The 57,671-nt window shown below is 72.2% G+C and carries 44 protein-coding genes (2 of these 44 running past the window's edge); 15 read left to right on the top strand and 29 right to left on the bottom strand.

Annotation, left to right across the window (positions count from 1 at the left end; all coding sequences use genetic code 11):
• Positions 1 to 2,943 carry the 3' portion of a type VII secretion protein EccCa gene (gene eccCa, locus IE140_RS32180; protein WP_150195906.1) on the top strand. The gene continues 1,032 nt to the left of window position 1, outside the view, so only the last 2,943 of its 3,975 coding nucleotides appear in the window; its start codon lies beyond the left edge, outside the window; its stop codon occupies positions 2,941 to 2,943.
• A gap of 180 nt (positions 2,944 to 3,123) precedes the next feature.
• Here the strand turns inward: eccCa and IE140_RS32175 are convergent, their stop codons facing one another.
• The 7 genes from IE140_RS32175 to eccB all read right to left on the bottom strand — a co-directional run bounded on the left by IE140_RS32175 (position 3,124) and on the right by eccB (position 10,251).
• A complete protein-coding gene (locus IE140_RS32175) occupies positions 3,124 to 3,420 on the bottom strand; it encodes a WXG100 family type VII secretion target (protein ID WP_150195908.1) in 297 nt (98 codons plus the stop codon).
• A 36-nt stretch (positions 3,421 to 3,456) separates the two neighbouring features.
• On the bottom strand, positions 3,457 to 3,810 hold the full coding sequence (locus IE140_RS32170) for a WXG100 family type VII secretion target (RefSeq protein WP_150195910.1): 354 nt from the start codon (positions 3,808 to 3,810) through the stop codon (positions 3,457 to 3,459).
• A 72-nt stretch (positions 3,811 to 3,882) separates the two neighbouring features.
• Positions 3,883 to 5,124 carry a S8 family serine peptidase gene (locus IE140_RS32165; RefSeq protein ID WP_150195912.1) on the bottom strand — a complete coding sequence of 414 codons (1,242 nt, stop codon included), beginning with the start codon at positions 5,122 to 5,124 and terminating at the stop codon, positions 3,883 to 3,885.
• A 28-nt stretch (positions 5,125 to 5,152) separates the two neighbouring features.
• Positions 5,153 to 6,817 (bottom strand): hypothetical protein, encoded by a 1,665-nt coding sequence (locus tag IE140_RS32160; RefSeq protein ID WP_150195914.1) that lies wholly within the window; start codon positions 6,815 to 6,817, stop codon positions 5,153 to 5,155.
• The gene (locus IE140_RS32155; RefSeq protein ID WP_150195916.1) at positions 6,814 to 7,269 is read right to left on the bottom strand and encodes a DUF2563 family protein; all 456 of its coding nucleotides are present in this window, start codon (positions 7,267 to 7,269) and stop codon (positions 6,814 to 6,816) included. The genes IE140_RS32160 and IE140_RS32155 overlap by 4 nt, the downstream gene beginning before the upstream one ends.
• 169 nt (positions 7,270 to 7,438) lie before the next feature.
• A complete protein-coding gene (gene mycP / locus IE140_RS32150) occupies positions 7,439 to 8,716 on the bottom strand; it encodes a type VII secretion-associated serine protease mycosin (RefSeq protein ID WP_150195918.1) in 1,278 nt (425 codons plus the stop codon).
• A gap of 2 nt (positions 8,717 to 8,718) precedes the next feature.
• Positions 8,719 to 10,251, bottom strand: a complete 1,533-nt coding sequence (gene eccB, locus IE140_RS32145; RefSeq protein ID WP_150195920.1) for a type VII secretion protein EccB — start codon at positions 10,249 to 10,251, stop codon at positions 8,719 to 8,721.
• Between the two features lie 195 nt (positions 10,252 to 10,446).
• Here eccB and eccE point away from each other — a divergent pair, with 195 nt between their 5' ends.
• From eccE to IE140_RS32100, 9 genes are all read left to right on the top strand, one after another.
• On the top strand, positions 10,447 to 11,808 hold the full coding sequence (gene eccE / locus IE140_RS32140) for a type VII secretion protein EccE (protein ID WP_150195922.1): 1,362 nt from the start codon (positions 10,447 to 10,449) through the stop codon (positions 11,806 to 11,808).
• Positions 11,805 to 12,515: a hypothetical protein gene (locus tag IE140_RS32135; RefSeq protein ID WP_032770050.1), complete on the top strand. Its 711-nt coding sequence runs from the start codon at positions 11,805 to 11,807 to the stop codon at positions 12,513 to 12,515. The genes eccE and IE140_RS32135 overlap by 4 nt, the downstream gene beginning before the upstream one ends.
• A 140-nt stretch (positions 12,516 to 12,655) precedes the next feature.
• Positions 12,656 to 12,889, top strand: a complete 234-nt coding sequence (locus IE140_RS32130; protein WP_010061864.1) for a DUF397 domain-containing protein — start codon at positions 12,656 to 12,658, stop codon at positions 12,887 to 12,889.
• Between the two features lie 363 nt (positions 12,890 to 13,252).
• Complete coding sequence (locus IE140_RS32125; RefSeq protein ID WP_189460934.1) at positions 13,253 to 16,399, top strand: SCO5717 family growth-regulating ATPase; 3,147 nt, start codon at positions 13,253 to 13,255, stop codon at positions 16,397 to 16,399.
• A 218-nt stretch (positions 16,400 to 16,617) separates the two neighbouring features.
• Positions 16,618 to 18,495 carry an ABC transporter substrate-binding protein gene (locus tag IE140_RS32120; RefSeq protein ID WP_093439506.1) on the top strand — a complete coding sequence of 626 codons (1,878 nt, stop codon included), beginning with the start codon at positions 16,618 to 16,620 and terminating at the stop codon, positions 18,493 to 18,495.
• 3 nt (positions 18,496 to 18,498) lie between these two features.
• The gene (locus IE140_RS32115; RefSeq protein WP_093439509.1) at positions 18,499 to 19,590 is read left to right on the top strand and encodes an ABC transporter permease; all 1,092 of its coding nucleotides are present in this window, start codon (positions 18,499 to 18,501) and stop codon (positions 19,588 to 19,590) included.
• Complete coding sequence (locus IE140_RS32110) at positions 19,587 to 20,552, top strand: ABC transporter permease (RefSeq protein WP_093439512.1); 966 nt, start codon at positions 19,587 to 19,589, stop codon at positions 20,550 to 20,552. Before IE140_RS32115 ends, IE140_RS32110 begins: the two co-directional genes overlap by 4 nt.
• Entirely contained in the window at positions 20,498 to 21,715 is a 1,218-nt protein-coding gene (locus IE140_RS32105) for an ABC transporter ATP-binding protein (RefSeq protein WP_373296207.1), read from the top strand. Before IE140_RS32110 ends, IE140_RS32105 begins: the two co-directional genes overlap by 55 nt.
• A complete protein-coding gene (locus IE140_RS32100; protein WP_150197228.1) occupies positions 21,712 to 22,755 on the top strand; it encodes an oligopeptide/dipeptide ABC transporter ATP-binding protein in 1,044 nt (347 codons plus the stop codon). The genes IE140_RS32105 and IE140_RS32100 overlap by 4 nt, the downstream gene beginning before the upstream one ends.
• A 12-nt stretch (positions 22,756 to 22,767) precedes the next feature.
• On the opposite strand, the gene IE140_RS32095 is transcribed toward IE140_RS32100, so the two are convergent.
• On the bottom strand, positions 22,768 to 23,331 hold the full coding sequence (locus tag IE140_RS32095) for a dihydrofolate reductase family protein (RefSeq protein WP_150197226.1): 564 nt from the start codon (positions 23,329 to 23,331) through the stop codon (positions 22,768 to 22,770).
• Positions 23,332 to 23,504: 173 nt separating this feature from the next.
• Here IE140_RS32095 and IE140_RS32090 point away from each other — a divergent pair, with 173 nt between their 5' ends.
• Together IE140_RS32090 and IE140_RS32085 are read left to right on the top strand one after the other, a co-directional pair.
• Complete coding sequence (locus tag IE140_RS32090; protein ID WP_093439521.1) at positions 23,505 to 24,140, top strand: ArsR/SmtB family transcription factor; 636 nt, start codon at positions 23,505 to 23,507, stop codon at positions 24,138 to 24,140.
• Positions 24,137 to 25,453 (top strand): MFS transporter, encoded by a 1,317-nt coding sequence (locus tag IE140_RS32085; protein ID WP_150197224.1) that lies wholly within the window; start codon positions 24,137 to 24,139, stop codon positions 25,451 to 25,453. The genes IE140_RS32090 and IE140_RS32085 overlap by 4 nt, the downstream gene beginning before the upstream one ends.
• Here the strand turns inward: IE140_RS32085 and IE140_RS32080 are convergent.
• The 10 genes from IE140_RS32080 to rimP form a co-directional block, all read right to left on the bottom strand.
• On the bottom strand, positions 25,448 to 26,566 hold the full coding sequence (locus tag IE140_RS32080; protein WP_150197222.1) for an XdhC family protein: 1,119 nt from the start codon (positions 26,564 to 26,566) through the stop codon (positions 25,448 to 25,450). The two genes, IE140_RS32085 and IE140_RS32080, sit on opposite strands and share 6 nt — an antisense overlap.
• A gap of 49 nt (positions 26,567 to 26,615) precedes the next feature.
• On the bottom strand, positions 26,616 to 27,572 hold the full coding sequence (locus tag IE140_RS32075) for a bifunctional riboflavin kinase/FAD synthetase (RefSeq protein WP_150197220.1): 957 nt from the start codon (positions 27,570 to 27,572) through the stop codon (positions 26,616 to 26,618).
• Positions 27,573 to 27,615: 43 nt separating this feature from the next.
• A complete protein-coding gene (locus IE140_RS32070; protein WP_189460932.1) occupies positions 27,616 to 31,167 on the bottom strand; it encodes a serine protease in 3,552 nt (1,183 codons plus the stop codon).
• A 238-nt stretch (positions 31,168 to 31,405) separates the two neighbouring features.
• Positions 31,406 to 32,305 carry a tRNA pseudouridine(55) synthase TruB gene (gene truB / locus IE140_RS32065; protein WP_032770064.1) on the bottom strand — a complete coding sequence of 300 codons (900 nt, stop codon included), beginning with the start codon at positions 32,303 to 32,305 and terminating at the stop codon, positions 31,406 to 31,408.
• Positions 32,302 to 32,784 (bottom strand): 30S ribosome-binding factor RbfA, encoded by a 483-nt coding sequence (rbfA, locus tag IE140_RS32060; RefSeq protein ID WP_010061881.1) that lies wholly within the window; start codon positions 32,782 to 32,784, stop codon positions 32,302 to 32,304. The genes truB and rbfA overlap by 4 nt, the downstream gene beginning before the upstream one ends.
• Before the next feature lie 36 nt (positions 32,785 to 32,820).
• Positions 32,821 to 33,114: a DUF503 domain-containing protein gene (locus IE140_RS32055; protein ID WP_006127969.1), complete on the bottom strand. Its 294-nt coding sequence runs from the start codon at positions 33,112 to 33,114 to the stop codon at positions 32,821 to 32,823.
• Between the two features lie 199 nt (positions 33,115 to 33,313).
• The gene (infB, locus tag IE140_RS32050) at positions 33,314 to 36,412 is read right to left on the bottom strand and encodes a translation initiation factor IF-2 (protein WP_189460930.1); all 3,099 of its coding nucleotides are present in this window, start codon (positions 36,410 to 36,412) and stop codon (positions 33,314 to 33,316) included.
• A gap of 148 nt (positions 36,413 to 36,560) precedes the next feature.
• The gene (locus IE140_RS32045; protein WP_167533538.1) at positions 36,561 to 36,839 is read right to left on the bottom strand and encodes a YlxR family protein; all 279 of its coding nucleotides are present in this window, start codon (positions 36,837 to 36,839) and stop codon (positions 36,561 to 36,563) included.
• Between the two features lie 113 nt (positions 36,840 to 36,952).
• Positions 36,953 to 37,993 (bottom strand): transcription termination factor NusA, encoded by a 1,041-nt coding sequence (nusA, locus tag IE140_RS32040; RefSeq protein ID WP_006127966.1) that lies wholly within the window; start codon positions 37,991 to 37,993, stop codon positions 36,953 to 36,955.
• 2 nt (positions 37,994 to 37,995) lie between these two features.
• On the bottom strand, positions 37,996 to 38,499 hold the full coding sequence (gene rimP, locus IE140_RS32035; RefSeq protein WP_150196594.1) for a ribosome maturation factor RimP: 504 nt from the start codon (positions 38,497 to 38,499) through the stop codon (positions 37,996 to 37,998).
• A 176-nt stretch (positions 38,500 to 38,675) separates the two neighbouring features.
• Between rimP and IE140_RS32030 the strand changes: the two genes are divergently transcribed.
• The 3 genes from IE140_RS32030 to IE140_RS32020 are packed head-to-tail and all read left to right on the top strand — an operon-like array spanning position 38,676 to position 40,722.
• Positions 38,676 to 39,233 (top strand): hypothetical protein, encoded by a 558-nt coding sequence (locus IE140_RS32030; RefSeq protein ID WP_150196593.1) that lies wholly within the window; start codon positions 38,676 to 38,678, stop codon positions 39,231 to 39,233.
• A complete protein-coding gene (locus tag IE140_RS32025) occupies positions 39,230 to 39,760 on the top strand; it encodes a ferritin-like domain-containing protein (RefSeq protein WP_150196592.1) in 531 nt (176 codons plus the stop codon). The genes IE140_RS32030 and IE140_RS32025 overlap by 4 nt, the downstream gene beginning before the upstream one ends.
• A 32-nt stretch (positions 39,761 to 39,792) precedes the next feature.
• Positions 39,793 to 40,722 carry an aminoglycoside phosphotransferase family protein gene (locus tag IE140_RS32020; protein ID WP_150196591.1) on the top strand — a complete coding sequence of 310 codons (930 nt, stop codon included), beginning with the start codon at positions 39,793 to 39,795 and terminating at the stop codon, positions 40,720 to 40,722.
• A gap of 69 nt (positions 40,723 to 40,791) precedes the next feature.
• Here the strand turns inward: IE140_RS32020 and IE140_RS32015 are convergent, their stop codons facing one another.
• The 11 genes from IE140_RS32015 to IE140_RS31965 form a co-directional block, all read right to left on the bottom strand.
• Entirely contained in the window at positions 40,792 to 42,495 is a 1,704-nt protein-coding gene (locus tag IE140_RS32015) for a proline--tRNA ligase (protein ID WP_109180292.1), read from the bottom strand.
• A gap of 69 nt (positions 42,496 to 42,564) precedes the next feature.
• Complete coding sequence (locus IE140_RS32010) at positions 42,565 to 43,131, bottom strand: GNAT family N-acetyltransferase (protein WP_093442636.1); 567 nt, start codon at positions 43,129 to 43,131, stop codon at positions 42,565 to 42,567.
• A gap of 47 nt (positions 43,132 to 43,178) precedes the next feature.
• Entirely contained in the window at positions 43,179 to 44,024 is an 846-nt protein-coding gene (locus tag IE140_RS32005; protein ID WP_189460928.1) for a GNAT family N-acetyltransferase, read from the bottom strand.
• A gap of 213 nt (positions 44,025 to 44,237) precedes the next feature.
• Positions 44,238 to 45,395, bottom strand: a complete 1,158-nt coding sequence (ispG, locus tag IE140_RS32000; protein WP_032770074.1) for a flavodoxin-dependent (E)-4-hydroxy-3-methylbut-2-enyl-diphosphate synthase — start codon at positions 45,393 to 45,395, stop codon at positions 44,238 to 44,240.
• 192 nt (positions 45,396 to 45,587) lie between these two features.
• The gene (locus IE140_RS31995; protein WP_150196590.1) at positions 45,588 to 46,898 is read right to left on the bottom strand and encodes a M50 family metallopeptidase; all 1,311 of its coding nucleotides are present in this window, start codon (positions 46,896 to 46,898) and stop codon (positions 45,588 to 45,590) included.
• Positions 46,895 to 48,148, bottom strand: coding sequence for a 1-deoxy-D-xylulose-5-phosphate reductoisomerase (gene dxr, locus IE140_RS31990; RefSeq protein WP_150196589.1), 1,254 nt, complete (start codon positions 48,146 to 48,148; stop codon positions 46,895 to 46,897). The genes IE140_RS31995 and dxr overlap by 4 nt, the downstream gene beginning before the upstream one ends.
• Before the next feature lie 71 nt (positions 48,149 to 48,219).
• Positions 48,220 to 49,461, bottom strand: a complete 1,242-nt coding sequence (gene aroA / locus IE140_RS31985) for a 3-phosphoshikimate 1-carboxyvinyltransferase (protein WP_093442644.1) — start codon at positions 49,459 to 49,461, stop codon at positions 48,220 to 48,222.
• A gap of 107 nt (positions 49,462 to 49,568) precedes the next feature.
• On the bottom strand, positions 49,569 to 51,524 hold the full coding sequence (locus IE140_RS31980; RefSeq protein WP_150196588.1) for an acyl-CoA dehydrogenase family protein: 1,956 nt from the start codon (positions 51,522 to 51,524) through the stop codon (positions 49,569 to 49,571).
• 245 nt (positions 51,525 to 51,769) lie between these two features.
• Positions 51,770 to 53,215 (bottom strand): aldehyde dehydrogenase family protein, encoded by a 1,446-nt coding sequence (locus tag IE140_RS31975; protein ID WP_032770078.1) that lies wholly within the window; start codon positions 53,213 to 53,215, stop codon positions 51,770 to 51,772.
• 216 nt (positions 53,216 to 53,431) lie between these two features.
• The gene (locus tag IE140_RS31970) at positions 53,432 to 55,012 is read right to left on the bottom strand and encodes a PucR family transcriptional regulator (protein ID WP_189460926.1); all 1,581 of its coding nucleotides are present in this window, start codon (positions 55,010 to 55,012) and stop codon (positions 53,432 to 53,434) included.
• A gap of 196 nt (positions 55,013 to 55,208) precedes the next feature.
• Positions 55,209 to 57,671, bottom strand: partial view of an ATP/GTP-binding protein gene (locus IE140_RS31965; RefSeq protein WP_189460924.1) — the 3' portion only. It continues 66 nt past the right edge of the window; 2,463 of the gene's 2,529 nt are visible here — the last part of the coding sequence; its start codon lies off the right edge, out of view — the gene reads right to left on this strand; its stop codon occupies positions 55,209 to 55,211.

Below are 57,671 nucleotides of genomic sequence, written 5' to 3'. Positions count from 1 at the left end.
GGTGAGGTGACGGGGGCCCGCGGGGGCCTCTCCATCGTGGTGCAGCCGAAGACGTTGCAGCTGGAGTCGGGCCAGGGGCTGGTCTACGACGGGGTTCCGGACCTGTTGAGCTACGAGGCGGCCGAGGCGCTCGCCCGGCAGCTGGCCCCGCTGCACATGGCGACGGGCGGGGACGACGACGAACCCCTGCTGGCCAACCTGGAGTTCACCGATCTGCTGAACCTGGGGGACGCCGCGTCGATCGAGGTGAGCCGGACCTGGCGGCCTCGGTCGCAGGCGGAGCGGCTGCGGGTGCCGATCGGTGTGGGCGAGGACGGCTCGCCCGTGATGCTGGACCTGAAGGAGGCGGCGCAGGAGGGCATGGGCCCGCACGGCCTGTGCGTGGGCGCCACCGGTTCCGGCAAGTCCGAGCTGCTGCGCACCCTGGTGCTCGGCCTGGCCGTCACCCACACCTCGGAGACGCTGAACTTCGTCCTCGCCGACTTCAAGGGCGGTGCGACCTTCGCCGGTATGGCGCAGATGCCGCACGTCGCGGCCGTGATCACCAACCTCGCGGACGACCTGACGCTGGTCGACCGCATGGGTGACTCCATCCGCGGTGAGCTCAACCGCCGGCAGGAGATGCTGCGCGACGCGGGCAACTACGCCAACATCCACGACTACGAGAAGGCGCGGGCGGCCGGTGCGCCGCTGCAGCCCATTCCCTCGCTCGTGCTGGTCATCGACGAGTTCAGCGAACTCCTCACCGCGAAGCCCGACTTCATCGAGATGTTCGTCCAGATCGGGCGTATCGGCCGATCGCTGGGCGTGCATCTGCTGCTGGCGTCGCAGCGGCTGGAGGAGGGCCGGCTGCGCGGTCTGGAGACGTATCTGTCGTACCGGGTGGGTCTGCGGACGTTCTCGGCGGCGGAGTCGCGGGCCGCGATCGGGGTGCCCGACGCGTACCACCTGCCGAACGTGCCCGGTTCCGGGCTGCTCAAGTTCGGTACGGAGGAGATGGTGCGGTTCAAGGCCGCGTACGTCTCCGGGGTGTACCGCTCGGGCGGGCACCGGGCGGCGGCGCCGGGTGCTCCGCTGCCGGTGGACCGCAGGCCGGTTCCGTTCACGGCCGCCCCGGTTCCGGTGCGGTACGTCCAGCCGGCGGCGCAGGCCGGGGGCGTACCGGATCAGCGCTCGGCGGAGGACGACGCGCTGGCGGACACGGTGCTCGATGTGATCGTGCGCCGGCTGGAGGGCCGCGGGGCCTCCGCCCACCAGGTGTGGCTGCCGCCGCTGGACAATCCGCCGTCGCTGGACGAGCTGCTGCCGGGGCTCTCGCCGGTGCAGGGCCGGGGGCTGACGCAGCCCGGTTTCGAGGGGGCGGGTCGGCTGGTCGCGCCGATCGGCGTCATCGACAAGCCGTTCGAGCAGCGGCGCGACACCCTCTACCGGGACTTCTCCGGGGCGGCCGGTCATATGCAGATCACCGGTGGTCCGCAGTCGGGGAAGTCGACGATGCTGCGGACGATCATCGCCGGTTTCGCGCTCACGCACACGCCGGCGGAGGTCCAGTTCTACGGGCTCGACTTCGGTGGTGGCGGTATGTCGTCCATCGCCGGTCTGCCGCACGTCGGCGGTGTGGCGTCCCGCCTCGACCCCGAGCGGGTTCGCCGTACGGTCGCCGAGGTGTACGGCATCATGGCGCGGCGCGAGGAGTACTTCCGCAGCGCCGGGATCGACTCCATCGCCACGTTCCGCCGGCTGCGGGCGCGCGGTGACATCTCGGTGACGGACCAGCCGTGGGGCGACGTCTTCCTCGTCATCGACGGGTGGGGCAACTTCCGCGCGGACTACGAAGGTCTGGAGGACGCGGTCACGGACATCGCCGCCCGCGGACTGGGCTACGGCATCCACCTGATCATCACGGCGTCGCGTTCCATGGAGGTGCGGGCCAGCCTGAAGGACCAGCTCATGAACCGCCTGGAGCTGCGGCTCGGCGACGTGATGGACTCCGAGCTGGACCGCAAGGTGGCTGCCAACGTGCCTGCCGGGGTGCCGGGCCGCGGTCTGACGCCGGAGAGGCTGCACTTCATGGCGGCGGTGCCGCGGATCGACGGCATCAACTCCGACAGCGACCTCTCCGAGGCCACCGCGGCGATGAACCAGGAGGTCACCCGCCACTGGACGACGGCGCCCGCACCCGCGGTACGTCTGCTGCCGCGGGAGCTCCCGGCGAGCGAGCTCCCGGCCGGCTACGCGGTTCCGGAGCGCGGTATCGCCTTCGGTATCGACGAGAACAACCTGGAGCCGGTGTACCTGAACTTCGAACAGGACCCGTTCTTCCTGGCGTTCGGCGAGAGCGAATCCGGGAAGTCCAACCTGCTGCGGTTGATCATCAAGCAGCTGACCGAGCGGTACGAGGGTGACTCCTGCAAGCTCTTCGTCATCGACAACCGGCGTTCGCTGCTGGACGTGACTCCGCGCTCGCACCTGGCGGAGTACATCCCGATGTCCAACAACATGGAACATCACATGACGGCGCTGTACGACCTGATGAAGCGCCGCACGCCGTCGGCCGACGTCACGGCGCAGGAGCTGCGCGACCAGAGCTGGTGGCAGGGACCCACGGTGTACGTCGTCATCGACGACTTCGACCTGGTCGCCACGTCGAGCGGCAACCCGCTGTCAGCGATCACGGAGATGCTGCCGTTCGCCCGTGACGTGGGCGTCCGCTTCATCATCGCCCGCAGTTCGGCGGGGGCCAGCCGCGCCCTGTACGAACCCTTCCTCCAGCGCATGATCGAGCTGGGCGCCCAGGGTCTGATGCTGTCGGGTGACCCGGGCGAGGGCGACATCATGGGCAACGTGCGGCCGCGGCCGATGCCGCCGGGGCGGGGCATCTTCGTGACGCGACGGCGGGGGAACCCGTTGGTGCAGACCGGGGTGATGGACGGGGAGCGGTAGGAGGATCCGGTCCGGATACGTCCGGGACCGGACCGTAAAACGGAGAAGGTGCGGAGCCGTTGGGGCTCCGCACCTTCTCCGTTTGGTGAGCGACGGCTCACACCGCGTCCTGCAACAGTTCAGGGTGGACATCTCCCGCGCATGTCCACCCTGATGTGCTGCTGTGCTGTGCGAACTCGGTCAGAAGTTCGCCGCCGCGCGCTTGTCACCGGCGCGGTAGGTGGGCGACGCCGCAAGAACCTTCTGAGCGATGTCGTCGAGGTTGGAGCGGACGGCGTTGGCGTCCGTGTCCCACTTCTGCTGAGCAGTGATGTAGGCCTGCTTCGCCTCACCCTCCCACAGCTCCGAAACCTTCGCGATCATGGACTTGATCTCATCGAGGTCCTGGGCGAGCTGCTTGGCCTGCTTCTTGATCTCGGCGGCCGCGAGGTCCAGGCTCGCGTAAGTGACAACCGTCGTACCGTCGTTGTTTCCCATGGGGTCCTCCGCTGCTTTCGAGTTACGAGATGAGGGTCAGAAGTCGTTCAGGCTGGACGAGTTTTCCTTCGCCCTATCGTTGTGACCTGCGACAACGTCCACACCCCGGAGGGCGTCGCGGATCTCGTCCTCGTTGTTGCCCGAGATCGTACGGGCGGCCTTGATGGCCTCCTGGTAGCGGGTGAGCTGCTTGGCCAGGCTCAGCATCCGGTTGTTGACCTCAGTCTGCGTGATGTTGAACTGGTTGGCGCCGATGCCCTTCCACTTGCCTTCGAGGCCATCGATCGTCGCGTGGAGCCTCTTGAGCTGGCCCTGCACCGAGTTGAACTTGATGGTGAGGTCGTTCTCCAGCTTCAGGAGCGCGGCATCTGAGACCTTCTGGTCTGCCATGGTTCTCTTTCCCTTTCGGTTGGTTCTGCAAGGCCGGCATGGGCCGCCGGCCGGTACATGCGGAACGTGTGGTCAGGCGGCCTTACGCCTGCGGACCACGGCGTAGGCGACCCCACCGAGCACGGCCACGGCTGCGGCCACGCCGAGGATGAGGCCCAGCTGGTTTCCGTTGTCGGAGGAGTTGGACTCCTTCACCGCCACGGCCTTGTCGACCACCTCGCCATTCTTGGCGGGCTGTGGCGAGCCGGACTTGGAGGAGGAAGGCTCGGACGACTTGGCGGGGCCGGTCGTCTTCTCCTTGGTGAGCGGGCTGATGTCCGGGGCGCCGGGGTCGCCCTTGCCCTTGAGGACGTTCATGGAGGGGCGGATCAGGCCCTGCCCGAGGTATTCGCTGCGCTCGCCGTCCTTCCAGTCGCGGGCGGCAGTGTCGAAGAGAACGTTGAGGACCTGGTTGGCGGTCCAATCCGGGTGGAGGGACCAGACGAGGGCTGCGGAGGCGGAGGCGATGGCGGTGGCGGCGCTGGTGCCGCCGTCGCCGTCGCAATAGCTCTTGAAGGAGTTGTCACACCACGCTGGAACGTCACTACCAGGAGACGCGACATCTACAGTTCCCGCGTGCTGCGAATAGTACGAGACCTTCCCAGCGCGGTCTGCTGAGGCAACACCTACTACCTCAGGGTATGCGGCCGGATACCCCCGCTTGTTCTGCTGATGCCCTTCGTTCCCTACACCAGCAAAGAGCAGCTTTCCCTTACTCTCGGCATACTTGATCGCTTCCTGCTGCTGAGGCGAAACGCCGTACCCAGCGAAGGACATGTTGATGATCCGTGCATCGCTGTCGGCCGCAGCCCGAATGGCATGCGCTGCGTCATCGCTCGCCATGGAATACCTCTTCTGGAAATCGCCCAGGCCAATCCGCAAGGGAATAATCTTGGCTCCCGGGGCGACGCCCTTCAGCCCTCCTCCCTTACCTGTCCCAGCGATTAGCTCAGCCATCGTCGTACCGTGACCGTCGTAGTCATCGGTCTCGTCGCCTGGTGCCGAGGTTGCGTCGATCCCCTTGAGAACTTGTCCCTGCAGCGACGGCGTGGACGAGTTCACACCCGAGTCGATGACAGCGACTTTGATGCCTTCGCCGGTAGTGACCTTCCACATGTCCTCGGTCTGCATCGCGCTGAGGTACCACTGCTTCGATTGTGTGTCGGCTGCGGCAGGCTGCGCCGCGCCGACGAACACCACACTCCACGAAGCGGCCACAGCCAGCGTGCCGAGCACACACACACGCCTCCGAGCTCGGCTCATTCCTGCTGTCATCCCGGCTTCCGAACCTTCCCTGGGACTGCTACTCGACCACCGGCGGCACGGCCCCGCGCCGTCCGGCATTCCACGTCTCTTCGTCTTCTGTCAGGTAGTCGGGACGGGTCGACCCGTTGGCCTCGTCTTCCCGGCCTTTGTCCCGGCGGCCTGCGGGACCCCGAACGAGGCCCGCGCCACCGGCTGTGAAGCCCTTGGCGTTCGAGCCGGCTCCCGCAGCCTTGCGGGGTGCGCCAACGACTCCGTTGGCGCCGGAAGCGGGAGTGGCTCGCCCACCAGGACGAGAGGGAGCGCCAGCTGCTCCACGTCCCCCGATCACTCCACGCTGACCGGTACCTCCGGCAGCGGCTCGGCCCTGAGTCGGCGTCTGCTGGGGGGTTCCACCGACGATGCCGTTCCTGCCTCCGGTACGGGGACCGGCGCCGGTTGACGTACCACCGGGGCCGACGGCGGGCCGACCGCCCGTCACACCGGATCGACCCGCAGTCGGGGCCTGAGACTGCGGTCCGACCGGGGGACGACCGTTGAACGTTCCTCCGCCCCCCATTTGGCCTGGACGACCGACCGGGGGACCGCCCTGCCCCTTGGTAACGGGACCTACCCCGCTGGGCTGGGCCTTGCCCATTCCCTGACCGGCCTGATTGACCGTTCGCGGAATGCCCGTAGGCCCCGTCGAGCGCTGCATGCCGCCCTGCACAGGGTTGGTAAGGCCGGGCGGCATGAACGTCGGCGGGGCTCCGGGCGGCCCCGTCGTGGGCGTCGGTGACGGTTGCGGTGGCGTCGCAGTGATAGGCGTCGGAGCTTGCGGAGGCGCGACGGTGTTGATCTCCGTAGCTGTGCCCCTGTCCAGCACAGGCGCAGGCCCGAGAGTGTCCGCTACGGGATGACGACCGGATGCACTCGTCGGTTCCGGTGCGCCGACGGCAGCACGCACCGACTGGCCTTCCCCTGTGCCACTACCCGCGACGGATCCGTCGCGAGACGAACCCTCGCTAGCTCCTGGCAGCCCAACCCCTCCCACCGGCGGTGGCATGGTGATACCCAGCTGCTTATCGAACCGCGGTGGTTCCTCCCCCTCCAGCCGCTCCCCCGAGACCGAGTAGTACGACGCGAGCCGGTTGACCTGGTTGATGGCCTCCTGGCGGTCCTTCTCCACCTTGAGGGCGGCCTGGTACTCCGGGTTGTCCGCGACCCGGCCCGGCATTTCGATGTCGTCCGGGCTCTTGCGTACCTGACGGCTATCGCGGGGCGGCATGGCGCTGCGTACGGAGGCCAGACCGGTGCCCGCGACCGTGATTTGCGTGCCGGCCACGTCCGCGAAGTCGCCGAGCTTCCGGGCGTGGGCGACCAAGCCCTTGCCGAAGGCGCGGAAGGCCGTGCCGGACTCGCCGTGCCAGTCGACCCCCTTCATGTTGTCTTCCAGCTCCTGAGCCGCCTTCTTGATGGCGTCCCTGGCGTCCCAGAGCGACTTGCCCGCGTTCTCCAGGTCTTCCGGCTTGGTGTTCTCCACCAGGTCGATCATGGAGTTGAGCTGGAATCCCTCGAAGGAGGTACGGCCGACGGGCGCGCTACCGAAGGGCATCTTGCGGACGGCCTCGGAGATGTCCGTCTGCGCCATCTGAATCTTGACCTGCGCCTGGTCCTGCACCCGCTGCTCGGCAGGCGTCAGGTTCTCTGGCTTCTCGTCGCTCATTCCGCTCCCCACCCGGCGTCGACCTGCTTGTCCTTGTTGGTCGGTTCAGCCTTGGCGTGCTTCTCGTTCTCTTCGTACAAACGAGCCTGGATCGCGTGGAAGCGCCGCCTCACGTCGTCCTCGACATTGTCGAAACCCACCGCCGCCGCATGCACCCCCAAGCTCAGATACTCGATCTGGTCACCCAGGGACTTGGAGAGCGAGACAAGGGAGGTGTGGACCCGGTTGTACTGGGTGTACAGGCCGTCCGCCTCCGCGAAGCAGGCGTTCTGGCCGCTCAGTGAGGCCCGCGTGATCTTCTGGTCGGCGACCTTCGACTTGCTGGCCGCCGAGCCCTCGAAGTCCGCCAGCAGGGCGTCCACGCTCTTCTTGAACTTCTCCAGCGCGCCCACCCCGCGCTTGAGATCACCCGTACCGTCTTCGGCCACAGCGCCGACCTCCCCGTTCTGCATCCCCGTTTGCTCGGCTCGTTCCGCGTTGCTATCGCACTGACACGGTCCGATCCGATCTCATCGTGACAACTCTAGTCACTGCCTACGACAGCGCCAATCGACTTGGTGGCCACGTGACTTGTCTCATGACAGGTCTCATGACGAACCTTCACCGTTTCTCCGCTCCGCCTCACCCGGCCGCCTGTTCCATGCGTCGCCGCCTGTCCCGCACCGCCACGGCCGTGCCGGCGATGGCCGCGACCAGGACGCCGCCGCCGACCATGACGTACGTCGCCAGGCGGGCGTTCCGCTCGTCGGCCGTTTCGCCCAGGTGGAGTTCGGCGGGGGTCGGGGCTTTGCCCTTGCTCATGCCCTCGCTCGCGATCGGGCGGTCGATCGGCTTGTCGTCCTCGGTGAGGGCGCGTACCGGGTCGACGACGCCCCAGCCGACAGCGCTGTCGTGGCCGGCGATGGAGCGTTCCGCCGTCTGCTGGATCTGCGCGACGATCTGCGCCTGCGTCCAGTCGGGGTGCTTCGCCCTGATCAGGGCGGCGACCCCGGCGACATACGGGGCGGAGAAGCTGGTTCCGTTGTCGGAGCAGTGTCCGCCGCCGGGGACCGTGGAGATCATGTCCACCCCGGGGGCGGCGATGCCGACGAAGTCTCCGGACTGGGAGAAGGGCGCTCGTTCGTTGTTGCGGTCGGAGGAGGCGACAGCCAGGACGCCCTTGAAGGAGGCCGGGTAGGTCTCCTTGACGTTTCCGCCGAGTCCGTCGTTGCCTGCCGAGGCGACGACCACGACGTTCTGGGCAAGGGCGCTATCTACGGCCCGTTTCAGCTCCGTGGAGGGTTTCACGGCGTCGGCCGTGTCCTGGGAGATGTTGATGATGTCGGCCTTCGCCTCGGTGGCGGCGTAGGTGATCGCCCTGGCGAGGGTCGCCGTGTTGCCGTGGCCCTCGGCGTCGTTCTGCTGGATAGGGATGATCGTCGCGTCGGGGGCGAGGCCGCTGAAACCGGTGCCCTTCGCCTCGCGGGCGGCGATGATGCCGGCGACCTTCGTGCCGTGGCCCACGGTGTCCGTGGTGCCGTTTTCCTTGCCGCGCTCGATCTTCGTGCCGTCTTCGGTCTTGAGGCCCTTCGGGAGGTAGTTGCGCCCCGCCTTGACGTCGACCGCCGACCTGAGCTGCTCGTTCCTGATGTCGACGCCGGTGTCGATGACCGCGACCCGGACGCCCTTTCCGGTGGACTGCTTCCACAGCTCGTCCAGCAGGACGCGCTGCAACGCCCACGGACGGCCCGGGTACTTCTTGGACGGGAACGTGCACTGCGTCGAGTCCTCCGCCGCCGCGGGGGTCACCGGCAGGGTGATCAGGAGGACAGCCGTTGCGGCCGTGGCCGTCAGGAGGCGGCGGGTCGTCCGGCCGAGGGCAAGGCCGGCAGAAAGGCCGACGGTAGAGATGTCTGCCATCGTCATGAGCCCTGCGGCTGACGGGCCGCGCCGGTGGAGAGCCGGGGGCCGGTCGGCAGGAGTGCGGACCAGGTCGCCGGTACGGGGTTGGGATCGACGTCCTTGTAACCGAGGCGGTTCTGCGCCTGCTGCGCCTCCTGCTGCTGGGCCTCCCGTTCCTCCTTGCTGCCGGATTCACCGATGCCGGAGTCGTCCTGGCCGCTGCCGCTGTCGCTGTTGGACTGCATCGCGTAGCGCAGGCCGGTGTCGGTGACCAGGAAGAGCGGGCCGGCGCTGGTGGCGGACCCCTTGAACTGGCGGAAGAACTCACCCGATCCAGGCGTGACGTAGGCGCTGCTGGAGCCGGTGGGGAGCGTCGCGGGAAAGCTCGTACCCGCCCAGGTGCTCAGAGTTGTGGCACCGCTGTCGGCGTCAACGCCTCGCAGAACGTTGCACACGGTGTTCCGGCTGCCCTTCTTGACGTCGGGGGAGTTGACGGCCTCGGGCCTGTCGACCGGCCAGTCCCTCTCCTGGCCGAAGGGGGCGCCCGGTTCGAGCTCGGCGGCGCTCACCGGCTTCGCGGTGCCCGCCTGCTTGAGGTCCACCAGCTGCCGACTGCTGAGCAGGAGCTTGGCCGTGAAGTCCGAGACCGGGGCGACCCTGCCCGGCAGGACGACGTAACTCTGGGTCTTGGTTCCCGCCGTCGCGGCCAGGACCATGCCGACGCGGTTCGTCTGCTCGTCCAGGGTGCCGGGGGCTCCGGCAGGGGTGCCGGGGGTGCCGTCCACGGTCGGGAAGGTGATCGGGTCGCCGGTGTGGAGCGTGGCCAGCCAGGCGGCCGAGACCCGCTGGGGCTTGGAGTTCTGGTCGACCAGGGTGCGCAGGAGCAGTTCGTCCTTCTGGACGGGGTAGGCCTTGCCCGAGGCGTCGACGATGTAGCGGTTCCGGTCCGGGCCCTCGACGTACATCAGCTCGCCGCCCCGCAGGGCGTTCTTCCCCTCGGTCTTCTTCTCTTCCCGCTCGGCGAAGATGAAGGTCGCCTTCTGGATTGCCCGACCGCCCTCCCCGGGGCGTTCGCAGACCGCCCAGCGCTTGGCGGCGCCCGCTTCCTTGGAGTCGGGCAGCCGGTCGGGGGCGTACGGGATGCCGAGGGTGGCGCCGTGCGGGATCTTGCCGTTGTCCAGGACGGACTCCTTGACGTTGACGACGGTGCCCTTGTCCGGAGCCAGCAGGAGCTTGGCGGAGGCCATGTTCAGCACGGGGTGCAGCTGCGGCTTGCCGTCGGTCTCCAACACCACGTACCGGGTCGTGGACTTGCTCGCGATGATGACGTGTTCCTTGGGGGTGTCCCACTTCTGGGGGGCCACCGGCTTGAACATGCCCCAGGCGCCGAACACGGCGAGAACCACGACGGCGATGATGGCCCCGGGCAGCACCGCGCGCAGCGGCCGGGGGGCGCCTTCCTCGGAACCGGTGGGGTTGGGCTGCAGGAACTGTGCGATCAACCTCCGCTTCGCAAAGGTATAGGCGTTGAGCTCGTCCCGCCGTGATGCCATGTGTCCGCTGACCCTTCGTCCCCGGTGATCGAAAGTGGCCGAAGCAGGGTCCCACACGCACCGTCGGCCCCCGCTGCCGTACCGCGCCCCTACTATGCCTGCTGGGGTTCCGCTCCCCGTGCTCAGGTAGGGTGACGACCCGATCAACACCCGTGCAAAAAGCGGTGAATACGGACACGAGGGGGCAACGCGGCGATGGGTGCAGCTACGCGCGAGCGTACCGGGCGGGCCGGCCGTCGGGCCGCCGGGACTTCCCGGAGGCAACGCAGCAACCAGCCGCCCGCACCGGCCACCGATCCGTCCTCGCGTTCCGCCTCCCCCGGGCAGACCGCACCCGCCGCGACGACCCTGCGGTCGATCTCGCGGACCGACCGGGTGCGCCCGGTGCTGCGTCAGCTCGTGATCGTCGAGGTGGGTCTCGTGATCGCCGCCGTGGGTGCGGCGCTGGGCGGTGCGTGGCTGATCCCCTCGCTGGTGCTGCTGTGTCTGCTGGTCGCGCTCGCGGTGGTACGCCGACGGGGGCGCGCGCTCCAGGACTGGGTGTCGAGCGCGATGGGGCTCCGGGCCCGGCGCCGGGCCGCCGCCACGTCGTCCGCGGACGCGGAGCCGATGCTGGCCCCGGTCGCCGAGAACGTGCCCGGCTTCGCCCCGCAGGTCTATGTCGACCGGAACCACCGGACGGTGGGGATGCTCGGCGACGGTACGTTCCTGACCGCCGTGGTGCGGGTGCAGGCGAGCGGCGAGTCGCTGCGGCCCGCGTTCGGCGCCCGGTCGCTCCCGTTGTCGCTGCTGGGCGACGCCCTCACGGTGGACGACATCGTGGTGGAGTCGGCGCAGTTGGTGCAGCAGGTGCGGTGTGCGCCGGCCCCTCATCTGCCGCAGCAGTCGGTGGCCCGGCTCTCGTACGCGCCGCTGCAGGACCAGACCGGTGCGCCCGCCCTGCGGATGACCTGGGTTGCGGTGAAACTGGATCCGGAGCTGTGCCGTGAGGCCATCGAGGCGCGCGGCGGCGGTGTCGAGGGGGCGCAGCGCTGCCTGGTGCGGGTCGCCGACCATGTCGCGAGCCGGATCACGGGCGCCGGTTTCCAGGCCGCGGTGCTGGACCAGGACGAGCTGAACTCCGCGGTGGCCACCTCGGCGTGTGCCAATCCCATCCTGTCGGGGCGGGCGGGCCGCCCGGACGCCGCACCGCAGCGGCGCACCATGGAGACGTCGCGGGTCTGGCGGTGCGACGACCGCTGGCACACGACGTACGCGGTGGACCGCTGGCCCGAGCTGGGGCGGGGCGCGACGCCGCTGCCGCAACTGGTCGCGCTGCTGACGTCGGTGTCCGCGTACGCGACGACGTTCAGCCTGACGGTGCGCCGCGGGGCGCGCCAGGGCTCGACGAGCGTGGCCGGCCATGTGCGGGTCACCGGCGGTTCGGACACCGAACTCATCGGGGTGAGAAGGACGTTGGAGCAGGCCGCCCGGCACGCCAAGGTGGGTCTGGTACGGCTGGACCGCGAGCAGTTGCCGGGTGTCCTGGCCACGCTCCCGCTGGGAGGCGCACAGTGAGCAACCGGACCGAGCCCCGGCGCGGGCTGCGCGGCCCCCGCCACGCGGGTCACACCGTACCCGCGGACCATCTGGGCGCGTTGTCGCTGCCGGTGGGCGACGACGGCGTGATCATCGGCAACGACGCGAACAACAAGCCGCAGCTGATCGGGTTCCATCGCCCGGTGCCGTACGACGTCACGTTGATCGGCGGGCTGTGGACGGCGCAGGTCCTGGCGCTGCGGGCGGCGGGCACCGGCGCCCGGGTGGCGGTCGAGACCGGTCGCGTCCAGGCCTGGACGACGCTCGCCCAGGCGGCGGGCGCCGGTCTTGAGTGCGTGTCCCTGTACGACGTGGGCCGCGTTCCGCCGACGGGCGCGACCGTGGGCAGCCCCGTGGTCGTCGTACGGGACTGCGGCATGCGGCCGCCGCGTGGCCGGGTGGTGTCCTCGCCGTGGCAGTCCGTGCTGACGCTGCTCCCCTATCTGAGCCCCGTCGCACCGCGGTTGATGCGGTCCTCGGCGCTGGTGGGCGTCCAGCGGGTCTCCCCGGGCGAGGCCGAGCAGATCGGCCGGATCCTGGGGCTCGCGCGGGCCGAGTACGAGGCACTGCCCACGCTGGCGGACGGGGTCACCCTCTGGGTCGCGGGGCGGGAACACCATTGGGTGATGACGAACCCGACCGACGCCGAGACCGGACTGCTGGGCACAGCCCGTCGGATGGACTGATTCCCGCCCCGTTCTCCTCCTGCCGTTCCCGTTCTTCTCCTGCCGTTCCCGTCCTCCTGTCCCGTTCGGCCCAGGGACTCCCCTGTCACCGGGGAACATGGACCACGCACCGAATCCGCTCGATCGAAGGGACGCCAGTCATGGGCACCCAGCAGGAAAAGGACGAGCTCTACGCTCTCGACATCTCCGATGTGACCTGGCTCAGTGCCCCGGGTACCGAGGAGGCCGAGGAGCGCGTCGAGATCGCGCATCTGCCGGGCGGCGGTGTCGCCATGCGCTCCTCGCTGGACCCGGACACCGTCCTGCGGTACACGGAGGCGGAGTGGACGGCGTTCGTCCTGGGCGCTCGCGACGGTGAGTTCGACCTCACGTAGGTCCCGCGTCGGGCGCTTTCGTCGCCTCGGGGGCGCGGGGCGCGGGTGGTGGACGGCCGCCGAAGTGACCTTCCCCCCTTCTCCCCTGTGCGTGTATGGCCGTAAATGCCCGCCTCGCGACCGCCCTTCCCTCACACCTGGTTCACCGGGCCGTGACACGGGGCCCGTGGGGCGGGTTTTGCCGTGCCCTACGCCCTGCCTGAGTTCACCGGATGGCGATTAGGGTGGGTGGGGCGCGGCAGAAGAAACCTGCGAGCAGGTGATGCGCGTCGCACAGGGGGAGAGCCGGGCGGACCGGCACATCGGGAACGGTCGCCCCCACCCACCACGGCACAAGGGTGCTCGACCACACCAGGAGGCAAAGTGAACGGCGATCGGGACGAGATCCGCGGCGGATGGGACCTGCCCGTCGACGAGTCGTCCGACGCGGATCCCGCCGAGATGACGGGTGAGTTCACCATCGACTACACCCCTCCCGCCTGGTACACGCAGAACGCGGCAGGGGACTCGTCGGGAGGAGCGGGCTCACATCTGGCTCCCCCTCCGCCGCCGGTCGGGGCACCTGTGTCCTCGCCCGACCTGTCGGCGACGCCCGGCGGCTTCGAGCCCAACTGGGCGCCGGCACCACCGGCGCCCACCCCTCCGTCGGCGCCCGCCGAGCCGGTTGTCCCCTCGGCCGAGGAGGCCCCGGCCGCGCCCGCCGCTCCGGAGACGCCGCAGGCGCAGGCTCCGGCCGCTCCGGCTCCGGTCGCCCCCGTCGCTCCGACCGCGGAGAGCGCGGATGCCGGTCCGTTCGGCGGTGGCGATGTGGAGAGCGGCGCGACGATGCGGTTCTCGCCCGCCGCGCTGAAGCGGGAGATCGCGGAGCGCGAGGCGGAGGCCGCGGCGGCGTCCACGGCCGGGGCGCAGAGCGACGAGAAGGACGAGAAGGCTGCAGAGGGCAACGCCCCGGCCTCGTCCGGTACGGACTCCGAGGCCGCCTCCCTGTCCGGTACGCCCTCGTCCGGTACGTCCCCGTCCGGTACGCCCTCGTCCGGTATGTCCCCGTCCGGTACGTCCTCCGAGCCGTCGGCCTCTCCCGCCTCGGACGCGGGCTCCGCAGGCGCGGAAGTCCACGACGCGACCGGCACCAACGAAACTCCGGGCGCCGACGGTGCGCCCGCCGGCCCCGACGCCGCCGTTACGGACGCGGACCCGCAGGACGTCGTACCGCAGGATGCCGCGCCTCAGGACGCGCCGCCCCAGGACGCGCCACCGCCCGCCCCCGACGCCCCGCAGGCCGCCGCAGCACCGGTGCCGTGGTCGCCGCCCGCGCAGGGCGGCGCGCTGCCGCCCCTGCCGCCCGCGTTCCAGCCCGCCGCTCCGGCGCCCTCCGCACCGCAGCCCGCGGCGCAGTGGCCCGGTGCCGCCCCGGCGAACCAGCCGCCCGGGGGCTACGGCTTCCCGCAGCCGGGCCCGGCGGCCCAGCCGCCGCAGGCACCCCAGCCGGCACACCAGCAGCCGTTCCCCGGTCAGGCCCCGGGCGCACCGCTGCCCCCGCAGGCCCACCCCCAGGCCCCCCAGGGCGCGGGCGGTTACGGCTTCCCGCCGCAGGGCGGTTACGGCTTCCCGCAGCCCAGCCAACCGGGTCAGCCCGGCCAGCAGCAGGGCCAGCAGCCCCCCGCGCCTTTCCCCGCCCAGGGCGCCCCGAACCTCCCCGCGCCCGTCGCCCCGCAGCAGCCGGAGGCGTACGGCCAGCAGCCCCAAGCCCAGGCACAGCCCCAGGCACAGCCCCAGGCACAGCCCCAGGCCCAAGGCCAGCCCCAGCCCCCCGCTCACGGCCAGCCCCCGGCACAGGCCCAGCCCCAGCCGCATCAGCAGCAGCCCGTCGACCCGCGTGCGGGCGGCGCCTGGCCCACCCCGGTCGCGCACGACCAGCGCGAGCGGTCCGTGCCGGGCGCCCCGCTCGGGTACACCGCGGCCGTCGAGCTCTCCTCCGACCGGCTGGTGCGGGGCAAGCAGAAGGCCAAGAGCAGCCGGAACCCCTCCGCCGCCTCCCGGTTCAAGCTGGGCGGCAAGAAGGAGGAGGCCGAGCGGCAGCGCAAGCTGGACCTGATCCGCACGCCGGTGCTGTCCTGCTACCGCATCGCCGTCATCAGCCTCAAGGGCGGCGTGGGCAAGACCACCACGACCACCGCCCTCGGTTCGACGCTGGCCACCGAGCGGCAGGACAAGATCCTCGCCATCGACGCCAACCCGGACGCCGGCACGCTGGGCCGCCGCGTCCGCCGCGAGACCGGGGCGACCATCCGCGACCTGGTCCAGGCGATCCCGTACCTCAACTCGTACATGGACATCCGCCGGTTCACCTCGCAGGCGCCCTCCGGTCTGGAGATCATCGCCAACGACGTGGACCCGGCCGTCTCGACGACGTTCAACGACGAGGACTACCGGCGCGCGATCGAGGTGCTCGGGAAGCAGTACCCGATCATCCTCACCGACTCGGGCACCGGGCTGCTCTACAGCGCGATGCGCGGGGTCCTCGACCTCGCCGACCAGCTGATCATCATCTCGACCCCCTCGGTCGACGGCGCCTCCAGCGCCTCCACGACGCTGGACTGGCTCTCGGCGCACGGGTACGCGGACCTGGTGCAGCGTTCGCTCACCGTCATCTCCGGTGTCCGCGAGACCGGCAAGATGATCAAGGTGGACGACATCGTGCAGCACTTCGAGACGCGCTGCCGCGGCGTCGTCGTCGTGCCGTTCGACGAGCACCTGGCAGCGGGCGCCGAGGTCGACCTGGACATGATGCGGCCCAAGACCCGTGAGGCGTACTTCCACCTCTCGGCCCTGGTGGCCGAGGACTTCGCCCGCGCCCAGCAGCAGCAGGGACTGTGGACCGCGGACGGCCAGAACCCGCCGCCGCAGTACGCCCCGCCCCTGCCCGGCCAGCAGGGCTACCCGGGCCAGGGCCAGCCGATGCCCGGCCAGCCGGGCGGCCCCGGCCAGCCCGGACAGCCCGCGGCAGGACAGCCGATCCCCGGCCAGCAGATCCCCGGCCAGCCCGGAGCCGGACAGCAGATCCCAGGGCAGCCGATGCCCGGTCAGCAGCCGTACATGCCGCAGCAGCCCGGCCCCGGCCAGCCCTACGCCGCAGGGCCCCAGCCGGGCCAGCAGCCTCAGCACCCCGGCCAGCCGCAGCCCCAGCCGGGCCAGCCGCAGCCCTACAGCGGTCAGCCCTACGGTGGGCAGCCGCCGTACGGGGGATATCAGGCGGCCGGTCAGCCGGGGGTGCCCCAGGCCCCCTACCCGCCTCAGGCGGCGCCGGGCGGACCTCAGAACGGGTGGCAGCAGTCGCCTCCCCCGCAGGCCGGGCCCGGTACACCCGGTGCCGGTGTGCCGCAGCAGGGGCAGCCGGAGCAGCAGGGCGGACCGGCCAACCCGGCAGGCCAGCCCGATCTGCAGGGTCCCGTCCCTCCGGCCGGGTGGCAGCAGACGCCTCCGCAGCCGCCGCCGGCGCCGCAGCAGTAGGCCTGCGGCAGGGCCGCCGAAACGGCCGAAGTGGTTTAGACCAATGAGGGCTCGCATCGCTCACGCGGTGCGAGCCCTTCCGCATTCCCGCAGCCCACACGCGGTTTGACACACCGTTGACGAGCCTCGACCACCGCTGATAGACCTTCGCTTCACCAACTGGCGAACCAGAGATCTACCCGCCTTCTTCAGCGAGTAATGACGCGAGGTCACCGTCCATGGTCACAAGAGTTCCTCACCACTCCGTCCGGCCACGCCGACGCCTACGCCTCCTGCTGGCCTCCGGAGCGGCCGCCCTGGCGCTCGCCGCCGGGTCCGTCGTCCCGGGCAACCCGCTCGCGCCCGCGCCCTCCGAGGCCCGCGCCGACGACGGGAAGACGACGCTCACGGTCGCCGTCGCACAGAGCGTCGACTCCCTCAGCCCGTTCCTGGCACAGCGGCTCGTCAGCACGAGCATCCACCGGCTGATGTACGACTACCTCACCAACTACGACCCCAAGGACAACAAGGCGATCCCGGGTCTGGCCACCGCCTGGGAGCCCTCGGCGGACAAGCTGACGTGGACGTACACGATCCGCTCGGACTCGAAGTGGTCCGACGGGCAGCAGGCCACCGCCGAGGACGCGGCCTGGACGTTCAACAAGATGATGACCGACGAGGGCGCGGCCACCTCCAACGGCAGCTTCGTCGGCAACTTCGAGAAGGTGACCGCCCCCAGCAAGGACAAGCTGGTCATCACGCTCAAGGAGCCGCAGGCCACGATGGCCGCGCTCGACGTCCCGATCGTCCCCAGGCACGTGTGGGAGAAGGTCGGCGACTTCTCGAAGTTCAACAACGACAAGGACTTCCCCGTCGTGGGGAACGGTCCGTTCATCCTGACGGACTACAAGGTCGACAGCTATGTGAAGCTGAAGGCCAACAAGGACTTCTGGCGCGGGTCGCCCAAGTTCGACGAGCTGGTCTTCCGCTACTACAAGGACCAGGACGCGGCCGTGGCCGCCCTGCGCAAGGGTGAGGTCTCCTTCGTCGCGGGCAGCCCGAGCCTCACCCCCGCCCAGTCCGCCTCGCTGAAGAACGCCCCGGACATCAAGGTGAACGACGCCCCGGGCCGCCGCTTCTTCGCGCTCGCCGTCAACCCCGGGGCGCGGACGAAGGACGGGCAGAAGTTCGGCGACGGGCACCCGGCGCTGCTGGACCAGAAGGTGCGGCACGCGCTGTTCATGGCGGTCGACCGCAAGACCATCATCGACAAGGTCTTCCAGGGCCACGCCGTCGAGGGCGAGGGGTACATCCCGCCGCGCTTCGGCGACTACTTCTGGAAGCCGGCGGACGGCCAGAAGCTCGCCTACGACCCGGCGAAGGCGGCCTCCCTCCTCGACGAGGCCGGGTACAAGAAGAACGGCCAGGGCAAGCGCGTCGGCGAGGACGGCAAGCCGCTCGACTTCCGTATCCTCTGCCACGCCACCGACCCCAACGACAAGGCGATCGGCAAGTACCTCCAGGAATGGTGGGGCGAGCAGGGCATCGGGCTGAAGGTCGACTGCCTCGACAACGTCTCCGACCCCTGGTACGCCGGTGAGTACGACCTCGCCTTCGACGGCTGGTCCGTCAACCCCGACCCCGACTTCGTCCTCTCCATCCACACCTGCGCCGCCCTGCCGTCCAAGGCGAAGGAGTCGGCCGCGACCGACAACTTCATCTGCGACAAGCAGTACGACGAGCTCTACAAGAAGCAACTGGCGGAGTACGACCCCGCCAAGCGGGCGGATCTGGTCAAGCAACTGGAGTCGCGGCTGTACGACACCGGGTACATGAACGTCATGGCGTACCCGAATGCCGTCGAGGCCTACCGCACCGACCACATCGAGTCCATCACCACCATGCCGTCGGCCGCGGGCAACATCTACGGCCAGGACGGTTACTGGAGCTGGTGGTCGGCGGTCCCGGCCGCCGGGGCCTCCTCGTCCGGTTCCTCCGACTCCGGTGGCTCCTCCACCGGGGTGCTCGTCGGGATCGGGATCGCCGTCGTCGTCCTCGCCGGTGGCGGACTGCTGTTCGCCATGCGTCGCCGCTCCACCGCGGAAGACCGTGAATAGTCCATGAGCTCAGAAAGCACCCCCGCCCTGCTGAAGGGCGCGGCGGGCGTGGAGAGCACCGAATCCGGCGGCCCGGCTCCGGCCGGGCCATCGGCCCGCTCCCCGCGCTCCCGCAGTACGGCCGCCTACGCCCGCTACGCGGCGGGCAAGCTCGCCGGGGCGGCCGTCTCCCTCTTCGCCGTCCTCGTCACCAGCTTCTTCCTCTTCCGGCTGATCCCCGGCGACCCGGTCAAGCAGATGACCGGCGGCCGTCAGGTGTCGACCGAACAGATCGCGGCGATGCGCCGTGAGTTCGGGCTCGACCTGCCGCTGTGGCAGCAGTTCACGCAGTACTGCGGCAAGGCGCTGACCGGCGACTTCGGTACGTCGTACCAGTTCCGCGCCCCGGTCGTCGACAAGATCACCGAGGCGCTGCCCGCCACCCTGCTGCTGACCGGCACCGCCTTCGTCATCTACACGCTGCTCGGCATCTGGCTGGGCGCGCGCTCCGCGTGGCGCAACGGCAGCGCCGGGGACCGGGCCAACACGGCCCTCGCGCTGACGCTGTACTCGGTGCCCTCGTTCTGGCTCGGCCTGCTCCTCATCATCACCCTGTCGGTGGGTATCGGCCCGATCCCCGGGATGTTCCCGACCGGCGGTATGGAGTCCGGCAACACCGAGGGCTTCGCCCGGGTGCTGGACATCGCCCACCACCTGGTGCTGCCCGTCGTCACGCTGGTCGCCGTGGAGTACGCGCGCACCCTGCTGGTGATGCGCTCCTCGCTGCTGGACGAGATGGGCAGCGACTATCTGACCACTGCCCGCGCCAAGGGGCTGCGCGACGACCTCGTACGCCGCAGGCACGCCGTGCCGAACGCGATGCTGCCCACCGTCACCCTGCTCTTCGTCAACCTCGGTACGACGGTGGCGGGGGCGATCCTGGTGGAGACGGTGTTCTCCTGGCCGGGCCTCGGCGGTCTGTTCTACCAGGCGCTGAGCGTGCCCGACCTGCCGCTGGTGCAGGCGCTGTTCTTCGTGTTCGCCGCCGCGGTGATCCTGATGAACACCCTCGCCGATGTGATCTATCCGCTGCTCGATCCCCGGGTGGGCCGATGACGACGTCGATGGAGAAGCCCTCCGAACCGCGGGAGCCGGACGCCCCCAAGCCCCCCGGGGAGGTACCGGCACAGAGCCCCCGCGCCCTGACCCGGGCCCGGCGGCGGCAGGCGGTGACCCGCTTCTGGCGGCAGTACCGCACGCACCGCGCCGGCCTCGTCGGGCTCGCCGTGCTCGCGGTGATCGCCCTGCTGGCGCTGACCGCCCCGCTGCTGGTCGGGGCCGACTCGCAGAGCGTGACGAACGCCCCGGGCGGCCCGCTGGAGGAGCCGAGCGGTGCATTCCCGCTCGGGACCGACCAGTTCGGGCGCAGCCTGCTGGCCCTGATGCTGTGGGGCACGCGCGTGTCGCTGACGGTCGGGCTGCTCGCCGCGTTCCTCTCGGTGGCGATCGGCACGCTGATCGGGATCACCGCGGGCCACTTCAAGGGCTGGTACGCCACCGTCATCATGCGGGTGACGGACTGGTTCCTGGTGATGCCGACCCTCGTGCTGGCCATCGCCCTGGCCACGGTCCTCTCCCGGTCGATCTGGACGACGATCCTGGCGATCGGCGTGACGACCTGGCCGACGACCGCCCGGCTGGTCCGCGCCCAGACGCTGTCCGTCGAGTCGCGCCCGTACATCGAGCGCTCGCGGGCGCTCGGCGGCGGCCACGGCCACATCATGTCGCGGCACGTCCTGCCCAACGTCATGCCGCTGGTGCTGGCGCAGACCACGCTGGTGATCTCCACCGCCATCCTCACCGAGGCGACCCTCGCCTTCCTCGGACTCAGCGATCCCACGATCGTCTCCTGGGGCGGTCTGCTCCAGGACGCCCGCGAGGCCGGCGCGGTCAGCTCCGGCAACTGGTGGTACCTCGCTCCGCCCGGACTCGCCATCGCCGTGGTCGCCCTCGCCTTCACGCTGTGCGGCCGCACCATCGAGTCCGTGCTCAACCCCAAGCTGGGGGTGTCCCGTTGACCGCCACGACCACGACCACCACGCCGAACCCGGACCCGTCAGGATCGCCCGGCCTGTCGGACCCGGTCGGCGAACCCCCGCTCCTTGAGGTGCGGAACCTGACCGTCACCTACGGCGGCGGGGCCGACGCCGTCCCCGCCGTCCGGGGGGTCGATCTACGGGTCGAGGCCGGGCAGAAGCTCGGCATCGCCGGGGAGTCCGGCTGCGGGAAGTCCACCCTGGCCCTGGCGCTGCTCCGCCTCCTGCCCGCGACGGCGAAGCTGACGGGCGAGATCCTGCTCGACGGCGAGGACGTCCTCACCATGAAGTGGGGCCGTCTGCGGGCGGTCCGCTGGGCGGGAGCGTCGATCGTCTTCCAGGGCGCGATGCACTCGCTGAACGCGGTGCACCGGGTCGGGGACCAGATCGCCGAGCCCCTCCTGCTGCACAGCAAGGCCACCCCGGCCGCCGCCCGCAGGCGCGCCGGTGAGCTGCTCGAACAGGTGGGCCTGCCCGCCGCCCGCGCGCAGGCGTATCCGCACGAGCTGTCCGGCGGGCAGCGCCAGCGTGTGATGATCGCGATGGCGCTCGCCTGCGATCCGCGGCTGATCGTGGCGGACGAGCCGACGACCGCGCTGGACGTGATGATCCAGGCGCAGATCCTGCGCCTGATCGAGCAGCTGGTGTCCGACCAGAACGTCGGCCTGATCATGATCAGCCACGATCTGGCGGTGCTGGCCGACACCTGCGACCGGCTCTCGGTGATGTACGCGGGGCGGGTCGTGGAGGAGGGCCCGGCGCGTCAGGTGTACACGGACGCCCGTCACCCGTACGGCAAGGCCCTCTCCGCCGCGTTCCCGAGGATCGGGGACCTGTCGTCCCGGCACGCCCCGCGCGGACTGCCGGGCGACCCGCCGGATCCGGCCGCGCTGCCGGGCGGCTGTACGTTCCATCCGCGGTGCCCGGTGGCGCTGGACGTCTGCGACACCGAGGACCAGGAGCTGCGGGACGCCGGGGCCGAGCGCCGGGCGGCCTGTGTCCTGGTGGACGTGGACGGCGCACACCCGGACGGCGCGCATCCCGATGCCAAGGACGCACACGCGGACGGGGCAAGGCCGGACGCCAAGGGCGCACACGCGGACGCCGCACAGCCCGGGGACGACGAAGCAAGGAGCACCTCGTGAGCACCACGCCCTCGCCCCTCGTCAGCACGGCGCCCCTCCTCAGCGCCGAGGAGCTGAAGGTCGCGTTCCCCGGCCGGCGCGGGGCCGCCACCGCCCGGGCCGTCGACGGCGTCGACCTGGACATCCGGCCCGGCGAGATCGTCGCGCTGGTCGGCGAGTCCGGCTGCGGCAAGACGACGCTGGCCCGGTCCCTGCTCGGCCTGGTCCCGCCCACCTCCGGGCGGGTCACCTTCGGCCGCGCCCCGCTCGACTACGCGGGCCGGGCGCTCAAGGCGTACCGCAAACGCGTGCAGCTGGTCCTCCAGGACCCGAGCGGCTCGCTCAACCCCCGGCACACGGTGTACGACGCGGTGGCCGAGGGCCTGCGCATCCACGGGTACGCGGGTGACGAGCGGGCGGCCGTCTCGGACGCCCTGTCCCGGGCGGGCCTGCGCCCGCCGGAGCGGTTCTTCCTGCGCTTCCCGCACGAACTGTCGGGCGGTCAGCGCCAGCGGGTCGTGATCGCCGGGGCGCTGGTGCTGGAGCCGGAGCTGATCGTGGCCGACGAGCCGGTGGCCTCGCTGGACGCGTCGGTCCGGGGCGAGATCCTGGCGCTCCTGCTGCGCCTGCGGGACGAGCTGGGGCTCTCGGCGCTGGTGGTGACCCATGACCTGGGGCTCGCCTGGAACATCGCGGACCGGGTGGCGGTGATGTATCTGGGCCGGATCGTCGAGACGGGCCCGGTGGAGCAACTGCTCACGGCTCCTCAGCACCCGTACACCCGGGCCCTGTTGTCCGTCCTCCCCGAGGCGGAGGGCGAACCGGTGGTGCTGGCGGGCGAGCCGCCGGACCCTTCGAAGGTGCCTTCCGGCTGCCGGTTCCACGTCCGCTGCCAGGTGCTGGCCTCGGGCGAGGCGGAGCGGGCGGGGGTGGCCGAGGCCTGCCGCACGGTGGATCTGCCGGTGCTGAACGGGGGTGGGGACGCCCAGGTGGCGTGCCACTGGGCGGCGGCGTGCGCCGGGGAGGGCGGAGGCGGGTCCGGCGACGCACCGATGACCTGAGGCCGGTGGACCTCAGCGGGTCCGGTAGCGGGCGTAGATCAGCCCGCTCGCGGCGAAGGCGCGCTCCTCGACCAGTTCGAGGTCGAGGCGTACGCCGTCGGGGAAGAACCGCTTGCCGCCGCCGACCACGCTCGTGGTGATGAACAGGTGGTACTCGTCCACCAGACCTGCCGCGATGGCCTGAGCCGCGAGGTTCGGGCCGTCGACGGTGAGGTCGGCGTCCGCCTCGTCCTTGAGCCGGCGCACCGCGTCCGGGTCGAAGGACCGCTCGATCCGGGTCTTCGCGCTGGAGACCGCGTCGAGCGTCGTGGAGTACACGACCTTCTCCGCGGCCTGCCAGTCGCGGGCGTACTGCGCGATGTGCGGGGGCTGGTCCGGCTCGTCGAGCGCGGTCTCCCAGTAGACCATCGTCTCGTACATGCGCCGGCCGTAGAGGTAGGTGCCGACCGGCCGGAAGAGGTCGTTGACAAAGGTGTGGACCTCCGGATCCTCGGCCGCCCCGGTGCCGATGCCGCCCTCGGCTGCCTCGGTGTAGCCGTCGAGCGAGGTGATCATGGAGTAGATGAGCTTGGCCACGGCGTCTCCTTCGGTACGGACGCGCGCCTTCCGGCGGTCCCGCGGATGATGACCGCCGCGCTTCGCGAAACTCATCGGTCAGCGTGCACTGACACCCCCATCGCGGGAAACCGCAAAGACTTCTTCGCGAAGAGCCCTTTGCGAATAACTCTTTGCGGTCTACAGTCTGCCGCATGACTGACCACACCCCACGCCCTTCCGACGACCCCTCACTGGACGAGGGATCGGTCGTCCTCGACGCCAAAGGGCTGCGCGCCATGGCGCATCCGGTCCGTGTGCAGGTGGTCGGGCTGCTGCGGAAGCACGGCCCGTCCACGGCCACCCGGCTCGCGGAGCGGCTGGGGGTGAACTCCGGTACGGCCAGCTACCACCTGCGTCAGCTCGGCGCGGCGGGCTTCGTCGAGGAGGACACCGAGCGCGGCAACGCCCGTGAGCGCTGGTGGCGTTCGGTGCACCGGACGACCTGGTTCAACGACCCGGAGCTGGCCGAGCGGGAGCCGGAAGCCGCCCTCGCGTACCAGCAGTCCGTCGCCTCCCTCTACGCGCTGCGGGCCCAGCAGACGCTCAACGAGTTGCAGACGATGCCCCGCGTCTGGCGGGAGCGATTCGACCTGAGCGACTGGGTGCTGCGGCTCACCCCCGAGGAAACCGCAGCGCTCTACCAGGAGTTGGGGGACGTCATCGGCCGCTACCGGCGGGACACCCCGGAGAACGCGGCGACCGCGCCGGCGGGTGCCGAGCGCGTCGGCCTCATCACGCACATCCTGCCCGAGCTGAACACGTCCGCCCCGGCAGAGGAGGCGCCGTGACGCAGGAAGGGCCTGCCATACCGGGCCGGCGGTCCTTACGGCCGCTGGCCGGGGTTCTGGCCGCCATCGCCGCTTCCGTCACCGGCACCCGGATCTCCCTGATCGCCCTGCCCTGGTTCGTCCTCGTCACCACGGGCAGCGCCACCCGGACCGGGCTGGTCGCCTTCTGCGAGATGGCACCGTACGTCCTGGTCAAGGCGTTGTCCGGCCCGCTGGTGGACCGGACGGGCCCCCGGACCGTCTCCTGGACCACGGATTTGGTGAGCGCGGCCGCCGCCGCGGCGATCCCCGTGCTGCACACCCTGGACCAGCTCTCCTTCCCCGTCCTGCTCGGCCTGGTCGCGCTGATCGGGGCGGCGCGCGGCCCGGGCGACCTGGCGAAAGAGGTCATGGTCCCGGAGGCCGCCGAGCGCGCCGGAACCCCTCTGGAGCGGGCCATGGGCCTGTCCGGCGTGATCGAGCGGCTCGCCTCCACCGTCGGCCCGGCGGCGGGCGGCGCCCTGGTGGCGCTGCTCGGCCCCATGACCGGTCTGGTCGTCAACGCGGGCTGTTTCGTGCTCGGTTCGGTGATCGTCGCCGTCGCGCTGCCGCGCGGCACGGGGCGTCCTGTCGTGGACCCGTCGGCCCCTGCAGACGCCCAGGAGCCGGGCTACTGGCGGCGGTTCGGCGAGGGCTTCACCTTCCTGCGCGGTGATCCGCTGCTCCTCGCCGTCATCGTCGTGGTCGGGATCACCAACCTGCTGGACGCGGCGCTGACCACCCTCATGGTCCCTGTCTGGGCCGAGGAGTCGGGGAACGGCCCGGCGGCGATCGGCCTCACCAGCACGGCGATGGGGGCCGCCGCGGTCGGCGGGAGCCTCATCGCGGCCATGGCCGCCCACCGGCTGCCCCGCAGAGCGGTGTTCCTCATCGGGTTCCTGCTGGGCGGGGCCCCGAGGTTCCTGGTCCTCGCGCTGGACGCCCCCTTGGGCGTGGTGCTGGCGGTCTTCGCGGTCAGCGGTTTCGGGGCCGGGTTCATCAACCCCGTGCTGGGTGCCGTTCTCGTCGAGCGGGTGCCGCGCCGGATGCTGGGCCGGGTCAACGCCCTCGGGGACTCGCTGTCCTGGTCCGGCATCCCGCTCGGCGGGCTCCTCGCCGGGGCTGCGGTGACGGCCGCCGGGCTGACTCCGGTGCTCCTCGTCTGCGGGGCCGCCTACTTCCTCACCACCACCCTGGCCGGGCTGCGGCCGGAGTGGCGGGCCATGGACCGCCCCCGCGAGAACGGCGCACAACGGGAGGAGGCGGCTCGGGACGGTGCGAGGACGGTGTCATGACGTTTCGCCGTGGTGGATCGCCCCCGTCAGCTCCCCCAGGGGCCGTCCCGTTCCGCCCCAGCGGTGCTGGATGACCTCGGCGGTGATGGAGACCGCCGTCTCCTCCGGCGTACGGGCTCCGAGGTCGAGGCCCACGGGTGAGGCCAGGCGGGCGAGCGCCGCCTCGTCGGCCCCGGCCTCGCGCAGCCGGGCGAGCCGGTCGTGGTGGGTGCGGCGGCTGCCCATGACGCCGATGTACGCGGCGGGCGTGCGCAGGGCCGCGAGGAGCAGGGGGACGTCGAACTTCGGATCGTGGGTGAGTACGCAGATCACCGTGCGGGCGTCGACCTCGGTGGACTCCAGGTAGGTGTGCGGCCATGCGCGCACCACCTCGTCGGCCGTGGGGAAGCGTTCCCGGGTGGCGAAGGCGGGGCGGGCGTCGCAGACGGTGACCCGGTAGCCGAGGAACGAGCCGATGCGGGCGGTGGCGGCCGCGTGGTCGATCGCCCCGAAGACGAGCATGCGGGGCGGCGGGGCGTACGTCCGGATGAAGACGGCCACCTCCTGCATCCGGCGCTGGCCGTGCGCCCCGTACCACTGGATTGCCGTGTGGCCCTGGGCCAGCAGGCCCCGGGCGTCGTCGGTGACGGCCGCGTCGAGCCCCTCGGAGCCGAGCGTGCCGGTGGCGGGCCCGGCGTCGGAGGGGCGGACCACCAGGCGGGCCCCGGTCTCCGCCGCGCCGGACAGGACGGTCGCCTCGGCCACCGGCCGGTCGTCGGCGATCAGGTCCAGGAGAGCGGCGAGATCCGCCAGTTCGGCTGGGGAGACGTACGCGCGCACCAGGACCTCGATCGTGCCGCCGCACGTCAGCCCGACACCGAACGCCTCGTCGTCGCTGATCCCGTACGTCACCACGCGCGGCCCCGCACCGGCCAGGACCTCGCGGGCCACCTCGTACAGATCGCCCTCGACGCAGCCCCCGGAGACGCTGCCCACCACCGCGCCCGCCGCGTCGACGGCCATGACGGCGCCGGGGTCCCGGGGCGCGCTGCCGTGCACGGCGACGACGGTCGCCAGGGCGAAGGGGACGCCGTCGGCGCACCGGGAGCGGAGGTCGGGCAGGATGTCGCGCACCCTGCCAGCATCCGTCGTCCCGGGGCGGAACGCACGGCCGGCCCGTGCGTCAGTGGGTGCGGTCGTACGCGGCGGTCAGCTCGCTGGAGCGCTTCACATCGGCTGCCATGGCGACCAGGAGGTCGTCGATCGAGTCGAACTTCAGCATGCCGCGGACGTAGGCGAGGAAGTCGACGGCCACGTGCAGCCCGTAGAGGTCGAGGTCGACGCGGTCGATGGCGTACGCCTCCACCGTCCGCTCGGTGCCGTCGAACTGCGGGTTCGTGCCGACCGAGATCGCGGCGGGCATCGACTCGCCGGCCACCTCCAGCCAGCCGGCGTACACGCCGTCGGCGGGGATCGCGGTGTGCGGCAGGGTCTCGACGTTGGCCGTGGGGAAGCCCAGCTCCCGGCCGCGCTGCGCGCCGCGCACCACGATGCCCTCGACCCGGTGCGGACGGCCGAGGATCTCGGCGGCCCCGGCGACATCGCCCTCGGCGATCAGACGGCGGGTGAGCGTGGAGGAGAACGGCTGTCCGCCGCCCGCCTCGCCGGTGACGTACAGGTCGATGACCTCGACGGTGTAGTCGTAGGTGGCGCCCAGCTCGGTCAGCAGCGCGACGTTCCCCGCGGCCTTGTGGCCGAAGCGGAAGTTGGGGCCCTCGATGACGGCCTTGGCGTGCAGGCGGTCGACGAGGACCTTCGCGATGAAGTCGGCGGGCGACAGCTTCGAGAACTCGGCGGTGAACGGCAGGATCAGCACCGCGTCCACGCCCAGCTCGCCCATCAGTTCCGCGCGGCGGTGGTGCGGGGCGAGCAGCGGCGGGTGGCTGCCGGGGCGGACGACCTCGCTGGGGTGCGGGTCGAAGGTGACGACGACCGACGGGATGCCCAGCTCACGGGCGCGCTCGACGGCCCGGCCGATGATCAGCTGGTGTCCGCGGTGCACGCCGTCGTAGGAGCCGATGGTGACGACGCTGCGTCCCCAGTCCTGGGGGATGTCCTCCAAGCCACGCCAGCGCTGCACTGTGACCGCTCCTCGCCCGAACCTGTGTACGTGTGTATGTCGATTACGCAGGTCTAAGACTGCCATGCTCACGTCCCGCCGCCTGCATCGGCATCGGCACGGAGGGACGTGATGTCTCCAACGCCTCCACCGTGCGCCGGGCGCTCGGGCCCACGACCGCCGCCCACTCCTCGGGGGCGTCGGCCAGCCAGCGGGTGACGAGGGCGGCGAAGCCGGGCACGTCGCGGGCGCACTCGACGAGGCCCCGGTCGAAGCGGGCGGCGCCTTCGGGCGTGCGGACCAGCAGCATGCCGGTGCGGTGGACGAGGGCACGGGTACGGACCTCGGGGCGGCGCTCCGAGCCCCGGGCGGCGGCCCGGAGCAGGGCTTCCAGGACGTCCGGGTCGCGGCCGGTAGTCTGCTCGAACTCCAGCAGGACCTCCAGCAGCTCGGCCCGCAGCGGCCGGGAGTCCGCGCTGCCCGGCCCGGCGAGGACGGCGGCGAGCGCGGCGCGCACGGGGGGTGGTGCGGGGCGGTCCCTCAGCAGCCCGGTGACCAGCGGCAGCAGGAGGGCGCGGGCGGCCGGGCCGTGCTCCAGGCGGAGGTCGACGTACTCGGCGGCGTGTTTGCCGTCGTCGGGGTGGGCGTCGATGTACTCCCGTACGAGTCCGGCGACGTGCAGCGCGAGCGCGGGCGTGTCGAGGCCGGCCAAGGCCCGCAGCACCGCGCCCCCGCCGTCGCCGGGGTGGGAGAGGCGGGCGCGGAGAGCGGCGAGGACCGGCTCCTGGTGGGACGGGAACACCTCGGCGAGCAGTTCGACGGGCAGCCGGGGGTCTCCGGCGGCGAAGGCGCGCAGCGCGCCCGGGAGATGGCGGCCCCGGGCCTTCGGGTCGCGGACCAGGAGGGTGTGGGCAGCGGCGTGCAGGCCGGCGTCCTCGGGGCGCTCCAGCAGGATCTCGGCGGCGGAGCGCAGCAGGGCCCGGTCGCCCTCGGCGGTGACGCGCTGCTGGAGGAGTCCGGCGTAGCGGGCGGCGGCGGAGCGGCGGGCCGGGCGGTCCTCGTCGCGGGCCCAGCGCTCGACGGCCCGGCAGAGCGCGGTGGGCTCGTCCTCGGCGAGGGCGGCGAGCAGCTCCCCGGCCCGGGTGTGCGGGGTGGCGATCAGCGCGTCGGTGAGGCCGTCGAGGTCCAGCTCGCGACGGGCGTACAGCAGGGCCTGCGCGGCGGCGGCGACGGTGGGGCGCAGGGGTACGTCCGGGGCGTCGGGGCCCACGAGCAGCGGCCGTTCGTCGGTGAACCAGCGGCACAGCAGCGGCTGGACGGCCGGGGCGTCGAGGGCGAGGCGGCGGGCGACCGCGTCCAGATAGCGTTCGTCGCCGTCGGTGCGGGGCAGCCCGTCGGCGGGCACCAGCCGGCGGAGCAGGTCGATCCGGTCCTCTTCGGGCAGCCGGAGCCGCCGCCAGAACCAGGGCCCGAACTCACCGTACGCCCCGAGGTCCCCGGGCCCTTCGGGGGCGGCGGAGCGGCGGGTGATGCGTCCGGCGAGGACCCGCAGGACGCCCAGATACGGGCGGGCGTCGGGCACCCGCAGCAGGCTGCCGCACAGCAGGTGGGCGGCCCACCAGGCGGCGTCCTCGTCGCGCGGGCCCTCGTCGGTCCAGAGCCGGTCCAGCGCCTCGATCAGGTCGGCCATCCGGTGCGCGAGGGCGGCGGTGCCCTGGCGGCGGCCGAGGAGCACCATCGCCTGGATCACCGGGCCGATGCGGTGCCGGGGCACGGGGAGGCTGCGGGGTTCGCCGGAGTCGTGGGGGTGCGGGGTGCGGTCCGGGGCGCCGCTCCCCCGGTGCCAGCGGTGCACGAGGGAGCGCAGGGCCGCGTCCAGGTCGAGGTGGGCGCCCTGCACCCAGTCGCCGAGCTCCTCGTGGGCGAAGCGGTAGCCCGCCCCGGCGGGGACGAGGAGCCCTTCGGTGAGCACGGCGGAGGCCCAGCCGGTGCGCCAGGGGAAGATCTCCTCGAACGCCGCCCGGTCCAGCTCGCCCTGGCCCGGGCCCAGACAGCGGCGGGCCGCCTCGTGGACCTGGCCCGCCACCCGGGCGGCCAGTTGGCGGACGGCCGCGCCGCGGGGCTGCTCGTCGGCGGCGGCCGCGATCCGGACGGCGGCGCGCACGCACAGCAGGTCGAGGTGGGCGCCGAAGACGTCCTCGGTGTCGGGGCGGCCCGGCACGCCCGGCGGCAGCGCGGCGCGGACCTCGGCGAGGAGCCGCAGGGTCAGCGGGTGCCGGTCGTGGCCGGGGGCCAGCGCGGTGGGCGGGATGCCGTACGCCTCCTTGGCGCTCTCGGCCTGCTCGGGGGTGAGGTCGGCCAGCCGGAGGGCGGGCGGCAGTCGCCGGGCGGGGCGGTGCGGGCGGTGCAGGGCGTCCCGGGGCCAGAGGGCGCCCGCCGTCTCCCAGTGCTCGGGGCGGCAGGCGACGACGAGCCGGACGGCGTTCTCGCGGAGCCAGCCGAGGGTGGAGCGCGTCCAGTCGGCCAGCCGGTGGGCCAGCAGCGGCGGCATCTCCTCGGGGCCGTCGAGGACCACCAGGAGCGGGTGCCCCGCGTCGGCGGCGAGCCTGGCCACGCGCTGCGGGGTGGCGGTGCTCATGTCGCCGCGGGCGCCCGCCGCGGTGACGATCCGGGCGGAGCGGGTGAGCGTACGGCTCGCGGCGTCCGCGATCGAGACGTCCTCGGCCAGCAGGTCCGCGCCGCGCAGCCAGAGCGTGGGGGCGGGAGCGCCGCCGTCGGCGCGGCGGGCGGCGAGGGCGGCCAGCTCGGTGGTGCGGCCGGTGCCGGGCGGGCCGACGAGGCCGAGGACCAGGCCCGTACCGGCGGCGAAGGCGGCCAGCTCGGCGTGGACGTCCGCGCGCTCGACCGGGGCGGTGAGGGCCTTCGGGCCGTCCGCCGAGCCGACGGAGGTGGCGGTGAGCTGGAGGGCCCCGGCGAGGTTGAGGTGGGGGCCGTAAGCGGGGGCGACGGCGGCGTTGCGGCGGAGCAGGGCGTCCAGGGTGTCGTCCGTGCCCCGGGTGATCGGGAGGGCGAGGCCGGCCGCCTCGTGCGGGGCCGTGAGAGTGGTGCAGAGGATGCCGAGGACCGCGCCCGTGGCCGGGTCGGTGACCGGTCCGCCGACGGCCGCGCCGCCGGAGCGCAGGGCGTCGCGCCCGTCGGTGCCGAGCGCCAGCTCCAGGGCGGCGGGGACCGGGTGGCCGACGCCGTCCGGTGCGGTGTACGTGGCGGGGGTGGTGCCGAGCACCCGGGCCTCGCGCCGTCCGTGGGCGGCGATGTCCACGTAGCCGCCGGGTTCGGCGTGGTCGCGTCCGGCGATGGGCAGCGGTTCGGCGTCGAGGGTGTCTGGTCCGCCGGTGCGCAGGAGGGCGAGGCCGAGGGCGGGCAGCGCGGTGATGTCGTCGGGGGCGACGGAGCAGGTGCGGCCGTCGGTGCCGTGCAGGAGGAGCGGGCCCGGGGAGGCGGCGGCCTGATGGGCGGTGACGACCGTGCCGCGCTCGTCCGCGACGAATCCCGTTCCTCGCGGCCGGCCGGCCTGATCGCAGATTTTTACCAGCTTCGACCGGTCCCCACTGCCCATGGTCCGACGGTAGGCCGCCGGTGATCGCCCGGAGCGCGTGGACGGGGAAAGCGCCCCCCGCGCCCCCGCTGTTCACTCCGAGCGCCCGTCCAATGGGGTGAATAAGCGTGTCCTGCGGGGAGCAGGGATGGTGCCGGGGAGGGGAAAAGGGTGGAGCGGGCACCGATGGGGGGTGGTGCCCGCTCCACGACAAGCGGTCGGCGCGTCGACTACCAGCGGCCGGCGCGAAGGCCCTCGGTCAGGCGAAGACGGCGAGGCTCTTGGCCTTGCCCTTCTCCTCCTCGACGAGCACGAGGAACGTGCCGTCGGGCCCGAAGACCGCGACCGGCCCCGGCGGGTACGCCGGCATGTCCAGCCGTACGCCGTTGAGGAGCAGCTTGGCGCGCTTCTCGTCGACGTCCCAGCGGGGGAAGGCCGCGTCCGCCGCTTCGGCGACCGGCATCACGGTCAGCTCCTCCTGGTGCTGGTCCAGGGTGCGGGCCGCGTCCAGGCCGTACGGGCCGACCCGGGTGCGGCGCAGCGCGGTCAGATGGCCGCCGACGCCGAGCCCGGCGCCGAGGTCGCGGGCCAGCGCCCGGATGTACGTTCCCGAGGAGCAGACGACGGAGACGACCAGGTCGAGGACGGGGGTGCCGTCCTCGGCGACGGCCTCGCGGACGTCGTAGACACGGAAGGAGGAGACGGTCACCGGGCGGGCCGGGATCTCGAACTCCTCGCCGCCGCGCACCCGCGCGTAGGACCGCTTGCCGTCGATCTTGATGGCGCTGACCTTGGACGGCACCTGCATGATCGCGCCGGTGAGCGCGGCGACACCGGCGTCGATGCCCTCACGGGTCACCTCGGAGGCGTCGGCCGACGAGATGATCTCGCCCTCGGCATCGTCGGTGATCGTGTCCTGGCCGAGCCGGATCGTGCCGAGATACTCCTTCTCGGTCAGGGCGAGGTGGCCCAGGAGCTTGGTGGCCCGCTGGACACCGAGCACCAGGACTCCGGTGGCCATGGGGTCCAGCGTGCCGGCGTGGCCGACGCGTCGCGTACGGGCGATGCCGCGCATCTTGGCGACGACGTCGTGCGAAGTGAAGCCGGACGGCTTGTCGACGATGACAAGTCCGTCCGGCGTGGTGGTCTGCTCGGTCATGCGGAGGCGGGACCCTCGTTCTTGTCGGTCGAGCCGGGGGTGTCCGCCTCGTCGTCCTCGTCCTCGGGCTTGCGGTACGGGTCGGCCTCACCGGCGTACGTCGCTCCGGTGGAGACCTGGCGCACCTCCGCGTCCTTGGCCCGCGCCTTGTCGAGGAGGTCCTCGATGGTGCGGGCGTTGTCCGGGAGGGCGTCCGGCACGAAGGCCAGGGTCGGCGTGAACCGGACCCCGGTCTGCCGGCCCACCTCGGAGCGGAGCACGCCCTTGGCGCTCTCCAGCGCGGCCGCGGAGGCCGCGCGCTCCTCGTCGTCGCCGTAGACCGTGTAGAAGACCGTGGCCTCCCGCAGGTCGCCGGTGACCCGGGCGTCCGTGATCGTCACGAATCCCAGCCGCGGATCCTTGATTCGCCGGTCCAGGGTCTCCGCGACCACGACCTGGATGCGATCGGCCAGCTTGCGGGCCCGCGCGTTGTCGGTCACCGGTCCGTCACTCTTCCTTCTGATTTCGCTCGACTGTCAGTCTTCGTCAGTGTGCAGCCGCCGTCTGACCGACAGCAGCTCCACCTCCGGGCGTCCCGCGACCAGCCGCTCGCAGCGGTCCAGCACGTCCGTGAGGTGTCCGGTGTCACCGGAGACCACGGCAAGGCCGATCTCGGCCCTGCGGTGGAGATTCTGCCCGCCGGTCTCGGCCACGCTCACCGCGAACTTGCGTTGGAGTTCGGCGACGATCGGGCGGACGACGGAACGCTTCTCCTTCAACGACCGTACGTCGCCGAGGAGCAGATCGAAGGACAGGGTCCCCACATACATGTGTGTCCGGATGTCCCGCCGGTTCGGGTTCGTGCCCCGCCAGAGCTTGCCGGGGACATCAGAACCGTACCGGAACGGCCGGAGCCGATCGACGGAAATACGACCCGTCGACCGGCCCCGACCGTGGTGGCCGGGTTCCGGGAGCGGACTCCCGGAACCCGGCCGGATTCCCTGCGGGTCCTTGCGGACCCGGAGAGGATCAGCCTCGCGGCTTCTCGCGCATCTCGTACGTCGCGATGATGTCGTCGATCTTGATGTCGTTGAAGTTTCCGAGGTTGATACCGCCCTCGAAGCCTTCGCGGATCTCGGTGACGTCGTCCTTGAAGCGGCGCAGACCGGAGATGTTGAGGTTCTCCGCGATGACCTTGCCATCGCGCAGCAGGCGCGCCTTGGTGTTGCGCTTGACCTCGCCGGAGCGGACCAGCACACCGGCGATGTTGCCCAGCTTGGACGAGCGGAAGATCTCGCGGATCTCCGCCGTGCCGAGCTCGACCTCTTCGTACTCCGGCTTGAGCAGACCCTTGAGGGCCGCCTCGATCTCCTCGATCGCCTGGTAGATGACCGAGTAGTAGCGGACGTCCACGCCTTCGCGCTCGGCCATCTGCTCGGCACGCCCTGCGGCGCGCACGTTGAAGCCGATCACGATGGCGTCGGAACCCGTCGCCAGGTTGATGTCCGACTCGGTGACCGCACCCACACCGCGGTGCAGGATCCGGATGTCGACCTCTTCACCGACGTCGAGCTGGAGCAGCGAGGACTCGAGAGCCTCCACCGAACCGGACGCGTCGCCCTTGATGATGAGGTTGAGCTCCTGGACCAGACCGGCCTTGAGCGCCTCGTCCAGGTTCTCCAGGGAGAACCGGACACCCTTGCGGGCGAAGTTGGCGTTGCGCTCGCGGGCGGCGCGCTTCTCGGCGATCTGACGGGCCGTACGGTCCTCGTCGACCACCAGGAGGTTGTCGCCGGCGCCCGGGACGTTGGTGAGACCGAGCACCAGGACGGGGGTCGAGGGACCCGCTTCCTGGACGTTCTGACCGTTGTCGTCGAGCATGGCGCGGACGCGGCCGTACGCGTCGCCGACGACAACCGTGTCGCCGATGCGCAGCGTTCCGCGCTGGACCAGGACGGTCGAGACGGCACCGCGACCGCGGTCGAGGTGGGACTCGATCGCAATACCCTGCGCGTCCTGGTTCGGGTTGGCCCGCAGGTCGAGCGAGGCGTCGGCGGTGAGGACGACGGCCTCCAGGAGCGCCTCGATGTTGAGGCCCTGCTTGGCGGAGATGTCGACGAACATGGTGTCGCCGCCGTACTCCTCGGCCACCAGACCGAACTCGGTGAGCTGACCGCGCACCTTGGTCGGGTCGGCGCCCTCGACGTCGATCTTGTTGACCGCGACCACGATCGGCACCTCGGCCGCCTTGGCGTGGTTCAGCGCCTCGATCGTCTGGGGCATCACACCGTCGTTGGCCGCCACCACGAGGATCGCGATGTCGGTCGACTTCGCACCACGGGCACGCATGGCGGTGAACGCCTCGTGACCCGGGGTGTCGATGAAGGTGATCTTGCGCTCTTCGTCGTTGACGTCGGTCGTGACCTGGTAGGCACCGATGTGCTGGGTGATGCCACCGGCCTCGCCCGCGACCACGTTGGTCTTGCGGATCGCGTCGAGGAGTCGGGTCTTACCGTGGTCGACGTGACCCATGACGGTCACGACCGGCGGACGGGAGACCAGAGCCTCTTCGCCGCCCTCGTCCTCGCCGAACTCGATGTCGAAGGACTCGAGCAGCTCGCGGTCCTCCTCCTCGGGGCTGACGATCTCCAGGACGTAGTTCATCTCCTCGGCGAGAAGCCGGAGCGTCTCGTCGGAAACGGACTGCGTGGCGGTGACCATCTCGCCGAGGTTCATCATCACGGCGACGAGCGACGCCGGGTTGGCGTTGATCTTCTCCGCGAAGTCGGTGAGCGAGGCGCCGCGCGACAGCCGGACGGCCTGTCCGTTGCCGCGGGGCAGCATGACGCCGCCGACCGACGGGGCCTGCATGGCCTCGTACTCCTGGCGCCTCTGCCGCTTCGACTTACGGCCACGACGCGCGGGACCGCCGGGACGGCCGAACGCACCCTGCGTGCCACCGCGGCCACCGGGACCACCCGGACGGCCACCGAAGCCGGGACGACCGCCGAAGCCGCCGCCACCACCGGGGCGACCGGCACCGCCGCCGCCACCGGGACCGGCCGGACGGCCGGCGAAGCCGCCGCCACCGCCGCCACCGGGACGACCGGCGAAGCCGCCGCCACCGGGACGACCGCCACCGGCACCGCCGGGACGACCGCCACCGCCGGGACCGCGGCCACCGCCGCCGGGACCGGGACGCGGGCCGGCAGCGGGACGCTGCGGCATCATGCCCGGGTTCGGGCGGTTACCGGCGGGACCGCCGCCGGGACGCGGAGCCTGCGGACGGGGCATGCCGCCCGGAGTGGGACGGGCACCGCCCTGACCCTGGCCGCCCTGGGGGCGCGGGGCGCCGCCGGGGCCGCCCTGCGGACGCGGGGCGCCGGGGCGCTCCTGGCCGCCGCCGGGGCGCGGGGCACCGCCGGGACGGGGCGCCGAGGGGCGCGCCATGCCGGTGGAGCCGCCGGAGGTGAAGGGGTTGTTGCCCGGACGGGGACCGGCCGGACGGGCGCCGCCGGGGCGCGGGGCGCCCTGGCCGGCGGGACGCGCGGGGCGGTCGCCGCCACGCTCGCCACCACGGCCGCCATCACGCTGGCCACCGTCGCGCTGACCGCCGGCCGGGGCCGGACGGGCGGGCGTGGGACGGGGGCCGGGGGTGGCGCCGGTGGGGCGGGGAGCCTGCGGGGCGGCCGGGCGCTCCGGTGCCGGGGCCGAGAACTCGGCGGCCGGGACCGGGGTGGCCGGTGCCTTCGGGGCAGGCTTCGGGCCCGGACGGGGGCCCGCCGACGGCGCGGAGGGCGCTGCCGGGGTGCTGCCGGGGGCCTCGGCGGCGGCCGGCTTGGGGGCCGGGGCGCCGGGCTTCGGGGCAGCGGGACGTGCCGCAGCGGCCGGGGAGGGCGCTGCGGGCTTCGCGGGCGTCGCCTTGCGGGGCGCGCCAGGCTTGGCAGCGGGCTTGCCGGCGTTGCCGCCGGGCCCCTGCAGTGCGTCGGTCAACTTGCGCACAACCGGCGCCTCGATCGTCGAGGACGCCGAACGGACGAATTCACCGAGTTCTTGGAGCTTGGCCATGACGACCTTGCTCTCGACGCCGAACTCCTTGGCGAGTTCGTATACCCGGACCTTAGCCACTTCGCTCCTTTTAGGTCCGGGTTACCGCCGGACCGTCGCTACTTCATGGGCGTACTCATCGCGTACTCATCGAGTGCTCATCGCAATCTCGACCTACTTCCAACTCGCGAGGTACCTGACCGCACGGGGTCCCGTGCCGTTCACTTTCTTACGGTGTCACCCGTTCGACGAACCGCGTGAGTGCCGCGGTGTCGAACGGCCCCTTGGCCTTGAAGGCCCGGGGGAATGCCCGGCGGCGAACCGCCAGGTCGAGACAGACAGGGGTGGGGTGCACGTAAGCACCCCGGCCGGGCAGCGTACCGCGTGGATCAGGGGCGCAGGCGCCCTCGTCCACCACGATGCGCAGCAGCTCGCTCTTGGTCACTCGCTCCCGGCATCCCACACAGGTTCGCTCGGGGCAAGCGCGGGCTTGCGTCCGGCCAGACACGTTTAAGTCTACCTCCCCGTACCGACCTCACCCCTTTGGGGCAAAAATCGAACGGATGTTGTCGTGATCTCAGCGGCGTACGTCCAAGATCTATTCCCTGGAGCGGCTCCGGGTCAACGCCTTTCCGAGCGCTCCCGGGCCCGCTCGGCCCGCTCGCGGTCGGCGTTCTCCCGCTCCTCGTCCGTCTCGGTGTCCGGCCGGATGTCGATCCGCCAGCCGGTGAGGCGGGCGGCGAGGCGGGCGTTCTGTCCCTCTTTGCCGATCGCCAGCGACAGCTGGTAGTCCGGCACGGTGACCCGGGCGGACCGGGCGCCGAGGTCGACGACCTCGACCTTGCTCACCCGGGCGGGCGAGAGCGCGTTCGCGACCATCTCGGCCGGGTCGTCGGACCAGTCCACGATGTCGATCTTCTCGCCGTGCAGCTCGGCCATGACGTTACGCACCCGGCTGCCCATCGGGCCGATGCAGGCGCCCTTGGGGTTCAGGCCCGCGCGGGTGGAGCGTACGGCGATCTTGGTGCGGTGGCCGGCCTCGCGGGCGATGGCCTCGATGACCACCGAGCCGTCCGCGATCTCCGGGACCTCCAGCGCGAAGAGCTTCTTCACCAGGTTGGGGTGGGTGCGCGAGAGCGTCACCGACGGACCGCGGACGCCCTTGGCGACCCGGACGACATACGTACGCAGCCGCAGGCCGTGGGTGTACTCCTCGCCCGGGACCTGCTCCTGCACCGGAAGGATGGCTTCCAGCTTGCCGATGTCGACCAGGACGTTCTTGGGGTCCTTGCCCTGCTGGACGACGCCCGTGACGACGTCGCCCTCGTGTCCGGCGTACTCGCCGAAGGTCTTGTCGTCCTCGGCGTCGCGCAGCCGCTGCAGGATGACCTGCTTGGCGGTGGTCGCGGCGATACGGCCGAATCCGGAGGGGGTGTCGTCGAACTCCTTGGGCTCCTGGCCCTCTTCGAGGTCGGCCGGGTCCTCCTTGGCCCACACGGTGACGTGGCCGTTCTCGTCGAGCTTCACGCGCGCCCGGCGGTAGCTGCCGTCGGTGCGGTGGTACGCGATGAGGAGGGCCGACTCGATCGCCCCGACGAGCACGTCGAAGGGGATCTCCTTGTCCTGCGCCAAGCCCTTCAGAAGCTTCACATCGATGTCCACGGCTACGCCTCCTCTTCCTTCTTGTCCTTGCGGTTGAATTCGATCTCCACGCGCGCCTTGGCGATCTCGTCGAAGGCGAGGCGGCGGGCGGTGGGCTTGCGGCCCTTGACGCCGGGCACTTCCAGGTCGAGCCCGTCCTCGTCGACGGCGAGGATGCGGGCGACCAGCTCACCGGAGCCGTCGCCGGTCAGGTGGAACCTGGCCAGCCGGCCGGTGGCGCGTGCGTAGTGGCGGTGCTCGGTCAGCGGGCGGTCCGCGCCGGGGGAGCTGACTTCGAGGACGTACTCGCCCTCGCCCATCGCGTCGGTCTCGTCCAGCTTCTGGGAGATCGCGCGGCTCAGCTCCGCACAGGCGTCCAGCTCCACGCCCTCGTCGGAGTCCACGATGATCCGCAGCACTCCCCGTCGGCCGGCCCGGGACACCTCGATCTCCTCGAGGTCCAGTTGCTGCGCGCTGACGAGCGGTTCCAGCAGCCCGCGCAGCCTCTCGCTCTGGGTGGTGCTCATCCGGGTGACTCCTCGGCCGCGTGTGCTGTTGTGGGGATCGTCGTGCGTCAGGTCAAAGGGTATCCGGTCGCCAGGGGTGTTGCCGTCCGCCTGTCGCTCGGCCGCGGGTACGCTCGCCTGCGGTGATCACATCAGGACAGATCCTGTCAGGACCGGTCCAGGCCCGAAGGAGAAACGTGCGGCGCACGGGGACGACGCGCAGGGGGGCGCTCACCGCGACGGGAGCTCTCGCCCTGGGTGCGGTGCTGACCGGCTGCGGGGGCGACGACGAAGGCGCCGGGGGGAAGAAGCCCGCGCACTCCGGCGCGCGGGCCACCACCGCGAAGGCCGAGAAGGCGCTGCGCGAGAAGGCGGTGCGCGACGGCGCCCTGCTGCTCGCCCAGTACGACCTGGTGGCCGAGGCGCATCCGGCCGCGGCGGCGGGGCTCGAACCACTGCGGGCGGCCGTGGCCGAGCACGGGAAGGCCTTGGCGCCGCCGCGCGCGAAGGGCGAGCCGAAGAAGGGCGCGCCGAAGGGCGACGACGTCCCTCCGGCACCCGCCGGTCCGGTGTCGGCCGATCCGAAGGCCGCGGTGCGGGAGCTGGCCGCCGCCGAGCGCCGCCGGGCCGACGGGTACGGCGAGGCCCTGCTGAGCGCCGGACCGGAGCTGGCCCGGCTGCTGGCCTCGGTGGCCGCCGCCGCCGCGGCGCACGCGTATCTGCTGACCGAACTGGCCGAGGAGACAGCCGTATGAGCACCCGTTCGATCCGGCAGTCCGATGACGGTGCCGACTCCGAAGACGGCTCCCCCGAGCTGACCGCCGTCCAGGCCGCCCTGGCCGCAGAACACGCCGCGGTGTACGGGTACGGCGTGCTGGGCGGCCGTCTCGACGGAAAGCAGGGTGCCGAGGCCCGGTCGGCGCACGACGCGCACCGGGCCCGCCGGGACGCGCTGGCGCGCACCGCGCGTGACCTGGGCGGGCGCCCGGTGGCCTCGAACGCCGCGTACGCCCTGCCGTTCGCCGTGCCGGACGGGCCGGCCGCGGTGCGGCTCGCCGCGGTCCTGGAGGACCGGGTCGCGGGCGCCTACGCCGATCTCGTACGGGCCACCGAGGGCCCTCGGCGCAGGGACGCGGCGGGTGCCCTGCGGGAGGCCGCGGTGCGGTCGGCCCGGTGGCGGGGCGGCAACGTAGCCTTTCCGGGGCTCGCCGAGCGGGCCGCCGGTGCGGATCCGGCCGCGACGGGCCCGGTGGAGGCCGCGGGCGCGGACGGGACGCGCTGATCCGGAGGATCGGGAAAGGGAACACACGACGTATGGGTTGCGAACCGCCGCAGCGCCTGGTGCGCGCGCTCGGTGAGATGTACGGGGACGCCACCGCGGCCGACTGGCTGGCCGGGCTCCCCGCGCTGACCGATCGGGCGCTCACCGCCGGGGACGGCCTGACCGTGGAGCGGGTGGCCGCCCCCGGTGGGCGCAGCTCCCTGGTGGTCCTGGTGCGGCGGGCCGACGGGACCCCGGCCGCCCTGAAGATCGCCCCGCCGGTCGCCGCGCCGGAGCTGGAGCGGGCGGCGCTGGAGCACTGGAACGGCTGGGGCGCGGTGCGGACCCTGGACATCCCGGAGCCGGCCGGCGCGGAGCTCGGCGCGTCCGGGGCGCTGCTGCTGGAGCGGCTGCACCCCGAGGTGTCGCTGCGCTCGCTGCCGGAGGCGAAGGCTCTGCTGGAGGCGGCTGGCACGCTGCGCCGGCTGTGGGTGGAGCCGCCCGCCGGGCACGGCTTCGAGACGGTGGCCGGGCGGACCGAACGGCAGAGCGCCGGGATGCGGGCCGCGGCCGAGGCCGACCCGGAGCTGGCGCCGCTGGTCGACGCAGCGCTCGCGGCCCGGGCGGAGCTGGTCGAGGGGAAGCCCGAACTCCTGCTGCTGCACGGCAACTTCCGGCAGAGCAAGGTGCTGTCCGGGGAGCGGGCGCCGTGGCTGACGGTGGGCCCCGAGCCGCTGGTGGGCGAGCGCGCCTATGACCTGGCGCGGCTGGTGCGGGACCGGGCGGAGGATCTGGTCGCCTCCCCCGGCGGCCCGGCGACGGCGCGGCGGCGGGTCAAGAAGCTGGCGGAGTCGCTGGAGGTGGACCAGGCGCGGCTGCACGGCTGGACGCTGTTCCGGGCGGTCGAGTCCGGCACCCGCGCGCTGGCCGAGGGGCGGCGTCAGATGGGCGAGGTGAACCTGGAGTTCGCGGGCTGGCTGTAGGCCGTGAACGTACGAGGAGGGCCCCCGCGCACGCTGCGCGGGGGCCCTCTTCATGGGCCGTGTGCGTGATCAGGCCAGGTCGGCCGTCAGGCGGGCGATCGCCTCGTCGACGGTCAGCTCCTCGCGCTCGCCGGTGCGGCGGTCCTTCAGCTCCAGGACGCCGTCGGCGGAGCGGCGCCCGGCGACCAGGATCTTGGGCACGCCGATCAGTTCGGAGTCGGTGAACTTCACGCCGGGCGAGACGCCGGGGCGGTCGTCGACCAGGACCCGCAGGCCGGCCGCGTTGAGCTTCTCCGAGACGTCGAGGGCCAGCTCCGTCTGGAGGGCCTTGCCCGCGGCGACGACGTGGACGTCGGCCGGGGCGATCTCGCGGGGCCAGCACAGGCCCTTGTCGTCGGCGGTCTGCTCGGTGAGGGCGGCCACGGCGCGGGAGACGCCGATGCCGTACGAGCCCATCGTGACGCGGACGGGCTTGCCCTGCTGGCCCAGGACGTCGAGCTGGAAGGTGTCGGCGTACTTGCGGCCGAGCTGGAAGATGTGGCCGATCTCGATGGCGCGGTCCAGGACGAGGCCGGTGCCGCACTTGGGGCAGGGGTCGCCCTCCTCGACCACGACGACGTCCAGGTACTCGTCGACCTCGAAGTCGCGGCCCGCGACCACGTTCTTCGCGTGCTTGCCCTCCTTGTTGGCGCCGGTGATCCAGGAGGTGCCGGGGGCGACGCGGGGGTCGGCGAGGTAGCGGACCTTCTCCAGGCCCTGGGGGCCGACGTAGCCGCGGACGAGGTCGTCGCGGCCGACGAAGTCCTCGGCGGTGACCAGCTCGACGACGGCGGGGGCCAGGTGCTCGCCGAGCTTGCCGAGGTCGACCTCGCGGTGGCCGGGGACGCCGACGGCGACGATCTCGCCGTCCACCTTGACCAGCAGGTTCTTCAGGGTGGCGGAGGCGGGTACGCCGAGGTGCTCGGCGAGGGTCTCGATGGTCGGGGTGTCGGGGGTGTCCAGCTCCTCGACCGCGCCGTGCGCCGAACCGTCGACCGGGGCGAGCGCGAAGGTCACGGCCTCGGTGTTGGCGGCGTAGTCGCAGTTCGGGCAGTCGGCGAAGGTGTCCTCACCGGCGGCGGCGGGGGCGAGGAACTCCTCGGATGCGGAGCCGCCCATCGCGCCGGAGACGGCGGAGACGATGCGGTGGTCCAGGCCCAGCCGCTCGAAGATCTTGATGTACGCGGCCCGGTGCAGGGCGTAGGAGTGCGCGAGGCCCTCGTCGGTGGTGTCGAAGCTGTACGAGTCCTTCATCTGGAACTCGCGGCCGCGGAGCACGCCGGAGCGGGGGCGGGCCTCGTCGCGGTACTTCGTCTGGATCTGGTAGAGCATCACCGGCAGGTCCTTGTAGGACGTGCACTGGTCCTTGACGGTCTGGGTGAAGATCTCCTCGTGGGTGGGGCCGAGGAGGTAGTCGCCGCCCTTGCGGTCCTTGAGGCGGAAGAGCAGGTCGCCGTACTCCTCCCAGCGGCCGGACGCCTCGTAGGGCTCCTTGGGCAGCAGGGCGGGGAGGAGGACCTCCTGGGCGCCGATGGCGTCCATCTCCTCGCGGACGACGCCTGAGATGTTGTCCAGGACCTTCTTGCCGAGCGGCAGCCAGGTCCAGATGCCGGCCGCGTTGCGGCGTACGTATCCGGCGCGGACCAGCAGCTTGTGGCTGAGCGTCTCGGCGTCCGCCGGGTCGTCGCGCAGTGTCTTGATCATCAATCGGGACATGCGCTGGACCTGGGCCATGGTGAACTCCTGCTCGCGAAAGTGGTGAGCCCGAGGTTAACCGGGCGGCGCGGGCGGGCGGAAATCCATTCAGCTCGGGCGCAGCAGCGGGAGGGGGGCTCCCATGACGGCGTAGGGCTGCGGGGCGCTCGGGAAGACGACCTGGCGGGCCAGGTCGCGGTAGCCGAGCGAGCGGTACAGGGCGCGGGCCGGGCTCTCCTTGTCGATCGCCGAGAGGATCGACCGGGGGTGGTCGACGGCGTCGGTGATGGTGGTGATCAGGGTGCGGCCGATGCCGCGCTGCTGGTGGCCGGGGAGGACGTGGAGTTCGGTGATGACGAAGGAGTCGTCGAGCCAGCCGTCGGTGCCGGTGGCCCGCAGATAGGGCTCGACGACGGTGGACCACCACTGGGCGCGGTCGTTGGGCAGCCCGTAGACGAAGCCGACGAGCCGTCCGTCGGGGGTGGTGGCGCCGAGCGCCCGGGCACGGGGGTGTTCCAGGTGCCTGAGGACGATGTGGCGGCGCACTTCGATCTCGTCCTGGCTGAGTCCGAAGGCGGCCGCCTGGACGTGCAGGGCTTCGTCGACGCGGGCGGCGAGGTCGACGGGGCCGATCTCGGCGTCGGGTGCTGGGGGGCCTTCTGCGGGGGCTGCCATGCCGGAACCCTACTGGCCGGGCCGGGCGCCTCGGTATGCGCGGCGGTTCAGAACAGGACGCTCATGAACGCGCCGACCTCGCGGAAGCCGACGCGCTGGTAGGCCTTGCGGGCGGGGGTGTTGTAGTCGTTGACGTACAGGCTGACGACGGGGGCGACGTCGGTCAGGGCGTAGCGCAGGACGGCGGCCATGCCCGTTTCGGAGAGGCCCTTGCCGCGGTGTTCGGGGGCGACCCAGACGCCCTGGATCTGGCAGGCCTGGGGGGTGGCGGCGCCGATCTCCGCCTTGAAGACGACCTTGCCGTCGTCGATGCGGGCGAAGGAGCGGCCGGTGCTGATGAGTTCGGCGACGCGGGCCTGGTAGAGGAGGCCGCCGTCGCCGGCGAGCGGGGAGATGCCGACCTCCTCGGTGAACATCGCGACGCAGGCCGGCATCAGGACCTCGGTCTCGTTCCTGCGGATGCGGCGGACGAGCGGGTCGGGCGTGACGTCGGGCGCCGGGCTCTCCGTGACCATGAGGGGCTGGTTGGCCCGGACCTCGCGGGCGGGTCCCCAGCTGGGTTCGAGGAGCCGCCACAGCTGGGCGGTGGGTTCGGCGGGGCCGACGATGGAGGAGCAGCGGCGGCCGGCCCTGCGGGCCCGGTCGGCGAAGGCGCGGACGGCCTCGGGTCCGGCGCAGATGGGGACGAGGTTGGCGCCGGAGTAGCACAGGGAGCGGAGCCTGCCGTCGGCGTACCAGCCCCACATCTCGCCGCCGAGGCGCCAGGGGTCGAGCCCCGCGACCTGCACGCGGGACGTCACGAAGGCATTGGCGACGGGCTCGCTCTCGAGAATGGCGAGTGCGGCGCCGAGGTCGCTGGGTTCGAGGACCCGGGTGGTGGTCTGCGTCAACACGAGGGGGCCTCACCATACGGTCTGCTGATTTCCGCACTGTAACCGACAAAACCCTCGAACACCGCTCGAGTCCGGGAGACGGTCCCCGGGGGCACCGCCGCCCCGCCGGGCAAGGGCCTGGTCGTCAAACTGCCGTCGTCGCCCGGCAGGCGGCAGTTTGACGACCAGGCCCTGAGGGCCCGGCGGGGCGGTGAAGGCGTGGAGAGGAGCTGGTCAGACGCCGATGGAGACCTGGGGTTCGCCGGACGCGATGCCGTCCTTCTCCATCTGCTCGGCGATCTTCAGGGCCTCTTCGATGAGGGTCTCGACGATCTTCGACTCGGGGACGGTCTTGATGACCTCGCCCTTCACGAAGATCTGGCCCTTGCCGTTGCCGGAGGCGACACCGAGGTCGGCCTCGCGGGCCTCGCCGGGGCCGTTGACGACGCAGCCCATGACCGCGACGCGCAGCGGGACCTCCATGCCCTCCAGGCCGGCGGTGACCTGGTCGGCGAGCTTGTAGACGTCGACCTGGGCGCGGCCGCAGGACGGGCAGGAGACGATCTCCAGGCGGCGCTGCTTGAGGTTCAGCGCCTCCAGGATCTGCAGGCCGACCTTGACCTCCTCGGCCGGCGGGGCCGAGAGGGAGACGCGGATGGTGTCGCCGATGCCCTCGGAGAGCAGGGCGCCGAACGCGACGGCCGACTTGATGGTGCCCTGGAACGCCGGTCCGGCCTCGGTGACGCCGAGGTGCAGCGGGTAGTCGCTCTGGGCGGCGAGCTGGCGGTAGGCGTTGACCATGACGACCGGGTCGTTGTGCTTGACCGAGATCTTGATGTCGCCGAAGCCGTGCTCCTCGAAGAGGGACGCCTCCCACAGGGCGGACTCGACGAGGGCCTCGGGGGTGGCCTTGCCGTACTTCTTCAGAAGCCGCGCGTCCAGGGAGCCGGCGTTGACGCCGATCCGGATCGGGGTGCGGGTCTCGGAGGCCGCCTTGGCGATCTCCTTGACCTTGTCGTCGAACTGCTTGATGTTGCCCGGGTTGACCCGGACGGCCGCGCAGCCGGCGTCGATGGCGGCGAAGACGTACTTCGGCTGGAAGTGGATGTCGGCGATCACCGGGATCTGCGACTTCTTCGCGATGGTGGCGAGCGCGTCGGCGTCGTCCTGCGTCGGGCAGGCGACCCGGACGATCTGGCAGCCGGACGCCGTCAGCTCGGCGATCTGCTGGAGCGTGGCGCCGATGTCCGACGTACGGGTCGTCGTCATCGACTGCACGGAAACGGGTGCGTCGCCGCCGACCGCGACCGTGCCGACCTGGATCTGTCGGCTGACCCTTCGGTCGGCGAGCTTGGTCGGAACGGCCGGCATTCCGAGAGAAATCGCAGTCATGCGCTGTGCATCCCCAAGGTGTGGATCAAGGTCCCGAGATCGGCGGGCTCCAGGCTTCGAGGTTACGGCACCGGAGCCCGGGCGGACGCACCCGTGTCGACATGTCCACCCCTCGGTGACCGGCCGGACACGACGTGTGTGCCCGGCCGACACCTGTGGGGCGGAAGGGGCGGAAGGGGTGCGCCGGGGCGGTCAGCTGATTTTCACCGGGTTCACGATGTCGGCCACCAGGACCAGCAGGGTGAAGCAGATGAAGAGTCCGGCGACCACGTAGGCGACCGGCATCAGCCGGGCCACGTCGAACGGGCCCGGGTCGGGGCGCCGGAAGACCTTGGCCACATTGCGCCGCAGCGACTCCCACAGCGCGCCCGCGATGTGCCCGCCGTCGAGCGGGAGCAGCGGGAGCATGTTGAAGAGGAACAGCGAGAGGTTGAAGCCGGCGAGCAGGAACAGCATCATCGCGACCTGGTTCTGCGCCGGGATGTCGAGGTTCATCACCTCGCCGCCGATCCGGGCCGCGCCGACCACGCCGACCGGCGAGTCGTCGGCCCGTTCGCCGTCGCTGAAGGCGGCGTCCCAGAGGGCGGGGATCTTGGAGGGCAGGGCGATGATCGAGTCGACGCCGTTCTCGATCATGTCGCCCATACGGACGACGGAGTCGCCGAAGGAGAGCGGCACGATCTCGGTCTTCGCGGCGAAGCCGAGGTAGCCCGCCTCGACGAACTCCTTCGGGATGACCTCGCCGTTGCCGTCCTTCTTGGCGACGTCGTTCTTGAGCAGGACGGCGTTGAGCGTGACTTCCTTGCCGTCGCGTTCGACGACGATGGTGGCGGGGCCGATGGTCTCGCGGATGCGGTCCGAGAGCGTCGCCCAGTCGTCGACCTTCGTGCCGGCGAAGGCGACGATCTTGTCCCCCTCGCGGAGCCCGGCCTTCTTGGCCGGCGAGACGCGGTCCTTCGGCTCGCACTTCTGGCGGTTCTCGCTCTGCGCGATCACGCACTTCTGGACGCCGCCGACCTCGGTGGTCTGGGTCTGGAAGCCGAAGGTCATCGCGACGCCCATGAAGATGGCGACAGCGAGGACCAGGTTCATGAAGGGGCCGGCGAACATGACGATGACGCGCTTCCACGGCTTGCGCGTGTAGAAGAGGCGCTTCTCGTCGCCGGGCTCCAGCTCCTCGAAGGCGGCGGAGCGGGCGTCCTCGATCATGCCGCGCCACGGGGAGGTGGAGCGGGCTTCGAGGCGGCCGTCGGGGCCCGGCGGGAACATCCCGATCATGCGGATGTAGCCGCCGGCCGGGATGGCCTTGATGCCGTACTCCGTGTCGCCCTTCTTCTTCGACCAGAGCGTCGGGCCGAAGCCGACCATGTACTGCGGGACCCGGATGCCGAACATCTTGGCCGTGGAGAGGTGGCCCAGCTCGTGCCAGGCGATGGAGAAGAGCAGGCCCACGACGAAGACGGCGATCCCCAGGACCGTCAGCAGGATCGAGGTCAGACTCATGCGCGCGCCTCCGCTGTCGCTTTCGCCGAGAGTTCCCGGGCCCGTGCGCGGGCCCACGTTTCCGCTTCGAGGACGTCCGCGACGCTGAGCGAGGTTCCCGGGGCGGGGGTGCCGTGTTCGGACACCACAGCCGTGACCGTATCCATGATTCCGTTGAAGGGCAGCTGTCCGGCGAGGAACGCGTCGACGCATTCCTCGTTGGCGGCATTGAACACGGCGGGTGCGGTGCCGCCGAGGCCGCCGACGTGCCGGGCGAGACCGACGGACGGGAAGGCCTCGGTGTCCAGCGGGAAGAACTCCCAGGTGGAGGCCTTCGACCAGTCGAAGGCGGGGGCCGCGTCCGGGACCCGCTGGGGCCAGCCGAGGCCGATGGCGATGGGGCCGCCCATGTCGGGCGGGGTGGCCTGGGCGAGCGTGGAGCCGTCGCTGAACTCCACCATCGAGTGCACGTAGGACTGGGGGTGGACGACGACCTCGATGCGGTCGAACGGGATGTCGTAGAGGAGGTGCGCCTCGATGACCTCCAGGCCCTTGTTGACCAGGGTCGCGGAGTTGATCGTGATGACCGGCCCCATGGCCCAGGTCGGGTGGGCGAGGGCCTGCTCGCGGGTCACGTCGGCCAGCTCCTCGCGCGTACGGCCCCGGAAGGGTCCCCCGGAGGCCGTGACGACGAGTTTGCGGACGTCGGCGCGGGTGCCGGCGGCCAGTGCCTGGAAGAGCGCGGCGTGCTCGGAGTCGACCGGGATGATCTGGCCGGGGGCGGCGAGCGCCTTCACCAGGGGGCCGCCGACGATCAGCGACTCCTTGTTGGCGAGGGCGAGCGTGCGGCCCGCCTTCAGGGCGGCCAGGGTCGGGGCGAGCCCGATGGAGCCGGTGATGCCGTTGAGCACGGTGTGGCAGTCGCTCGCGGCGAGGGTGGTGGCCGCGTCGGGTCCGGCGAGGACCTCGGGGAGCGGCTCGCCGGCCCCGTACTGGTCCCGCAGCGCCTCGCGCAGGGCGGGGACCGCGTCCTCGGCGGCGACGGCGACCGCGTTCACGCGCAGCCGGCGGGCCTGCTCGGCCAGCAGGGCGACCCGGCCGCCGGCGGCCGAGAGCGCCGTGACCCGGAAGCGGTCGGGGTTGCGCAGGACCAGGTCGATGGCCTGGGTGCCGATGGACCCGGTGGAGCCGAGGATCACGAGATCCCGGCGGCCGTCCGCGGCGTCGAAGAGGAGATGCGGATCGGCGAGGGGGGCGGGGCTTTCGCTCATGCCCCCATTGTTGCCGCTCCGGCTGTGTGCGGGGACAGCGCGTCCCGGGTGAGCCGGTTCCGCGACCCCGTTCAGCGCCCTTCGAGGTCGTGCGCGAAGTCCGCGAACACCTCGTGGAAGCGGGGGAACGTCTTGCGTACGCAGCCGGGGTCGTCGTACGTCAGGCCGGGTGTGCGCAGTCCGGCGACGGCGAAGGACATCACGATGCGGTGGTCGCCGTGGGTGGCGATCTCGGTGGGCTTCGGCGTGCCGGGGTGGATCTCGATCCGGTCCGGGCCGGTGTGAACGGTGATGCCCATGGCGCGCAGGTTCTCGGCGCACGCCTCCAGCCGGTCGCACTCCTTGACCCGGGTGTTGGCGACGTCCTCGATGACGACGGGCCCGTCCGCGTACGGCGCGATGGCGGCGAGGGTCGGCATGGTGTCGGAGATGTCGCGCATGTTGACGGTGATGCCGCGCAGCCGGCCGGTGGAGCGGACGGTGGTGGCGTCGGCGCCGACACTCACCTCGGCGCCCATGTCCCGCAGGACGTCGACGAAGCGCAGGTCGCCCTGGAGCGCGCCGGTGCCGAGGCCGGGGACGGTGACCTCACGGCCGGTGAGGGCGGCGGCGGCGAAGAAGTAACTGGCGGTGGAGGCGTCGGGCTCGACGGCGTAGGCGGTGGCCCGGTAGCCGCCGGGAGGGACGGTGAAGGTGTTCCCCTCCCGCTCCACCTCCACTCCGAAGTCGCGCATCATCGCGAGGGTGATCTCGACGTACGGTGCGGAGACCAGCTCGGTGACCTCGATGCGCAGGCCCTTCGCGGTGAGCGGCCCGAGCATCAGCAGGGCGGTGAGGTACTGGGACGACTCCCCCGCGTCGAGGGTGAGTTCGCCGCCCTCGATCCCGGCGGCGCGCACGGTCAGCGGGTGGTGCCCTTCCGCTCCCCCGTGACGCAGGTCGACGCCGAGGGCGGTGAGGGCCCGGGTGAGCGGGGCGAGCGGGCGGCGGCGCATCTGGGCGGAGGCGTCGAAGCGGTATGTGCCGGAGGCGGCGGCCGCGACGAGGGTGGGCAGGAAGCGGGCGGTGGTCGCGCCGTCGCGGCAGTACACGTCGGCTTCGTCGGCGGCGGGCCCGGCCGGGCGCCCCTGGACGCGCCAGCGGTCGGCCTCCTGCTCGACGGCGTAACCGAGGTTCTTCAGCCCTTCGGCGAAGCCCTCGGTGTCGTCCGAGCGCAGTGGCCGCAGCAGGGTGGTGGTGCCGTCGGCGGCCGCGGCCAGGAAGAGGGCGCGGGCGGTGACGGACTTGGAGCCGGGGATGTCGATGACGGTCACGGCGCCCATCCTGCCGTGCGGCGTGGGGCGTGAGCGGGGTGCGTCCGGTGCGTGGACGCGGGTGGACGCGGCTGGGGGGACACCCGACGCACCCCGTACGACGGCCGCTAGCGCAGCGGCCGGTGCTGGTTCTCCTGGACGGAGGGGCCCGGGGTGGCGTCCGCGATCCAGGAGCCTTCGCCGCTGGGGTCGATGACGCCCTCCTCCAGCCAGGTGTACGTCCCCGACAGGACGCCGTCGACCACGCGCCGGTCGAGGTCGTCGGTGTTGGACCACAGCCGAGTGAACAGCTCCTCGACCCGGACGCGGGCCTGCCGGCAGAAGGCGTCCGCGAGCTGGTAGGCCTCCCGCCCGTGCTCCCCGGCCCCGCGCAGGTGCTCGGCGCGGACGCAGGCGGCGCTCATGGCGAACAGTTCGGCGCCGATGTCGACGATCCGGCCGAGGAAGCCCTGTTTGGTCTCCATCCGGCCCTGCCAGCGGGACATGGCGTAGAAGGTGGAGCGGGCGAGCTTGCGGGAGCACCGCTCGACGTAGCGGAGGTGCCCGGAGAGGTCTCGGTGCCCGGCCGGGTGGAACTCACCGTACGTACGCGGCAGCTGCCCGGCCCCGGTGACGAGCTGGGGCAGCCAGCGGGCGTAGAACCCGGCCGCGTTGGCCCCGGCCCTGGCCTTCGCACCGAGCGGCTTGTCGGGGTCGATGATGTCGCCCGCGACCTTGAGGTGGGCGTCGACGGCCTCACGGGCGATCAGCAGGTGCATGATCTCGGTGGAGCCCTCGAAGATCCGGTTGATCCGCATGTCGCGGAGCATCTGCTCGGCCGGGACGGCCCGCTCCCCGCGGGCGGCGAGCGACGCGGCGGTCTCGAAGCCGCGCCCGCCGCGGATCTGCACCAGTTCGTCGGCGATCAGCCAGCCCATCTCGGAGCCGTACAGCTTGGCGAGGGCGGCCTCGATGCGGATGTCGTTGCGGTCCTCGTCGGCCATCTGCGAGGAGAGGTCGACGATGGCCTCCAGGGCGAAGGTGGTGGCCGCGATGAAGGAGATCTTCGAGCCGACCGCCTCGTGCCTGGCGACGGGCCGGCCCCACTGCTCGCGGACCGCGGACCATTCGCGGGCGATCTTCAGCGACCACTTGCCGACGCCGACGCACATCGCGGGCAGCGAGAGGCGGCCGGTGTTGAGGGTGGTCAGAGCGATCTTCAGCCCGGCCCCCTCGGGCCCGATCCGGCAGGCTCCCGGCACCCGGACGCCGTGGAAGCGGGTGACGCCGTTCTCGATGCCGCGCAGCCCCATGAAGGCGTTGCGGTGCTCCACGGTCACGCCGGGGGCGTCGGCCTCGACGACGAAGGCGGTGATGCCGCCGGGGTGGCCCTCGGACGCGGGGACGCGGGCCATGACGACGAGCAGATCGGCGACGACACCGTTGGTGGTCCAGAGCTTCACACCGTCGAGCAGGTAGTCGGGCCCGTCGGGCACGGCGGTGGTGGCGAGGCGGGCCGGGTCGGAGCCGACATCCGGCTCGGTCAGCAGGAAGGCGGAGATGTCGGTGGTGGCCAGCCGGGGCAGGTAGACGTCCTTCTGCTCCTGGGTGCCGAAGATCTTCAGGGGCTGCGGTACGCCGATCGACTGATGCGCGGAGAGCAGCGCCCCGATGGCGGGGCTCGCGGAGCCGACGAGAGCGAGCGCCTTGTTGTAGTACACCTGAGTGAGTCCGAGCCCGCCGTACTTGGTCTCGATCTTCATCCCGAGGGCTCCGAGTTCCTTGAGCCCGCTGATCACCTCGTCCGGGATCCGCGCCTCGCGCTCGATGCGCGCGCTGTCGATGTGCGTCTCGCAGAACGCCCGCAGCCGCGCCAGGAACTCCTCGCCGCGCCGTATGTCGTCGGGCGGCGGCAGGGGGTGCGGATGGATCAGGTCGAGCCGGAAACGCCCCAGGAACAGCTCCTTGGCGAAGCTGGGCTTGCGCCAGTCCTGCTCACGGGCGGCCTCGGCGACCCGGCGCGCTTCCCGTTCGGTGACCTTGGGGGCCCTGGGGACCTGGGGGGTGTTGTGTGGTGCGGACATGAGGGACCTCACCTCGCCGCGCGTGACCGGGAGGGAAGGGCCGCCCGGGACGCACGGACTGCTAGTCGCTGCTTACTGGTCCGTATGTAACCCCTGTACCCGTGGTTCGGCACCCGCACCAGTCCCCGCGCACGAACACGCGAACGGCCTGAGCCCCCGCACAGTCGGGCTCAGGCCGTTCCTCTTGCGCGCCCCCGTCCGCACCCGCTGTCCGGGCGGGGGCGCGGGCGGGGTCGTCCGGGGTGTTACAGGGCGAGGCCGGTGAGGACCAGGACGCGCTCGTAGGTGTAGTCGTCCATGGCGTAGCGGACGCCCTCGCGGCCGACGCCGGACTGCTTGGCGCCGCCGTACGGCATCTGGTCGGCGCGGTACGAGGGGACGTCGCCGATGATCACGCCGCCGACCTCCAGGGCGCGGTGGGCGCGGAAGGCGGTCTGGAGGTCGTGGGTGAAGACGCCTGCCTGGAGGCCGTACTTGGAGGAGTTGACGGCGGCGAACGCCTCGGCCTCGCCGTCGGTCTTCTGGATCGACATGACCGGGCCGAAGACCTCTTCGCAGGAGAGCGTGACGTCGTCGGGGAGGGAGGCGAGGACGGTCGGGGCGTAGGTGGCACCGTCGCGCTTGCCGCCGGTGAGCAGCTCCGCGCCGCCCTGGACGGCCTCGTCGACCCAGGACTCGACGCGCTTGGCGGCGTCCTCGCTGACCAGGGGGCCGACGTCGGTGGCGGCGTCGGCCGGGTCACCGGTGACGAGGGCCTCGACGGCGGCGACGATCTTCGGGACGAGCCGGTCGTAGACCGAGGCGTCGGCGATGACGCGCTGCACGGAGATGCAGGACTGGCCGCCCTGGTAGTTGGAGAAGGTGGCGATCCGTCCGGCCGCCCAGTCCAGGTCCTCGTCGGAGGCGTAGTCGCCGAGGACGACCGCCGCGCCGTTGCCGCCGAGCTCCAGGGTGCAGTGCTTGCGGGGCACCGACTCCATGATCGCGTAGCCGACCGGGCCCGAGCCGGTGAAGGAGATCACCGGCAGGCGCTCGTCCTGGACCAGGGCGGGCATCTTGTCGTTCGGGACCGTCAGGACGGACCAGGAGCCGGCCGGAAGGTCGGTCTCGGCCAGCAGCTCGCCCAGGATGAGCGAGGAGATCGGAGTCGCCGGGGCCGGCTTCAGGATGATCGGGGCGCCGACGGCGATGGCCGGGGCGACCTTGTGGGCGCTGAGGTTCAGCGGGAAGTTGAAGGGCGCGATACCGAGGACGGCCCCGCGCGGGAAGCGGCGGGTCAGCCCGAGGCGGCCGGTGCCGCCGAGGTCGGTGTCGAGTCGCTGGGCCTCGCCGCCGTTGAAGCGGCGGGCCTCCTCGGCGGCGAACCGGAACACGGACACGGCCCGGCCGACCTCGCCGCGGGCCCACTTGATCGGCTTGCCGTTCTCCGCCGAGATCAGCTGGGCGATCTCCTCGGTGCGCTCCGTGAGCCGCCGTACGACGTGGTCGAGCGCGGCCGCCCGTACGTGCGCCGGGGTGGCGGCGAACTCGTCGCGTACGGCGTGGGCGGCGGCGACGGCCTCCTCGACCTGGGCGTCGGTCGGCACGCTGACGGTGCCGACGAGGCGTCCGTCGTACGGGTTGGTGACGTCGAAGCTGTCGGCACCGGTGGCCCGGCGGCCGGCCACCCAGAAGGCGTGGGGCGAAGTCATGGAGGTTCCGGCCCTTCGGAGGTCGTGAGTTCGGAGGTCGTCAGGAGGGGGTGACGTACGTCGTGGGCGCCCGGAAGGCTCCCCTCTGTGGTCCCACGGTAGGGCGGGGAGGCGCTCAGGGCGTTTGTCCGGCGTGGAGCGGAGCGGGGGCCGGGTGCGCCGAATTGGCGGAAGGGGTGTGCGTGGCCCGGCAGCCGTCCCCTCGGCGAGGGCCGTTCACTCCTCGGCGGGCGTGCTCGCCGCCGTCGCCTTCAGCGCCAGCCACAGCTCCATCCGCACATCCGGGTCGTCCAGCGAGCGGCCGAGGATCTCCTCCACCCGGCGCATCCGGTAGCGCAGGGTATGCCGGTGCACGCCCAGGTCGGCGGCGGCGGCGTCCCACTGGCCGTGGCGGGAGAGCCAGGCGCGCAGGGAGGCCACGAGGTCACCGCGGCCCTTGGCGTCGTGCTCGTGCAGGGCGCGGAGCATGCCGTCGGCGAAGGCCCGCACCGCGTCGTCGGCGAGCAGCGGGAGGACCGAACCGGCGGCCAGCTCCTCGTGCTCGACGAGGGCCCTGCCCCGGCGGCGGGCGACGGAGAGGGCCTGCTCGGCCTGCTTGTACGCGGCGGAGACGGCGATCGGGCCGGCGGGGGCGGAGAGCCCCACCACGACGTCGCTGTCCTCGGCGCCGCCCTCGCGGGGGGCGCGGTCGTCCTGGGCCTCGGCGTAGGCGGCGCAGGCGGCCACGGCGGCTCCGCCGTCGGCGGCGAGCACGACGACGCGTTCGCCTTCACCCTCGGGGACCAGGAGGAGCGCCTCGCCGCTGCGCGCGGCGGCGGCCTCCATCGTCTCGGTGAGCGGCTCGGGTCCGGCGGGCGCGGCGGCCTCGGCGATGAGCAGCCGGAACGGGGCGTCGAGCAGGTCTCCGTAGAGGTCTCCGGCGACGGCCCGGGCGTGGTCGGGCTGTCCGGCCAGCAGCATCCGCAGGACGGCGGCGCCGAGGCGTTGCTCGGCGCCCTGGAGGGAGCGGGAGCGGGCGGTGGTCAGGGTGAGGAGGGCGACGGCGGAGTGCACGGCGTACCGCTCGGCGGTCCCGAGCGCCGCGCCCGTACCGACGGCGAGTGCGCCGCGCGCCCGGCGGCCGGTGCCCAGCGACTGGAGCTCGACCCGGTCCTCGCTGTCGGCGACGACGATGCTGGCGGGGGCGGGTCGCTCCCGGAGGCGTTCGACGTCGGGGGTGAGGGCGGCGGCGCGGCGGGCGGCCCAGTCGGGGGCGGCGGCGAGCACCGCGCCGGAGGTGTCGTAGAGGGCGGCCCAGCCGTCGATGTGGGCGGCGAGCCGCGCGAGGAGGTCGGCGGGCCCGTCCCCGGCGAGCGCGGCCTTCGTCAGCTCGCGCTGGGCCTCGAAGCCGGCGGTGACCGCGCGGTACTGGTCGGCGGCGATGGCGGCGGAGACGGCCTTGCTGATGGCGATGAAAGGGGTGCGGCGGGGGACTTCGAGGAGCGGCAGGCCCGCGTCCTCGGCGGCGTCGACGAGCGCTTGCGGGATGTCGTCGTAGTTCACCCCGACCGCGAAGCCGACTCCGGCGACTCCGGCTCCGGCCAGCCGCCGTACGTACCGCCGCATGGAGTCGGCGTTCTCGGCGTCGAGGTTGGTGGCGGTCACGAGGAGGAGTTCGCCGCCGTCCATGTACGGGACGGGGTCGGCGAGCTCGCTGGCGTGGGCCCAGCGCACGGGGGTGCCGAGCCGGTCCGCGCCCGCCCGGACGGTGAGCTTGAGCGCCGAGTGCTGGACGAGCGAGGCGAGCGTGGGGGGCATGGGCCGGGAACCCTCGGGGTCGGGGATGAGGTCGCGCGCGCCACCGTACGGACGACCGGTCCCCCGGCCGCGACGGTGACCCCGCATTTCGCCGTCCCGTATGAACGGCTCCCTCCGATTCTGCCAGGCTGGCAGGGTGCCGGTAACCGCTCTCCGTCGACCTCCGCGTTACTTCCTGGTAGCCGGTTGGGCCCTCTCAGCCGTCGAGGTGGACGAGGAGGGGGGGTGCGTGTTCGCCGTCGACATTGGCCAACCGGATGACCGCGTGCCCCGACGGAACCGCGTACGCCAGTTCCGAGGCCGACCAGCGCTCCTTCTCCACCTGCCGTACGGTCACGGCGTCCGTGGTCACGGCCTTGCCGGTGACGAGCTTGCGCAGGGCGTGCAGGGCGCGGGTGAACGGCTGGTCGGCGAAGACGGTGTGCTGGGCGACCTCGCGGGTCTCCACCCATTCCTTGCCCCAGGCCTCGGCGAAGCGTTTGCCGTCCCAGGTGGTGATGCCGGAGAAGGCCGCCGTGCAGCCGACCGCACCGAGCAGCGGGGTGTGCAGGGCCTCGGGGACGTCGTCGACGGTACGGAGGGCGAGCACCGCGCCGGCGTTGACCGAGCGCAGCCGGCGGATGCCGCGGACGGTCTCGGCGGTGACGGCGTGGGTGGCGTCGTCCAGGACGAGGCAGACGAAGAGCGAGGTGTCGGTGCGGGCTGCGGTGATCGCGGTGAACTGGGCGAGGAGCAGCCGGGTCAGCAGCCGGGACGCCTCGGCGTGGCCGCGCTCCGGCAGGTCGACGCGGACCCGCAGCGGGTACTGGCCGAGCGCACGCAGCTCGAAGGGGCGGGCGTCCGGGCCGGTGGCGAAGAACCCGGCGAACGTGGGCCGGTCGAGCAGGGCCACCCGGTCGGCGAGTGCGGGTGCCGGGTCGCCGGGGCCGCCCGCCTGCCGGGACCGCGCGTCCAGCTCGCGGAGCATCGCGTGGTGGCCGGCCGCTTCGAGGGAGGCGCGGAGCCCGGCGAACGCGGCCGGGGCGCCGTCGAGGAGTTCCCGCAGCTCGGGCACTGAGGGGAAGTGGCCGTGGGCGGCCCGGTAGGGGCCGAGCAGCTGGGCGAGGACGGTGGCGGCGCGGCGGCTGTCGAGGCTGCCGACATCGCCGACGAGCCCTTCGGCGAGGACGGCTGCCGCCTCGTCGGGGTCGGTGGTGCCGCCGTACAGATCGATGTCGTGGGCGGAGCCGGGGTGGCCGACGCGGACGACGACGTCGAAGGCCTCGTCCGGGCCGAGCGGCTCGCCCGCCCCTCCGACGGCGAGGACCGCCGCCTGTCCGGCCAGGGCGCGCAGGGCGAGCGCCTCGACGACCGGCCGGACCAGCCGTGCGGACTTCCCGGCGCCGGGCGGTCCGACGGCGAGCAGGGAGGTGCCGAGCAGCGCGGGGTCCAGGGCGAGGCTCGTGCCCCGGCGGATGTAGGGGTTGTGCGGGTCGTCGGCGCACCGGCCGATCCTGACCTGGCCGGTGAGCACGTCGTGGCGGGCGGTGCGCCGGGGGAGGTCGCGGTGGCCGGAGGGGTGCAGGGCGGCTGCCCCGCCGGTCCGCAGGACGGACTCCGCGAGCGGGCCGAGCCGGTCGGGCCGCCGGGTGGCGAGCCGCCAGGCGTGGCGCAGCCGGGCCACGTCCACGTCGTTCATGCGGCCGGTGCGGACCTCGGCGGTGAGGGTGTCCGCGGCGTCGGCCCAGCCCGCGGCGCGCAGCTCGGGCCACTGGTCGGCGGAGGTGGTGGTGGCGGGGGCCGCGTCGGCGTCCGGCGCGGGGACGCCGCTCCCCCGGCGGGCGGCGATCAGTTCGCGCCAGCGGCCGAGCCGGGCGAAGGGCCAGAGGACGGCGGCGGCGATCAGCCCGTAGATCACGTTGACGACGGTCTGGCTCTGGTAGATCTCGCCGCCCGCGACGGAGGCGACCAGCACCAGGACTGGGCGGACGACCGGGAGCGTCTCCTTCCAGACGAGCAGCTGGGTCAGGCCCGCCGCGCCGGCCGCCGCGAGGGCGAGGAAGGGCTGGCCGCGCTCGGCGACATGGCGGCGGAAGAGCTCGGAGAAGTTGCCGATCCGGCCGCAGCCGTAGGCCAGCAGACCGAAGAGGATCGCCTCGTACACCGTGAGGGCGTCGCTGCCCTCGATGGTGCGGGGGCCGCCGGAGGTGCCTGGGTTCCACCACTCGCCCGGGGTGAAGAGCTTCAGCGGGACGAGGCGGTAGGGGAGGTAGCCGTTGCGCCACAGCGACCACAGCAGCAGTGCGGAGAGGAGGGCGATGAGGGCGCCGACCAGCAGCGACCGGTCGGAGACCCGCTCGGACTCCTCGGGCGGGGGCGGGGTGTATCCGTACCGCCAGACGCCCGGTTCCTGCTGGGGGCGGGGGGTGCGCAGCCAGGCGTCGACCGGGGATCCGGAGGGCGGCGACGCGGCGGGCGGGGCCGGGCGGTGCTCGACCGGCGGGGCGGACGCGGCCCCCGGGCTCCGCTGCTCCGCCGGCGGGCCCGGGTGGGTGCCGGACGGATACCGGTCGGCCTGGTTCCGGTCGGCCGGGTGGCGGTCGGCCGGATGCGTGCCGGTGGCCGGATGCGTGCCGGTGGCCGGGTGCGGGACCCGCGGCGGATGCGCGGGCGGTGGCGG

This window comes from Streptomyces parvus (assembly GCF_014648875.1).
Taxonomy (GTDB): Bacteria; Actinomycetota; Actinomycetes; order Streptomycetales; family Streptomycetaceae; genus Streptomyces; species Streptomyces parvus.
The sequence above is the reverse complement of the archived record's forward strand: the minus strand, read 5'-3'. Positions and strand labels throughout refer to the sequence as shown.

Excerpts from the sequence above, each read along its gene's own strand:
- IE140_RS32175 (WP_150195908.1), bottom strand. The coding sequence starts at position 3,420 with ATGGGAAACAACGACGGTACGACGGTTGTCACTTACGCGAGCCTGGAC.
- IE140_RS32170 (WP_150195910.1), bottom strand. The coding sequence starts at position 3,810 with ATGGCAGACCAGAAGGTCTCAGATGCCGCGCTCCTGAAGCTGGAGAAC.
- IE140_RS32165 (WP_150195912.1), bottom strand. The coding sequence starts at position 5,124 with ATGACAGCAGGAATGAGCCGAGCTCGGAGGCGTGTGTGTGTGCTCGGC.
- IE140_RS32160 (WP_150195914.1), bottom strand. The coding sequence starts at position 6,817 with ATGAGCGACGAGAAGCCAGAGAACCTGACGCCTGCCGAGCAGCGGGTG.
- IE140_RS32155 (WP_150195916.1), bottom strand. The coding sequence starts at position 7,269 with ATGCAGAACGGGGAGGTCGGCGCTGTGGCCGAAGACGGTACGGGTGAT.
- mycP (WP_150195918.1), bottom strand. The coding sequence starts at position 8,716 with ATGGCAGACATCTCTACCGTCGGCCTTTCTGCCGGCCTTGCCCTCGGC.
- eccB (WP_150195920.1), bottom strand. The coding sequence starts at position 10,251 with ATGGCATCACGGCGGGACGAGCTCAACGCCTATACCTTTGCGAAGCGG.
- eccE (WP_150195922.1), top strand. The coding sequence starts at position 10,447 with ATGGGTGCAGCTACGCGCGAGCGTACCGGGCGGGCCGGCCGTCGGGCC.
- IE140_RS32130 (WP_010061864.1), top strand. The coding sequence starts at position 12,656 with ATGGGCACCCAGCAGGAAAAGGACGAGCTCTACGCTCTCGACATCTCC.
- IE140_RS32120 (WP_093439506.1), top strand. The coding sequence starts at position 16,618 with ATGGTCACAAGAGTTCCTCACCACTCCGTCCGGCCACGCCGACGCCTA.
- IE140_RS32115 (WP_093439509.1), top strand. The coding sequence starts at position 18,499 with ATGAGCTCAGAAAGCACCCCCGCCCTGCTGAAGGGCGCGGCGGGCGTG.
- IE140_RS32110 (WP_093439512.1), top strand. The coding sequence starts at position 19,587 with ATGACGACGTCGATGGAGAAGCCCTCCGAACCGCGGGAGCCGGACGCC.
- IE140_RS32090 (WP_093439521.1), top strand. The coding sequence starts at position 23,505 with ATGACTGACCACACCCCACGCCCTTCCGACGACCCCTCACTGGACGAG.
- IE140_RS32070 (WP_189460932.1), bottom strand. The coding sequence starts at position 31,167 with ATGGGCAGTGGGGACCGGTCGAAGCTGGTAAAAATCTGCGATCAGGCC.
- truB (WP_032770064.1), bottom strand. The coding sequence starts at position 32,305 with ATGACCGAGCAGACCACCACGCCGGACGGACTTGTCATCGTCGACAAG.
- IE140_RS32055 (WP_006127969.1), bottom strand. The coding sequence starts at position 33,114 with ATGTATGTGGGGACCCTGTCCTTCGATCTGCTCCTCGGCGACGTACGG.
- rimP (WP_150196594.1), bottom strand. The coding sequence starts at position 38,499 with ATGAGCACCACCCAGAGCGAGAGGCTGCGCGGGCTGCTGGAACCGCTC.
- IE140_RS32025 (WP_150196592.1), top strand. The coding sequence starts at position 39,230 with ATGAGCACCCGTTCGATCCGGCAGTCCGATGACGGTGCCGACTCCGAA.
- IE140_RS32020 (WP_150196591.1), top strand. The coding sequence starts at position 39,793 with ATGGGTTGCGAACCGCCGCAGCGCCTGGTGCGCGCGCTCGGTGAGATG.
- IE140_RS32015 (WP_109180292.1), bottom strand. The coding sequence starts at position 42,495 with ATGGCCCAGGTCCAGCGCATGTCCCGATTGATGATCAAGACACTGCGC.
- IE140_RS32010 (WP_093442636.1), bottom strand. The coding sequence starts at position 43,131 with ATGGCAGCCCCCGCAGAAGGCCCCCCAGCACCCGACGCCGAGATCGGC.
- ispG (WP_032770074.1), bottom strand. The coding sequence starts at position 45,395 with ATGACTGCGATTTCTCTCGGAATGCCGGCCGTTCCGACCAAGCTCGCC.
- IE140_RS31995 (WP_150196590.1), bottom strand. The coding sequence starts at position 46,898 with ATGAGTCTGACCTCGATCCTGCTGACGGTCCTGGGGATCGCCGTCTTC.
- dxr (WP_150196589.1), bottom strand. The coding sequence starts at position 48,148 with ATGAGCGAAAGCCCCGCCCCCCTCGCCGATCCGCATCTCCTCTTCGAC.
- IE140_RS31980 (WP_150196588.1), bottom strand. The coding sequence starts at position 51,524 with ATGTCCGCACCACACAACACCCCCCAGGTCCCCAGGGCCCCCAAGGTC.
- IE140_RS31975 (WP_032770078.1), bottom strand. The coding sequence starts at position 53,215 with ATGACTTCGCCCCACGCCTTCTGGGTGGCCGGCCGCCGGGCCACCGGT.
- IE140_RS31970 (WP_189460926.1), bottom strand. The coding sequence starts at position 55,012 with ATGCCCCCCACGCTCGCCTCGCTCGTCCAGCACTCGGCGCTCAAGCTC.